A 57,671-nucleotide genomic window follows, 5' to 3' on the forward strand; every position below is an offset into this window, starting at 1 on the left:
TCCGAAGTCTACAAAACCGAGGAGGACTATGCACTTCTGACCGAAACCTACCTCGACGAACTCGCCGGCATCGATACGATCTACAGCGAGCTCATCGTTTCGCCCGACCACGGCAAGCGCATCGGGCTAGGCGCCGATGCCTATATATCGGGTATCTGCGAAGGCATCCGGCGGGCCAAGGAAAAGAGCGGCATCGAGGCCCGGCTGATCGTCACCGGCGAGCGGCATTTCGGTCCGGAGAGCGTGATTGGTGCTGCCGAATATGCGGCAAAGGCCGGTAACCCTCTGATTACCGGGTTCAACCTTGCCGGCGAAGAGCGCATGGGCCGTGTGGCCGACTATGCCCGCGCCTTCGATATCGCCCGCGATGCCGGCCTCGGGCTCACCATCCATGCCGGCGAGGTCTGCGGCGCCTTCAGCGTCGCCGACGCGCTCGATGCGGTGCGCCCCTCGCGCATCGGCCATGGCGTGCGCGCCGTCGAGGATCCCGATCTGGTGAAGCGGCTTGCCGATCTCGGCACCGTGCTCGAGATCTGCCCGGGCTCCAATATCGCGCTCGGGGTCTTTCCCGATTTCACGTCCCATCCGCTGCGCCGGCTGAAAGACGCAGGCGTGCGGGTGACGATCAGCTCGGACGATCCGCCTTTCTTTCATACTTCGCTCAAGCGGGAATACGAACTTGCGGCCGGGACCTTCGGCTTCAGCAACGCCGAGATCGATGCCATGACGCGCACGGCGATCGAGGCCGCCTTCGTCGACGATGAGACACGAATGACTTTGCTCGCCCGCCTTTAAAAGACTCCGGAGATTGGGGATGATCGGCACAAATTGACCGCCACTCTTGCGGTCGGGCCGATTTCCGTGAAAGAAACATTCGATAGAAAGAATGAAAGGCTTCCCCATGGACGGCGTCACAGTCATCGATCATCCGCTTGTGCAGCACAAGCTCACCATCATGCGGCGCAAGGAGACATCGACGGGAAGTTTCCGGCGCCTGCTGCGCGAAATCTCGACGCTGCTCTGCTACGAGGTGACCCGCGATCTCGAACTGACAATGGAAACGATCGAGACGCCGCTGCAAACGATGGAATCGCCGATCCTAGAGGGCAAGAAGCTGGTCTTCGCCTCGATCCTGCGCGCCGGCAACGGGCTGCTCGAAGGCATGCTCGATCTCGTGCCGTCCGCCCGCGTCTCGCATATCGGCGTCTACCGCGACCACGAGACGCTGCAGCCGGTCGAATATTACTTCAAGGCGCCGGAGGACGTGGCCGAACGGCTGATCATCGTCGTCGACCCGATGCTTGCGACCGGCAACTCCTCGATCGCAGCGATCGACAAGCTCAAGGAACGCGGCGCCCACAATATCCGCTTCCTCTGCCTGCTTGCCGCCCCGGAAGGCATCCGCAACTTCCGCGCCGCGCATCCCGATGTTCCGGTCTTCACCGCATCGATCGATAGTCATCTCAATGAGAAGGGCTATATCATGCCCGGCCTCGGCGATGCTGGCGACCGCATGTACGGCACCAAGTAATTTCAGCCTTCCTTTACCAAATCGAAGGACTTTACGGCCCGGAGGTTCATTCCGGGCCTTTTGGCGTCGACATTAGCAACTTATCAGGACTTGAGGTTTAGCAAGCTTGGAGCATGAGGCCCTGCATGAAGCCGGGTTTATACAGGAAGGATTTCTGTTTCATGCTCGTGCGTACCGTCCTATTCGCCAGCATCGCCGCGGTGCTCGCCACACAGGTGCCTTCCTTCTTCGGAGGCACCAGCCAGCTGCCTGCTGACGCTCTCTCCGCCAATTACGTATCGACCGAAACCGAGCAGCCGGTCGCACCGGAGCCGATCTACAGCAGCAATACGATCCGCCTGCAGGCCGATGCACAGGGCCACTATACCGGCAGCTTCAAGATCAACGGCAAGCCGGTGCAGGGCCTGATCGATACCGGCGCCACCTATGTGGCCCTCAACGAGACGCTCGCCCGCCGGCTGGGCTTCACGGCCAACCAGCTCGATTTCCGCTATGGGGTGAACACCGCGAACGGCCAGACGAAGGCAGCGCATGTGACGCTCGATCGCGTCGAGATCGGCGGTATTCGCGTACGTGAGGTCGAAGCCTTCGTCCTGAAGGACGATGCGCTGACGACGACGCTGGTGGGCATGAGCTTCCTGCAGAAGCTCGCCTCCTATTCCGTCGCCGATGGTTCGCTCAGCCTCAAGCAGTAAACTGCATCAGATCAGGCCCGCAATCACCGGTGTCAGCTCCGGCTTTTCCTCGCTAATGCGGTAGTGCGCGGCAATTGCCGCAGCCGCCCTCTCCGCCGCCGCTTCGTCGGCGGCGTGAACCAGCGCGATCGGTTCGCCGGCATTGACGCGGGTGCCGAGCGGCAGGAGTTCGGAAAAGCCGACGCGATGGTCGATCCGGTCGGCTGGATGGCGTCTTCCGCCGCCGAGATCGATGACGCTGACGCCGATACCACGCGCATCGCAGGCGGCAAGCCAGCCGGACCGGACGGCCGGAACAGGCTTTGCGACCGGCGCCCTGGCCAGGTATCGGTCGGGGTTTTCGATGAGATCGGCCGGGCCGCCGAGCATCGACACCATCCGCGCGAAGACCTCGGCCGCCTTTCCCGATGACAGGGCCTGACGCGCCATCTTCTCGGCTTCATCAGAGGAAGCGGCAACGCCGGATTTCACCAGCATCTCGGCAGCGAAGGCGAAAACGACGATATCAAGCCGCGTGTCTCTTTTCCTGCCTGTCAGAAAATCCAGGCAGTTGCGCATCTCGACGGCATTGCCGGCACTATCGGCAAGCGGCTGGTTCATGTCGGTGATCAGGGCCGAGGTCTTCACGCCTGCTCCATTGGCCACCTCGACCAGCGACCGCGCCAGGATCTCCGCCTGGCCGCGATCGGCCATGAAGGCGCCGTTGCCAACCTTGACGTCGAGCACCAGCGTCTCGAGCCCGGCCGCAAGTTTCTTCGAGAGGATAGAGGCGGTGATGAGGGGAATGGAATCGACGGTGGCGGTCACATCGCGCACGGCATAGAGCCTGCCGTCGGCGGGCGCCAAGGTGCCGGTCTGACCGATGATGGCGCATCCCGCCTCCTTCACGACCTTGTGGAACAGGTCCGCATCCGGGGTGATCCTATAGCCGGGAATGGATTCGAGCTTATCCAGCGTGCCGCCGGTATGGCCGAGGCCGCGCCCGGAGATCATCGGAACGGCGAGGCCGCAAGCTGCGGCGATCGGCGCCAGCATCAGCGAAACATTGTCGCCGACGCCGCCGGTCGAATGTTTGTCGACGATCGGGCGGTCGATATCGGCCCATTGCAGCCTGTCGCCGGAATCGGCCATCGCCAGCGTCAAAGCCACGGTCTCGGCCCGCGACATGCCCTTGAACCAGACAGCCATGGCGAATGCGCCGATCTGGCCTTCCGACAATCGACCGGCAGCGAGTGCCGCAATGAAGGACCTGATATCGGCGGCGTCGAGTTCGTCGCCATCGCGCTTACGCCGAATGATCTCCTGCGGAATCATTTCAGTAGCTCGACGCCGCAGCCGGCGCCGACTGTGTTCCGCTCAGAACAGACAGGATATCGTCGAGCAGGTCGGAAGCGCCGAAGCGGAACGTCGACGGCATCGCCCAGTCCGGTGTCATGATGGTTTCGGCAAGGCTCAGATAGAGTGCGGCATCTGCCACCGAGCCGATACCGCCGGCCGGCTTGAAGCCGACCTTGCGGCCGCTTTCGCGGATAGCGCGGATCATGATGTCGGCGGCCTCGAGCGTCGCGTTGACGGCGACCTTGCCGGTGGAGGTCTTGATGAAATCGGCGCCGGCTTCGATGGCGAGTTCGGAGGCACGGCGGATCAATGCGGCATCCTTCAGCTCGCCAGTCTCGATGATGACCTTCAGCAGGACGGGGCCGGTGCATTCGGCGCGCACGGCCTTGACCATGTCGGTCACCGCCTTCTCATTGCCGGCGAGCAGCTTGCGGTAGGGGATGACCAGATCGATCTCATCGGCGCCATCGGCAATCGCCTCGCGGGCTTCAGCGGCGACATCGGCGACTTCCATATCGCCAGAGGGAAGGTTGACGACGGTCGCGATACGCACGGCGTGCGCGGTGCCAAGGATATTGCGGGCCTGAGCGACGAACCGCGGCCAGATGCAGATTGCAGCGCTGCTGCCGTAGGGCGTCTGCGCACGGGCGCAGAGCGCGTCGATCTGCGCCTCGGTGCAATCATCCCTCAAATTGGTAAGATCGAGAAGAGAAAGGGCGACAGCCGCCGTCTCCCGGTTGGAATGGCTATTCATCTTCGCTTCCTCTCGAGCATGATGCCGAAAAGTGTGAGCGGTTTTCGGACGACATCACGCTCTAACTATTTAATTGCGAACCGGATTCAGATTTTAGGCCGAACCGGCCTAAAATCATGCTGCTCCAGCCGCAATCATGTCTTTCAAAATGGCGGCGAGACGGGCGCCGCCGATGGGCGCCATGTCCTTGGTTTCTTCATGGCTGAGCTCATTGCCGGTCATGCCTGCCCCATAGTTGGTGATAACGGAGGCGGCTGCAACCCTTAGACCCAGCATTCTTGCGACGATGACCTCGGGCACCGTCGACATGCCGACGGCATCGGCGCCAAGGATGCGCGCCATGCGGATTTCGGCCGGCGTTTCGAAGCTTGGACCGGAGAACCACATATAGACACCCTGCGCCAGCTCGATTTTAAGCTTTGCCGCTGCCCTCTGCATCGCCGCGGCAAGCCCCGCATCATAGGCATTGGTCATGCCGACGAAACGGTGATCGCTTTCCTCGCCGATCAGCGGGTTCATGCCGGAATAGTTGATGTGATCGGTGATCTGCATCACCGAACCGGGCGGCATGTCGTCGCGTAGCGATCCCGCCGAATTGGTCAGGATCAGCGCCTCGACGCCGAGCGCCTTCAGCACCTCGATCGGCAGGCGCATGGCGTTGGCATCGCCCTTCTCGTAATAATGCACGCGGCCGGAGAGCATGACGACAGGCACGCCGCCGAGGCGGCCGGCGACGACTTCGCCTGCATGGCCCGAGACGGCGCTGACGGGAAAGCCCGGCAGGTCGCGATAGGGAACACGCACGGCGCCTTCCAGCTCTCCGACGAGGGAACCGAGACCGGAGCCGAGCACGATGCCGTGGCGCGGGTTGATGCCGCCGAGCAATGCGGCGAGCAGGCTGACCGTCGCCTTCATCCGAGTTCGGTCTCAAAGCTGAAGGGAAGAAGCTCTTCCATCGTCATGGTCTTCTTCACGCCGGCCTCATCGCAGAGGTAGATCTTCGTCTCCTTGGAGGCGAATTCGGAGATCTTCTGACGGCAGCCGCCGCAGGGTGGGCAGAGCGGCAGCTTCTCGGCAATGACCGCCATTTCGACGATCTTCTTCGCGCCGCCCATGATCATGGCGCTGATCGCCGTCGGCTCGGCGCACCATCCTTGCGGAAAGGAGAGGTTTTCGATGTTGGCGCCGGTATAGACCTTGCCGTCCTCGGCGCGGATCGCGGCGCCAACCGGGAATTTCGAATAGGGCGCGTGGGCAAAGGCCATGGCGCCACGGGCGGCTTCGAACAGATCGTGAGACATATCAACGCTCCTTCGTATAGGGCACGCCACCAGCTTTCGGCGGGGTCGCGACGCCGATAAAGCCGGCAAGCAGGACGCAGGTCAGGACATAGGGCAGTGCCTGGAAGACCTGAACCGGCACTTCGCCGATCAGCGGCACCTGCTTACCCTGCATGAAATTTGCCAGCGCATCGAGGAAGCCGAAGAGCAGGCAGGCAAACATGACAGGCACCGGCTTCCACTTGGCGAAGACGAGAGCTGCGAGCGCGATATAGCCCTTGCCGGCCGACATGTCTTTGATGAAGGCGGCGGACTGGGCGATGGCCAGATAGGTGCCGGCAAAGCCGCAGAGGATGCCGGCGCACATGACGGCGCGGTAACGCAGCCAGGCGACCGAAATACCGGCCGTATCAACCGCGCCCGGATTTTCGCCAACGGCGCGCAGCCGCAGCCCGAAGCGCGTGCGGTAAAGCACCCACCAGGAAAACGGCACGGCGAGGAAGGCGAGGTAGGTGAGGATATTGTTGCCGGATATGACATTGGCATAAAGCGGGCCGATGATCGGTATGTCGCGGGCGGCATCGGCGCCCGGCAGGATGATCGGCGCGAAGCGCGAATCCGGCGCCAGCTGCGGCGTGCGCCCGCCCTGGCCGAACCAGGCCTGACCGAGCACGATGGTGATGCCGGCGATGAAGAAGTTGATGGCCACACCTGACACAATCTGGTTGCCGCGGTTGGTGATCGAGGCGAAACCGTGCACCAGGCTCAGCGCCACCGAGCAGAGGATGCCGGCACCAAGTCCGAGCCAGGCTGAATCGGTGAGGTAGGCAACGCAGGCGGCGGCAAAGGCCGAGCCCAGCATCTTCCCCTCGAGGCCGATATCGAAGATACCGGCGCGTTCCGAAAACAGACCGGCAAGGGCGGTGAAGATCAGCGGGATCGACAGGCGGATGGTCGAACTCAGAACGCTGATGAAGATGTCATAATAATCCATCGCCCGCTCCTTAACCGCGCTTGAACTGTTGGTAGAGGCGCACCATTGCCGGCCGGAACATATATTCCAGCGCGCCGGCAAAGAGGATCACCAGACCCTGGATGACGAGGATCATCTCGCGGGTGATATTCGGCATTTCGAAGGAGATCCAGTCGCCGCCCTGGTAGAGGATACCGAAGAGGATCGCCGCCACGATGATGCCGAGCGGATGGTTGCGGCCCATCAGCGAGACGGCGATGCCGACGAAGCCGGCACCACCGACGAATTCCACCTGCAGACGGGCCGAAGAGCCCATGACGGGGTTCAGCGCCATCATGCCGGCGAGTGCGCCGGAGAGCAGCATGGCGATGATCACGGTGCGGGCATAGGGAATACCGGCATAGGCCGCCGCCGTCGGGCTGACGCCCAGCGTGCGCATCTCGAAACCGAGCTTGGTGCGCCAGACGAGCAGCCAGACGAGGTAGCTGACGACGAGCGCAATGATGAAGGAGACGTTGAACGGGGCAGCCCCCAGCTTGGCGCCGAACAGCTGCATGACCCAGCCGAGCTTCGGCAATTGGCCGCCTTCGAGGAAGGTGCGGGTTTCCGGCGCCATTTTGCCCGGCACGATCAGCACATGCACCAGGAGGTACACCATCAGTGCTGCGCCGATATAATTGAACATGATCGTCGTGATGACGATGTGGCTGCCGCGTTTTGCCTGCAGGAAGGCCGGGATGAAGGCCCAGGCCGCGCCGAACAGGCCGGCGCCGACCACCGCGATCGGCATCGTTACATACCACGGCACGTAACGATCGAGCGCCAGCGCCACCAGCGCGCAGCCGAGGCCGCCGACATAGGCCTGGCCTTCGGAACCAATGTTGAAGAGGCCGGCATGGATCGCCACCGCGACGGAGAGCCCGGTGAAGATGAAGCTCGTCGCATAATACAGCGTGAAGCCGATGCCTTCGCCATTGCCGAGCGCGCCCTGGATCAGCAGCGACAGCGCATCGAGCGGGCTCTCGCCGATCAGCCAGACGACGAAGCCGGAGATCAGGAAGGCGACGGTGAGGTTCAAAAGCGGGATGAGGCCGTAGTTGATCCAGTTTGGTAGTGGAACGGAAGCAGTGCTCATAAAGGCCTCACGCGGCAATGCCGGCCATCATCAGGCCGAGGGTCTGTTCACCGGCATCGGGCGTCTTCTCGCCGACGACATGGCCGGCAAACATGACAAGGATACGGTCTGAAAGGGAGCGGATTTCATCGAGTTCGACGGAGACGAGCAGGATCGCCTTGCCCGCGTCGCGCATTTCGATGATCCGGCGATGGATGAATTCGATGGCGCCGATATCGACGCCGCGTGTCGGCTGGCCGATGATCAGCATCTTCGGATCGCGTTCGATCTCGCGGGCGACGACGATCTTCTGCTGGTTGCCGCCGGAAAAATTCGCCGTCTTCAGACGCGGGTTCGGCGGGCGGATATCGTATTTCTCGATCTTCTCCATCGCATCCTTGCGGATCGCTTCGAGATCGAGCAGCGGGCCTTTGCTGTAGGCCGGGCGGCGATGATAACCGAGCACGGAATTTTCATATTCCTCGAATTTCAGCACCAGGCCCATATGGTGACGATCCTCGGGAATATGCGCGAGGCCGAGATCACGCAGGCGGGCGGGATCGGCCTTGTCGATCGTCTGGCCGTCGAGCAGGATTTCGCCGGAGGTCGGCTTGCGGATACCGGCAATCGCCTCCAGCAATTCGGACTGGCCATTGCCGGCGACACCGGCGATGCCGACGATCTCACCGGCGCGCACGTCGAAGGAGACGTTATCGACCATGGTGACGCCGCGATTGTCCTTGACCGTGAGGTTGCGGACGGACAGCACGGCAGATCCTGGGTTGGCCTCGCCCTTCTGCACGCGCAGCAGCACGCGGCGGCCGACCATCAGCTCGGCGAGTTCCTCCACCGTCGTCTCCGACGTCTTGCGGGTCGCGACCATTTCGCCGCGGCGCATGACCGAGACCGTATCGGTGATCGCCATGATCTCGCGCAGCTTGTGGGTGATGAGGATGATCGTCTTGCCCTGATCGCGCAGCACCTTGAGAATGCGGAAGAGATGATCGGCTTCCGCCGGCGTCAGCACGCCGGTGGGCTCGTCGAGGATCAGGATCTCGGCGCCGCGATACATGGCTTTCAGGATCTCGACACGCTGCTGCAGGCCGACCGGGAGCTCCTCGATCAGCGCATCGGGATCGACCTCCAGGCCATATTCCGTTTCCAGCCGCTTGAGCTCGGCGCGGGCCGAGGCAACGCCCCTGGCCAGCAGCATGCCGCCTTCGGCGCCAAGCATGATGTTTTCAAGCACCGTAAAATTATCGACCAGCATGAAATGCTGGTGCACCATGCCGATGCCGGTGGCGATCGCCGCCTGGCTGTCGCGGATGGTGACGGGATTGCCGTTGACCCGGATCTCGCCGCTATCGGCATGGTAGAAACCATAAATGATCGACATCAGGGTCGATTTGCCGGCGCCGTTTTCGCCGATGATGCCGTGGATCGTCCCCTTGGCAACGGTGAGGTTGATGTCCTTGTTGGCGTGGACGGCACCGAACTTCTTGTCGATGCCGACAAGCTCGATAGCGGGCTTATCTGTCACTGCAGGCTCCAAATAAGAAAAGGGCGTATGGCGAAAATCCCCTCCGCCATACGCCCGATCTCAATCGTCGATCACATTCGGGCGCGGATCACTTCGGGCAAGCGTTGTCCGAGGTGTAATCGTGAACCTTGACGGTTCCCGCGATGATGTCGGCCTTGGCCTTGTCGACGGCAGCCTGCATTTCCGGCGTGATCAGCGACTTGTTATGCTCGTCGATCGCGGCACCAACACCGTCTTCCTTGACGCCGAGCGCCTGGACGCCGCCGGTGAACTTGTCGTTCTTGGTGTCGTTGTAGGCATTGTAGACGGCGAGGTCGACGCGCTTGACCATCGAGGTCAGGACCGAGCCCGGATGCAGGTAGTTCTGGTTGGAGTCGACGCCGATCGACAGCTTCTTGTTGTCGGCGGCCGTCTGCAGAACGCCGAGACCGGTGGCACCGGCTGCCGCATAAACGACGTCGGCACCCTGGTCGATCTGGTTCTTGGTGAGCTCGCCGCCGCGGACGGGGTCGTTCCAGGCAGCGCCCGTGGTGCCAGTCATATTCTGGAAGACTTCGATATCGGCCTTGACGGAGCGTGCGCCCTGCTCGTAGCCGCATTCGAACTTGCGGATCAGCGGAATGTCCATGCCGCCGACGAAGCCGACCTTGCCGGTCTTGGAGGCCATGCCGGCGAGAACGCCGACGAGGTAGGAACCTTCTTCTTCCTTGTAGACAACCGAGCGGACATTCGGCTTGTCGACGACGGAGTCAACGATGATGAACTTGGTATCCGGGAATTCGGCTGCAACCTTCTCGATGGCCGAGGTCCAGGCGAAGGAAACAGCAACCACCGGATTGAAACCGCGGCTTGCGAAGTTGCGGATGGCCTGTTCGCCCTGGGTGTCGCCCGTCGGCTCGAAGTCGCGATAGGCAATGCCGGTCTCGGTCTTGAACTTCTCGGCGCCGTTATAGGCCGCCTCGTTGAAGGACTTATCGAACTTCCCGCCGGTGCCGTAAACCAGCGCCGGCTTGACATCGGCAGCAAGCGCCGTCGTCGACATGGCAGCCACGGCAAAGAGAGTGAGAAGGGATTTTTTCATTGTGCAGCCCTGTTGTTGCTATTCGTTAGGGGTCCTCCCGCAAGCCCTTTCCGGGCATGTCTGCGGAACCACCGACCTCCCCCCGGAGGCCTGGCTGCGTGCATCCTTGCATGGCTCACGGAAAAATTCACCAGAAATTTTTCAGCTGGTAAAGATTTGCAACAATTGCCGAAAATCAGCTCTTCGGGGCTGATTTTTGGACATTCTTTGCGTCAGGGTGCGGATTTTCTAGCCAATCCGGCGGCAAATACAGAGGTAGAAGAGCGGGCGATGCCCACCCGGATTTCTCACCGGACCGTGCCGGCAAAACCATCTTTGCTATGCGGTGAAGCGACCGGCCACCGGCGGCTTCTTGTAGCCGATCATCCACAGAAGCAGCGCGATCACCAGGAAAACGGCAAAGGCCGGCTGGAGCATCAGCCACTGGAAGATCAAGGTGTAGAAACGCGGGTGGATATAATAGGAAAGGGAGGATTGCAGCGACGTCAGCGTCGTCGGGCTCACATCCTGCCAGGCATCCGAGATCGGCGTCATCACCACGGAGGACGCCGCAACCGATTGGATCGAATCGATGGTTCCGGCAATAACGGCAGCCGCAAGCGCGACAAGACTCGCCAGACGCAACAGGAAACGCATCAATTCCTCCGACGCTCGATATGCCGGACAATTCCGGCCGGCCGCGCCATTCTCCACCGTAGAGAATTACATAGTCGTCGATGAGGTGAAGCACAATGGAGTGGCCGAGGCGAGTTTTATCGGAAGAAGTCAAAAAACTGTTAGATTTCGGTTGATCGACAAAAATTCATCGGTATATATCGCGCCGTTCCGACGATTTGCTCCTATCCGGGCGCGAACGCCAAAAAAGGACAGGTGGCCGAGTGGTTTAAGGCGCACGCCTGGAACGCGTGTGTACGTGAAAGCGTACCGTGGGTTCGAATCCCACCCTGTCCGCCATATCCCTCGTTTTTCAATATTGATTCAAACCGTATCGAGAGCGGGACGCGGAAGCGTTTTTGGCGGCACGCTTCGATAGAACAAGCTGGTCGTCCGCATATTCTCAAACTCGCTGCAGCAGGGCGCGTCCAATCGGCTTCGGATTCTCGCCGCGCAACACCAGAGATGTCGTCACGGCTCCAAAACGCGCGATGGTGTCAACAATCGTTTCCAATTCTCCCGGCGACGGAACCAGCACCTTCAAAAGAAAACAGTCCTCTCCGGTGAGGCGCAATACTTCCATGACCTGCGGCATCTCCGCGAACTGTTTCAGACAGGCCTTGATATGCTCATGCGTCGTGCGCAGGCGAAGCACCGCCATCATTCCGATTCCCAAAGCGGTGGGGTCGATACGGGCGGAGTAACCGACAATGATGCCGCGGTCTTCCAGCCGCTTGACCCGTTCTGATGCTGCAGGCTGAGAGAGCCCGACCCGCCGACCGAGTTCGGAAATCGCGATGCGTCCATTTTCCTGCATCGCTTCGATAATGGCGATATCGGTTGGATCGAGCAGTACCCGATTGTTTTCCTGAAAAGCCATGGGATCACCTTGAAATCATCGGAGAGGGAAGCGGTTTTCCGATGATCATTCATTCCGAAGCAAATGAAAATGCATCATTTTCACCGGCGCGGATGATCAGAGGAAAAGACATGAAGGACATCATCATATTACCGGGAATTGGCGGTTCGGGCGAGGCTCATTGGCAAACACGCTGGGAACGGTCGAACCCGGAAATGCGACGTTTTCAGCCAGCCGATTGGGAAAAACCCGAGCTGGCGGACTGGATTTCAGCCCTGGAGCGCGCCGTTAGCGCATCGACAACCCCTCCCCTGCTGGTCGCCCACAGCCTTGCCTGTCTGCTGGTCGCTCATTGGCAGCAGGTTTCGTCGCTTGCCGTTGCCGGAGCATTTCTTGTGGCGGTCCCCGACCCGCAGTCCGCGCCATTCCCCGAGGAGGCGGCCGAATTCGCCGATCCGCCATCGCAAAAGATGCGCTTCCCCACTCTGATCATCGCAAGCGCCGATGATCCCTTCGGCACGCTCGACCATGCCCATGCGCGAGCCGATCTGTGGGGCAGCGGTCTTGTCGCGATCGGTCCTTTCGGCCATATCAACGGGCAAAGCGGCCTTGAGGACTGGGGCCAGGGAAAGGCCTTGCTGACGGCGTTTTCCGCCGGATTGGCAAAAACTGATCGGGCTTGATCTTGTTTTCGGGTTCACGATCGAATGGACGAAACACGCCTTTGCGAGTGCTGGATCCGTGCGAGACGGAACAACGAAATGGCCCGCCCGCCTGCGTATCTTCGAGGCCGTCGCTCCGATGGCGCCGCGAGATTTAGGCGTTCAAAGATTCCTGAATTTTTACCATGCGGCTTCACCGCCTCTTTGCACGTTTGGGTTTACCGTCTGCCAAAATCAAGAACAGAGGTAAAACAGGTGGAAGAACTTTCGGTAAAGTCGAAGATCATCAAATCCGTCTATTTCAGCCAGGAAGACGGGCGGCTCAGGATTTGTTTCAAGAATGGCGAGGAACGTCTGTTCGAAGGCGTTCCCTCTTCGGAAGCGCATGCGATGACGGTGGCGCCGTCTCCCGGCCATTATTATCTCGACCGGATCAGAACCCGGTTTCGCAGATTGGCAGCCTGAAAACCCGAGCCGATACCGCCAGCGCGCATTGCAGGATTGTGCGAGATCGGGACAAGGCCGGTGGATATTAACCGGCTGTTAGCCCTTAATATCATCCGGGTTGGATCGCCGCTGTCGGAAAGCGGCAACTTGTCGGCGCTGCCGGCCTATTCAAGGCCGGCCAGCCGGGAGGCTCGGCGGCGGACCCCAGCCAGGAAGTCGAGCCTCCCCGTCACAGGTGCTAGTGGACCTTGATTGCGAAAGGCATGGGCCGCTCTCGGACGCCGCGATACTGCTTGTCTGGAGATGACCGGGCCGGTTGCGACGATCCCGAACTAGCGAATTGGGGCTAATCCTGTGAAAAACCCGAATTGTCGAATCCAGACTCGACAATGCTTTATTAGAATGATTGCATAAATCTATCGGATAAAGATCGGGGGACGATGATGTTCGAGAATCTGCTTGAGATGCAGGAACGTGGCGCACGGGATCGTGCGCGTGGCCGCAGCCTGGCCGACAATCCGATGTCGAAGCCGGATATCCTGCCGATTGCCGATTTTCAGGAGTGGTACTCGATGTTCGACGCCTGGCGTTTCGGTTGGTCGATCGAGGATGCGATGGCGGGGCACATCAATATGCCCCGGGATAGCGGCGCATTGGCCCAAACCTACACCAGAACGGTCTGATCGATCCTGTCCTCGGCGCCGAAGAATTTCAGGTAGCGTTCGACCTCGGCCGGGTCGCCGGTCGCCTTCTGAGGGTTGTCGGAGAGCTTCACCGCCGGACGGCCGTTGGCGTCGCTGACCTTGCAGACGACGGAGATCGGATTGAGGCCGGAGATCTCGATCGGCGCGCAGCCGGAAAAATCGTTCGTCAGGTTCGTGCCCCAGCCGAAGCTCATGCGGACACGGCCTTCGAAATGCCGGTAGGTATCGATGATGGCGTCGACATCCAGACCGTCGGAGAAGATCAGCAGCTTCTGGCGCGGATCGCGGCCCATCTTCTTCCACCAGTCGATAATCTTCTCGCCGCCCTCGATCGGCGGGGCACTATCCGGGCGGAAACCGGTCCAGTCGGCGACCCACTCCGGTGCGTCGCGCAGGAAAGCAGCGGTGCCGAAGGCATCCGGCAGGACGATCAGAAGGTTGCCGCCATAGAGCTTGTTCCAGTCGCGCAGGATCTTGTAAGGCGCGTTGCGCAACTGCTCGTCGGTTTCAGCCAGGGCGGCAGCCACCATCGGCAGCTCGTGAGCATTGGTGCCGACGGCCTCGAGATCGGAATCCATCGCCAGCAATACGTTGCTGGTACCGGCAAAGGCCGGGCCAATGCCTTCCTTCAGCGCCTCGACGCACCAACGCTGCCAGAGGAAACTGTGGCGGCGGCGGGTGCCGAAATCGGAGATACGCAGGCCCGGCAATTCCTTCAGCCGTTCGACCTTCGACCACATCTTCGCCTTGGCGCGAGCATAGAGCACATCGAGGGTGAACGGACCGAGCGCCTTCATCGCCGAGCGCGAGCGCAGCTCGTTGACGATGGCGAGCGCCGGAATTTCCCACATGGTGGTTTCCTTCCACGATCCGTGGAAATCCAGCACATATTGCCCGTCCTTCTTCGACAACTCGTATTCGGGAAGCTGGAAGTTGGAAAGCCAGGCGAGGAATTCCGGCTCGAAGATCTGGGCACGGCCGTAGAAGCTGTTACCCGCAAGCCAGATCATCTCCTTCTTGGAAAGTCTCAGCGTGCGGGCATGATCGAGCTGCTCGCGCAACTCGCCTTCATCGAGTTCCTCGGCCAGACGCACCCGCTTGGTGCGGTTGATGAGGGTGAAAGACGCGTTCACATCCGGATAAAGCTTCCAGATCATCTGCAGCATCAAAAGCTTGTAGAAGTCGGTATCGATCAGACTGCGGATGATCGGATCGAGTTTCCAGGCGTGATTGTAGACGCGTCTTGCGATATCGGTCCTGGCCATCAAACTCCCGCCCCTGTCCACTCCGGTCAGGTGCTGCCAAATTCCCGGGTACTGCCAAGTTCCCAGCCGGCGCACAAAACCGGCTCGTGCGCCTTCTTATCGAAAAATCAGCAGACAAAGTCCAGACAAAACAATAAACGTCCCGCCGCAGTGTCGCGGCGGGACGTGAACATGGTTTCTCTCACGATTACTGGGCCGGCGTTGCGGGCGCCACGTTCGGGGCAGCCGGCGTGGTGTTCGGCGTTTCGGTTGGGACGGCAGTACCGTTCTGTAGCGCCGGCGCGGGGGCCGGAGCAGGCTGCTGCGACTGAAGCTGCTGGCCTGGCTGCTGCGGCGCCACCTCGATTGCCTCGCGGTTGCCCCAAATCTCGACCGGTATCCAGACCACGAAGGCAAGCACCAGCGCGACGATCAGCACCGTCAGGATGCGATAACCCGTGCGTCCCTGCCTTGCCTTCACCGGCGGGATCAGCTCTTCCTTGTGAAGCTTGCCATCGGACTTTTCCCAGCGTGTTTCCGTCTGATGCGCCATCATCGTCTCCTTCCGCTGTCTTAACCGGCCTCGCCGGCAAGAATTTCCGCAGAAGAAACGGGTGGCTGTCTGGAAGGTTCCGAAAGCTCAATAGCCGGCGGCGCGGTCGACGACGAACTGCAGCGGCTCGCCGCGCTCGAAGCGGGCGATCTGCGTCTCGACATGACGGAACAGCGCGTTTTCTTCGGAGACCGCGGCGTCGTGCGGCGTGAGGAAGACGTTCTGCAAGTCCCACAACGGGTTGTCTGATGCAAGCGGCTCCGCCTCGAAGACATCGAGGGAAGCGCCGCCGAGGGTGCCGTCACGGATGGCAGAAACGATATCGGCCTCGACCTGGCTCTTGCCGCGGCCGGCATTGATGAAGACCGGTTGCCCGAGCGCACCGTTGCGGCGCAGCTTCGCAAACAGCCCGGCGTCATAGAAGCCTGCTGTTTCAGGCGTCAGCGGCAGCAGGCCGACGAGGATGTCGGTCCTGGCCAGGAAGCTGTCCAACTCACTGGCATCGAAGGTTTCGACGCCGTCAATCTGCTTACGGGTGCGCGACCAGCCGATGACGTTGAACCCCATCACTCTCAGCTTGGCGACCGCATCCCGCCCGAGAATGCCAAGACCCATGACGCCGACCGTCACTTCCGCCGCCTCCGGCGCGATCAGCTTGGCCCACTCACGCTGCCGCTGATGGCTGTCATGGGCGTATTGCCCGCGCAGATGCATCAGGCATTGCATGACCACCCATTCGCTCATGCGCGTCGTCAGGCTGCGGTCGACGAAGCGAACGATCGGGATCTCGGGCAGGCCGGCCATGCCAATGATGTGGTCGACGCCGGCACCACCCGAGAAGATCACTTTCAGGTTCGGCGCCCGCGCGAAAAGGTCGGCATCCGGCTTCCAGAGAAGCGCGTATTCGACCTCGCGGAGATCGCGTGCCCGATCGGCCGGGTTGGCGAGATTGATGCTGCCGCGGTCGGCAAAGGCGGTCTTCAGCACGCGGGCAACGCCTTCGGGATTGAACTTGATGTCGACGAGAACGGGAGGAGTTGCGGGCATGGTCTTCTTTATTGCTGTACGGCGGGTGTCGGCACCGCCTCGATGTTGAAAGCGGCGGCCATCAGCGCCCGGGTATAATCATCCTTCGGCGCACGGAAGATTTCCGCTGACGGGCCCTGCTCCACCACCTTGCCGAAACGCATGACGATGACGTCATTCGCGAGCGCCTTCACCACCTTCAGGTCGTGGCTGATGAAGAGGTAGGCGAGATCATGCTTCTTCTGCAGATCGCGCAGGAGATCGACGACCTGCGCCTGCACGCTCATGTCGAGCGCGGAGGTCGGCTCGTCGAGCATGACGAAGCGCGGTTTCAGCACCATGGCCCGGGCGATGGCGATGCGCTGGCGCTGGCCGCCGGAGAATTCGTGCGGATAACGCCAGCGGGTCAGGGGATCGAGACCCACCTCCTCCAGCGCCCAGCAGACGCGCTGGTCGCGCTCTTCTGATGTCAGCGAGCGCTCATGCACCTTCAGCCCTTCGGCGACGATATCACCGACAGACATGCGGGGGCTGAGCGATCCATAGGGATCCTGGAAGACGACCTGCAGTTGATTGCGCAGCGGCCGCATCTCATTGAATGAATAGCCGGCTATGTCCTTGCCGACAAAGGCGATCCGCCCTTCTGAGGAGATCAGCCGGGTGAGCGCCAGGCCGAGCGTGGTCTTGCCCGAGCCGGACTCGCCGACGACGCCGAGGGTCTGGCCGGCGCGCAGCGAAAGATCGATGCCATCGACCGCCTTCACGTGATCGACAACGCGGCGCATTAGCCCTGATTTGATCGGGAACCAGACGCGGATGTCCGAACCTTCCATCACCAATGGTTTCGACGGATCGGACAGCGGCGGCTCGCCGCGCGGCTCGGAGGCGAGAAGGTGCCGGGTATATTCATGCTTCGGATTGGCGAAGACCTCCTCAACCGTTCCGGTTTCGACGATCCTGCCCTTGGTCATGACGCAGACGCGATCGGCGAATTTGCGCACGATGCCGAGGTCATGGGTGATGAACAGCATCGACATGCCGTGGACCGCCTTCAATTGCCGGAGCAATTCTAGGATCTGCGCCTGCACGGTGACGTCGAGCGCGGTGGTCGGCTCGTCGGCAATCAGCAATTCCGGCCGGTTGGCGAGCGCCATGGCGATCATGACACGCTGGCGCTGGCCGCCTGACAGTTCGTGCGGATAGGCCTTCAACCGCTTTTCCGGTTCACGGATGCCGACCTGGTTCAGCAATTCCAGCACGCGCTGACGCGCCGGCTGGCCGGTAAGGCCCTGGTGCAGAGCCAGGATCTCGGCGATCTGCTTCTCGATCGTGTGAAGCGGATTGAGCGAGGTCATCGGCTCCTGGAAAATCATGGTGATGTCGTTGCCGCGCACCTCACGCAGTTCCCGCTCCGACGCCTTCAAGAGGTCCTTGCCCTTGAACAGGACTTCGCCGGAGGGGTGGCTTGCGGAAGGATAAGGCAAAAGCCGTAGGATCGAATTGGCCGAGACCGACTTGCCGGAGCCGGATTCGCCGACGAGCGCGACGACCTCGCCCTTGGCGATATCGAAAGAGATGTGATCGACGGCGAGCGAGGTTTCACCGCCCTGATGAAAGGCAACCGAGAGATCGCGGACGGAAAGAAGCGGTTCTGTCATGTCACTCATTGAAACGTCTTCCTCGGATCGAAGGCATCGCGCACTGCTTCGCCGATGAAGATCAGCAGGGAAAGCATGATCGACATGGCGAAGAAGGCCGTCAGCCCGAGCCATGGCGCCTGCAGATTGGTCTTGCCCTGGGCGATCATTTCGCCGAGCGAGGGGGAGCCTGGCGGCATGCCGAAGCCGAGGAAATCGAGCGAGGTCAGCGTCGTGATCGAGCCGGAGAGGATGAAGGGCAGGAAAGTCAGCGTCGCGACCATGGCGTTCGGCAGCAGATGGCGCCACATGATGGTGCGATTGTTGACACCAAGCGCGCGGGCGGCGCGGACATATTCGAAATTGCGGGCGCGCAGGAATTCGGCGCGCACGATGCCAACAAAGCCGACCCAGGAGAAGAGCAGCATGATGCCGAGCAGCACGAAGAAGCCGGGCGGCAGGAGTGCGGCGATGATCAGCAGGATGTAGAGCACCGGCATCGACGACCAGATCTCGATGAAGCGCTGCAACAGCAGATCTGTCCAACCGCCGAAATAACCCTGCACCGCACCGGCCGTCACGCCGATGACCGCCGAGCAGATGGTCAGCACTAGGCCGAAGAGCACCGATATGCGAAAGCCGTAGATGACGCGCGCCAAGACGTCGCGCGCCTGGTCGTCAGTGCCGAGCCAGTTCAGATTGCCGAGGGTGCAATCCGGATCGTTCACCCCTTGCGGGTAGCCGGCGCAGCGCTCCTCCTTCGTCATCAGCCAGAAGGGAGCGGTGGGCGCCGAATGCGGAATGTTGGAATTGACCGAGCGGTAGGAATAGCGGATCGGCGGCCAGATCATCCAGCCATTGGCATTGATCTCGTCGGCAATCACTGAGGACCGATAGTCGGTTTCGGCCAGGAAGCCGCCGAACTTCTCCTCGGGATAGTCGATGAGGACAGGGAACAGGATCTCGCCCTTGTAGGAGGCGATGATCGGCCGGTCGTTGGCGAGGAACTCGGCAAACAGGCTGAGGATAAACAAGACCATGAACAGCCACAGCGACCAGTAACCGCGGCCGTTCGCCCGGAAATTTTGCCAGCGGCGGATGTTGGTCGGCGACAGCAGGCCCTTGCGCGGCGGCTTGACGGGTGTTGCGACAGCGGGATTTGCGGCGGCGTCCATCAGACATCCCTCCGCTCGAAATCGATGCGCGGATCGATCCAGGTGTAGATCAGGTCGGAAACCAGACTGACGACGAGGCCGAGCAGCGAGAAGATGTAGAGGGTGGCGAAGACGATCGGGTAATCCCGGTTGATGACCGAGAGATAGCCGAGGCGCCCGAGGCCATCCAGCGAGAAGATGTTCTCGATCAACAGCGAGCCGGTGAAGAAAGCGGAAATGAAGGCGCCGGGGAAACCGGCGATGATGATCAGCATGGCGTTGCGGAAGATATGGCCGTAGAGCACCTGCCGCTGGTTCAGGCCTTTGGCGCGGGCGGTGACGACATATTGCTTCTTGATCTCTTCGATGAAGGAATTCTTGGTCAAGAGCGTCGTCGTCGCGAAGGCGGACAGGGAAAGCGAGATCAGCGGCAAGGTCAGGTGCCAGAAATAGTCGAGCGGCTTCTGCCACCAGGCAAGCTGGTCGAAATTATCGGAGACCAGGCCGCGCAGCGGAAACCAGTCGTAGAAGGAGCCACCGGCGAAAAGCACGATCAGCAGAATGCCGAAGAGGAAGCTCGGGACGGCGTAGCCGACGACGATGACCCCCGAAGTCCAGACGTCGAAGGTCGATCCGTCCTTGACCGCCTTGCGGATGCCGAGCGGGATGGAAATGGCATAGGAGAAGATCAAGATCCAGATGCCGAGCGAGATCGATACCGGAAGCTTCTCCTTGATGAGTTCGAGCACGGAGGTGTTGCGGAAGAAACTCTCGCCGAAATCGAAGCGGATGTAATTCCACATCATCTCGCCGAAACGCGTCAGCGGCGGCTTGTCGAAGCCGAACTGTTTTTCAAGCTTGGCAATCAGTTCCGGATCGAGCCCCTGGGCGCCGCGATATCTGGAGCCTTCGTCCCCTCCTCCGTCACCCATCAGGTCACCGCCACCGGACAGGCGCTGATCGGCGCCATCGGCCTGGCCGGTCAGCTGGGCGATCACCTGCTCGACCGGGCCACCCGGTGCGAATTGAATGACGATGAAGGAAATCGCCATGATGCCGACGATGGTCGGGATCATCAGAAGCAGGCGGCGAAGAATATAGGCGCCCATCAGCCTTCAGCCCCCGGAAATCTTCTTCTTGTCTGCCTGCCGTCCAGTCCGATGCTGTTCAATCCGCCAGCCTTCCCTTGCCGGCCGTACCGGCTTGTCGTGATTCGCTTGCGCCATTTGGAGCCGAGGCCGCCTTCAATGCAAGCCCGCTCATTTCGCCGAGGTCGACCACCAGGCATCGGGGAAGCCTAGGCTATAGGCCGGGAATTCTGCGGGATGGGTGATCGTGTTCCAATAGACGATGTTCTGGGTACCGCGGTAGAACAGCGGGATCACGTAATGGTTTGCAAGCAGTACCCTGTCCATCGCCTTGATCGCCGCGACCTGTTCATCGCGGTTCGGCGCGAAGATGATCATGCGGATGAGCTCATCGACGGCCGGATTGGCGATGCCTGCGTAATTTTGAGACCCCTGCTGATTGACCGAACCGGATCCCCAATAGTCGGCTTGCTCGTTGCCAGGGTTCATCGACTGCGCCCAGACATTCCAGATCATGTCGTAATCGAAGCTGCGTTCACGATTGACGGCTTGCGAGGCATCGACCGTCCGCACGCGCGCATCTATGCCAATTTTCTTCAGATTGCTGGCGTAAGGCACCGCCCAGCGCTCCAGCATCGGGCTCGACAACAGGATCTCGAAGCTCATCGGCTGGCCGGTCTTGGTATTGACCATCCGATTGCCCTTGATCTCCCAGTTGGCTTCTTTGAGAAGAGCAATTGCCTTGCGGAGGTTATCGCGGCTCTTCTGCGGATCGCCACCGACCGGATTGGCATAGGGCGTGGTGAAGATTTCTGCCGGCACCTTATCCTTTATGCCCTGCAGAATTTCCAGCTCTCTGCCCTGCGGAAGGCCGGAGGAGGCGAGTTCGGTGTTCCAGAAATAGCTGTCGATGCGCTTGTAGCTGTTGAAGGCAACCGTGCGGTTCAGCTCCTCAAAATCCAGACCATAGTTCAGCGCCTCGCGGACCCTGATGTCCTTGAAGAGGTCACGTCGCATGTTGGGTACGAGAGCCTGCATGATAGCGGTGGCTCGCAGCGGGTTTGCAACCTCCTCTTTCTTGACACGTCCTTCCTTCACTGCCGGAAAATCATATCCCGTCGCCCAGCGGGCAGCCGTGGTTTCCTGCCAGTAGTCGCTGTTCCCGGCGCGAAAGGCCTCGAACTCGACATCCCGATCCCCGAAATACGTGTAGTTGACGTTGCGGAAATTGTTCTGGCCGACATTCACATTGAGGTCCTTGCCCCAATAGTCGTCACGTAGTTCATAGCGGATTGTCGCGCCTGGCGAGAAGGAAGCAATCTTGTAGGGTCCCGAACCCATCACGGGCTCGAGCGTCGTCTTTGAAATATCGCGTGGCTTGCCGCCCGGCCCCTGCCCCTCCCACCAATGTTTCGGCACGACCACCAACTGGCCGAGAATATTCGGGAGCTCCCGGTTGTTCTTCTCGTCGAAGGTGAAGGTGACGTCGCGATCGCCGGTCTTTTCGGCCTTCGCGACGTGGCGGTAATAGTTCGCCGTGAGGGGATTTAATTCCTTCGTCTTATCCAGACTGAAGATGACATCCTCGGGCGTTACCGGCTGACCATCCGCCCATTTCGCTTCCTTGCGCAGGCGGAAGGTCGCGCTCGAGACGTCGGTGGGAAAAGACAATCCCTCGGCAAGCAGACCGTAGGAGACGAGCAGCTCGTCGTCGGCGGGCTTCATCAGCGTGTCGTAAACGAGCGTCAAGCCCACTGCCGCCTGGCCTTTGGCGAGCAGCGGGTTGAAGGTGTCGAAGGCGCCGCTTGCGGAGAGGCGCAGGTCTCCGCCTTTCGGTGCATCGGGATTGACGTAGTCGAAGTGCGCAAAGCCCGGCTTGTACTTCATCTCGCTGATGACCGAGCTTCCGATCAGAAACGGCTGGTTCTGAGCCGTTGCCGTCATTGGCGCCAAGGCACCCGCAAGCGATAGAAACAAACCGATCTTCGACCACAGAGCCGCCATTCACGCTTTCCCCTGATTATTGATGGGTTCGACAATACGAAAAATACGGGCGAAAAACAGGAGAGAGTTTGGTTTTTGCCGGGCGCGCGAAATTTTGAGCCACCGGCTCGCTTGAAGGCGTCACCTCTTCGAGCCGCCTTCGCAACATGCGGCGCAACTCTGCGGCGATCCGTCACCGCCGCTTCCCATCGGCAGCCAAAACATCGATTCACCAAAATTGCTTTTCACGATAGATTCGATCGCAAATCACTTCGGCAGCGGCTCAAGGGAACAGTATGGCTTTCGGCTTCGCTCAGGCTTTCAGGACATTCGGCAAACTGACGCTTGCCGGCGCAATCGGCGCAAGCCTTGCCGCCGGCGACGTCGGCGCCCAGCAGAAGACGCCGAGCCCGGGCAGCGCCAAAGGGCAATTCGGCGCCGTCGGCCTGCCGACGCAGGGACCGGCACAGCCGATCGGCTTTTACGCAAAGGGCTGCATGACGGGTGCGGTGGCGCTGCCGACCGACGGGCCGACCTGGCAGGCGATGCGGCTTTCGCGCAACCGCCGCTGGGGCAATCCGGCGATGATCGCGCTGCTCGAACGTCTTTCGCAGGACGGGGTCAAATATGCCGGCTGGCCGGGCATTCTCGTCGGCGACATTGCGCAGCCGCGTGGCGGACCGATGCTGAACGGCCATGCCTCGCACCAGATCGGTCTTGATGCCGACATCTGGTTTACGCCGATGCCGGCGCGCCGCATGACGGCCGAGGAGCGCCAGGATCTGCCCTTCACCACCATGCTGCAGAAGGGCAAGTTCCTGACCGTCGACCCCAGGGTGTGGACGCAAGCGCACGCGCGGCTGCTGATGCTGGCGGCAAGCTATCCCGAGGTGGAGCGTATCTTCGTCAATCCGGCGATCAAGAAGAAGATGTGCGATACCTGGACCGGCGACCGCACCAATCTCGGCAAGCTCCGGCCGGAATACGGCCATGACTCGCATTTCCACATCCGCATCAAATGCCCTCCCGGTGCCAAGGGATGCAAGCCGCAGGCCCCAGTCGTTGCCGGCGACGGCTGCGACAAGTCGCTCGCCTGGTGGTTCACGCCGGCGCCCTGGGCACCGCCGAAACCGCCGAAGCCCGGCGCCAAGCCGCCGAAGCCGCCGCGCGAGATGATGGTCTCCGACCTGCCAAAGGCCTGTGCCGCCGTGCTCGATGCTGCTTCCGTCGCCTCGATGCAGGCCGCCACCTATGGCGGACCTTCCGCCGCAAGCGCGCTCACCTCTGCTCCGGCCGCAGCGCCTGCCGCCGACGCCGATGGAGCACTGCCCGATGTCGGCCCGGTTCCGAATGACAAGCCGGCGATACAATGATCGAGGCCCTGGGACCGGGGCCGGGATCCGCTGTCTTTCAAATCGCAAATTCTTGGTATAAAGCGGTCAAATCGATTGAATTTCTCGGGCGGAGGGGTTGATGGCCGGCGGCAAATGCCTTGCATTGATTGCGCATGACCAGAAGAAGGACGACATGGCGGATTTCGCCCGCGCCAACAGGGACATTCTCTCCCATTGGAAGATCGTCGCCACCGGCACCACCGGTGGGCGCGTGCTCGACGCTGCCCCCGACCTCAACGTTACGAGGCTGAAAAGCGGGCCGCTCGGCGGCGACCAGCAGATCGGCGCGCTGATTTCGACCGGCGAGGTCGATGCCCTGATCTTCTTTGTCGATCCCTTGACGCCGATGCCGCACGATGTCGACGTGAAGGCGCTGATGCGGCTGGCGATCGTCTATGATATCCCGATGGCGCTCAACCACGCGACCGCTATAAAACTCCTTCCCACACTCGAAGCCTGATCAGCACGGAACCGGCCATGCCAAAACCGAACAACAGCACCGCTCCGATGCCTTTCCCGATCCTGATCGGCGATATTGGCGGCACGAATGCCCGCTTTTCCATCCTGAGCGATGCCTATGCCGAGCCGAAGCAGTTTCCGAACGTGCGCACGGCGGATTTCGCCACGATCGACGAAGCGATCCAGCAAGGTGTACTCGACAAGACTGCCGTGCAGCCGCGCTCGGCGATCCTCGCCGTCGCCGGCCCGATTAACGACGACGAGATCCCGCTGACCAATTGCGACTGGGTGGTGCGGCCGAAGACGATGATCGAGGGCCTCGGCATGGAGGATGTGCTCGTCGTCAACGATTTCGAGGCGCAGGCGCTGGCAATCGCCGCGCTTTCAGATGAGAACCGCGAACGGATCGGCGACGCCACCGGCGACATGATTGCCTCCCGCGTCGTGCTCGGACCCGGCACCGGCCTCGGCGTCGGCGGGCTCGTGCATGCCCAGCACAGCTGGATCCCGGTTCCCGGCGAAGGCGGCCATGTCGATCTCGGGCCGCGCAGCAAGCGCGATTACGAACTCTTTCCCCATATCGAGACGATCGAAGGCCGCGTTTCGGCTGAGCAGATCCTCTGCGGCCGCGGTCTCGTCAACCTCTACCACGCCATCTGCGTGGTCGACGGCATCGAGCCGACGATGAAGGATCCCGCCGACATCACCTCGCACGCGCTTGCCGGCAGCGACAAGGAAGCCATAGAGACCGTCTCGTTGTTTGCCACCTATCTCGGCCGCGTGGCGGGCGACATGGCGATGGTGTTCATGGCGCGCGGCGGCGTCTATCTCTCCGGCGGGATCTCGCAGAAGATCATCCCGGCGCTGAAGAAGCCGGAATTCCGCATCGCCTTCGAGGACAAGGCGCCGCATACGGCGCTGCTTCGCACCATCCCGACCTATGTGGTGACACATCCGCTGGCGGCGCTTGCCGGGCTTTCCTCCTATGCGCGCATGCCGGCGAATTTCGGCGTCTCGACGGAAGGCCGCCGCTGGCGGCGCTAGGCCCGGCACGCAAAGCAATAGAGCGTCGCTGGCGTGCCCTATGCGGGCGCGTGGCGCTCTAGCCAAACCGGTCCCAACTCTTTATAGACCCCGGCAAAAGTGCGTGTCGCCCTCGCGGGGCGCTTGGTCCGAGACAGGAAACCCTATTTGGAAGCGGCGGAAAGCAGAACGCAGAGCGTCAGCAGCGATACCGTAACCGGCATCCTGAAGCGCATCATCGCTGAAAACGGCCGCGACCATCTGTGGGGCTATGTCTTTGCGATTGCCTGCCTCATCGTGGTGGCGCTTTCGACGGCGTTTACCGCCTGGATCATGCGGGCGATCATCGACGAGGCCTTCGCCAATCGGCGCGCCGACGTCGTCTGGATCATCTGTCTTTCGATCTTCATCGCCTTCGTGCTGCGCGGTTTTGCGAGCTATGGCCAGGCAGTGGCGCTGTCCAGGGTCGGCAACGATATCGTTGCCCGTTACCAGCGCCGGCTCTATGCGCATCTGATGACGCTTTCGGTCGGTTTCTTCAGCGAGGCGCGCTCGGCCCATATCGCCGCGCAGGTGAGCCAGAATGTCAGCGGCATCCGCGACGTGCTCAACCTGACGATCACCTCGACGGTGCGCGACCTGCTGACCTTCGTTTCGCTGCTCGCCGTGATGATCATCCAGGATCCGCTGCTCAGCCTTGCCGTGTTCATCATGGCGCCGCCGCTGCTTTATGCACTGCGCTATGTTTCCAAGCGGCTGCGCTCGGCGACCCGCGAGGCCGTGCATCTGAACAGCCACGTTCTCGGCGCCATGCAGGAGACGATCCAAGGCATCGCCATCGTGAAAGCCTTCACGATGGAAGAAGAACTGGAGCGCAAGGTCAACAAACTCATCAAGGGCGCCGAAAGCCGAGCCAACCGGATTGCCCGGCTTTCCGAACGCACGTCTCCTCTGACGGAGAGTTTCGCGGGCTTTGCCGTCGCCAGCGTGCTTGCCTATGCCGCCTACCGCTCGATCTACTTTAATGTGCCACCCGGCGCCTTCTTCTCCTTCGTCACGGCGCTGCTGCTTGCCTATGACCCTGCCCGCCGGCTTGCCCGCCTGCAGGTTCAGATGGAGCGCGCCGTCGTCAATGCGCGGATGATCTACGAGTTGCTCGACATGGAACCGCGTCAGCGCGACCTGCCGGATGCCCGGCCGCTGACGGTGACGCAGGCGAGGATCGAATTCCGCAATGTTTCCTTCGCCTATGGCAATGAGAGCGTGCTCAGCGGCGTGAGCTTCATCGCCGAGGGCGGCGCGACCACAGCGCTGGTCGGCCCCTCGGGCGCCGGCAAATCCACCGTCATCAGCCTCATTCCGCGCTTCTACGATCCGCGCGAAGGCGAAATCCTGATCGACGGACAGGACATCGCCCACATCACCAAGAAGTCGCTGCGCCAGCAGCTCGCCTATGTCTCGCAGCAGCCCTATCTGTTCGAGGGCACGATCCGGGACAATATCCGCTATGGCCGGCCGGAAGCGACCGATGCCGAGGTTGAAGAGGCGGCGCGGCTTGCCTATGCGCATGACTTCATCTCAGCACAGCCGCAGGGTTACGAGACGCCGGTCGGCGAAAACGGCGTGACGCTTTCGGGCGGCCAGCGCCAGCGGCTGTCGATCGCGCGCGCCCTGGTGCGCAATGCGCCGATCCTGCTTCTCGACGAGGCGACCTCGGCCCTCGACACCGAATCCGAAGCCGCCGTGCAGAAGGCGCTCGACGAAGCGATGAGCGGACGCACCGTCGTCGTCATCGCCCACCGGCTTTCGACCGTGGTGCGTGCCGACAAGATCGTCGTGATGCAGCAGGGTCGCGTCGTCGAAGAAGGCAATCACGAGACGCTTGCGAAGGTCAGCGACGGTCTTTACGCTCGCCTCAACAACCTGCAGAGGCCTTCGGCCTCCGATTCAAACTGATCTGGCGAGACTGACATGAGCGATGCTGCGATGAAACTGGTGGTGGTTGGCGCAGCAGGACGCATGGGGCAGACGCTGATCCGGCTCATCCATTCGATCGAGGGCGTGAACCTGCATGCCGCGGTCGAGCGCGCCGGCTCGCCCTTCGTCGGCAAGGATGCCGGCGAAATCGCCGGTCTCGGCCCGACCGGTGTCGTCATCGGCGACGATCCGCTCAACGCTTTTCTCGATGCCGAAGGCGTGCTCGACTTCACCTCGCCTGCTGCAACAGTGGAATTCTCAGGCCTAGCCGCGCAGGCCCGCATCGTCCATATCGTCGGCACGACGGGCTGTTTACCCGACGACAATGCCAAGATCGCCGCGGCGGCCCGCCATGCCCGCATCGTCAAGTCTGGCAATATGAGCCTTGGGGTCAATCTGCTCAGCGTGCTCGCAGAGCAGGCAGCGCGTGCGCTCGATCCTGATGACTGGGATATCGAGATCCTGGAAATGCACCACAAGCACAAGGTGGATGCGCCTTCCGGCACCGCCCTTCTTTTCGGCGAGGCCGCGGCAAAGGGGCGCGGAATCGATCTGGCCTCGAAGTCGGTCCGGGTGCGCGACGGCCATACCGGCGCCCGCCAGGCGGGCACCATCGGTTTTGCGACGCTGCGCGGCGGCTCCATCATCGGCGAGCATTCCGTGCTTTTTGCCGGAGAAGGTGAAATCGTCACCCTGTCGCACAGTGCGGCCGACCGCTCGATCTTTGCGCGTGGCGCCATCAAGGCGGCCCTTTGGGCACGCGACAAGAAGCCGGGTCTCTATTCCATGCTCGACGTGCTCGGGCTTTCTTCCTCTTAACGATACTACGGAGGCATATTCATGAGCGGTACCCTCGTCCTCGTTCGCCACGGCCAGAGTGACTGGAACCTGAAGAATCTCTTCACCGGCTGGAAGGATCCCGATCTGACCGAGCTCGGCGTCCAGGAAGCCAATGCAGGCGGAGCGGCGCTTGCCGAATACGGGATCAAATTCGATGTCGCCTACACCTCGGTACTGGTGCGTGCGCAGCACACGCTGAAGCTCATCCTCGACAAGGTCGGCCAGCCCGATCTCCTGACGATCCGCGACCAGGCGCTGAACGAGCGCGACTATGGCGATCTCTCCGGCCTCAACAAGGACGATGCCCGCGCCAAATGGGGCGAGGAACAGGTGCATATCTGGCGCCGCTCCTATGACGTGCCGCCTCCCGGCGGTGAAAGCCTGCGTGACACCGGCGCTCGCGTCTGGCCCTACTACCTCACCGAGATCCTGCCGCGCGTGCTCAGGGGCGAGAAGGTGCTGGTCGCCGCACACGGCAATTCGCTGCGCTCGCTGGTGATGGTGCTCGACAAGCTGAGCAAAGAAGGCGTTCTCGCCCTCAACCTCGCGACCGGCGTGCCGATGGTCTACAAGCTGAAGGCGGATTCCACCGTCGCTTCCAAGGAAGTGCTCGGCGATATGTCGGGCGCACATTGATCTCAGTTGATCTTTCCCCGCTTCGGCGGGGAAAGGCGCTCAATTCTCGATCGTGAACTGCACCCGGTCAGCCGCGAAGCGGCTGATCGAATATTGCACAGGTACACCCTCAAGATCGGTATTCATCGCCTTGGCGATCAGAAGGATCGCGCCGGGGGTGAGTTCGAGATCGGCCATATCGGCCGCACTTGCATGGGCGGCCGTCACCTCGGTCGTGGCGCGGACATAATCCGGCAGGCCGAGTTCGGCGAAAGCCTTGGTGATCGATTCCCCCGTCCGATAAGCTTCGCCGATACCGGCGAAGCGTTCGGCGGGAAACCAGCTCGTCGCCCTTGAAACCGGCCGCTTGTCTGCCTGGCGCAATGTTTCCAGGCGGATCACCTGTTCTCCCGGCTTCAAGCCCAGCCAGCGGGCGATCTCGGCACTCGCTTCTTCCTTGGCCTCATCGAGCAGCAGGCCGCGCATTTCACGCGCCTGATCGCCGATGCCGGCGGTGAAGCGCGTGCGCCTGGTGATCGGGAAATTCAGCCGCTCCTTGCGCTCGATCAGCGTGCCGCGACCTTGTACCGCACGGACGATACCTTCCTGCGCCAGCGCCGCCAGCGCGCTGCGCACCGTATGCCGGTTGACGCCGAATTGCAGCGCCAGCACGGTTTCCGGCGGCACCATTCCCGTTTCGTCATAGGCTCCGCTGCTGATTGCCTCGCGAATCCGATCGGCGATCTGGCGCCAGAGCGCTACGCCGGTTTGCCTTTGCACCTGCTTCAATCCCGCCATTTCACCCCTGCCCTGCCATTTCACGCCTCCTTTGCGCGTCTTAAAAGACGCGCGGCGCTGTCGGATGTCACACGCTTGTCACGACATCGATTTAGAGCTAAGTATATCTTGTATGGTTGTCTATATCAATAGACATTTTGAGGGAAGCGGCGATGATATCAGCGGACAGGAAAGACGCTGCGTTACAGACGGCATCTGGGCGCAAACGCGCCGCCGATCTGCTGGCGCGTGCGGAGCGCAGCGAACTCTCAGCGGTCTTCGATGCGCTGCCGGAAAAGCCTGTGGCCCATCAGGTGCGCGGACCCGAGACCGGGCTGGTGATGGTTCGTGGACGCATCGGCGGCGGCGGCGCTCCCTTCAATCTCGGCGAAGTGACCATGACGCGGGCCACGGTCCGGCTCGACTCCGGCTCGGTCGGCCATGCACAGGCGCTCGGCACCGACCGTGAGAAGGCCAGGCTTGCGGCAATCTTCGACGCGCTCTGGCAGGAGGACGCGACGAAGGATTTCGTCGAACAGGCACTGCTTTTACCGATCGCCGAGCGGATCGCCGATGCCGAACGCCGCAAGGCGGACGAGACGGCGGCAACCCGCGTCGATTTCTTCACCATGGTGCGGGGAGACAACTGATGGGCCTGAAGACAGAAGCTCTGACCGGCGGCTTTGCCGAGCCGGTCTTCCATGCCCAAAGCGTCTTCAAGATGCTGATGGACGGCATGGCCCGCCCCGGCACGATCCAGACCGTTCAGCCCGACGTCGCTCCGCCGGCACCGCTCGGCATCGCCGCCGGCACGATCGCGCTGACGCTTTGCGACCACGACACGCCCGCTTGGCTTTCCCAGGGACTGGTGAGATCCGCCGTGCCGGAGTGGCTCGGCTTCCATACCGGCGCGCCGTTGACCACCGAAAAGGCCGAGGCGCGCTTTGCCTTCACCGAGGCCGGCACCGCACTTTCCTCCTTCGGCCTTTTTGCATCAGGCACGCAGGAATATCCCGACCGCTCGACGACTGTTGTCATCGAACTCGCAGAACTCGAGGGCGGCCGCAGGCTGGCGCTGATGGGTCCCGGCATCCAGAGCGTGGCGGAGATGGCGCCCATCGGCCTGCCGGAGACCTTCATGCGGCTCTGGACCGAGAACCGTGCGCTCTTTCCGCGCGGCGTCGACATCGTGCTGACGGCGGGCAAGCGTTTCCTCTGCCTGCCGCGCACCACCAAGATCACAGCAACGGAGATCTGAGCTCATGTATGTTGCCGTCAAGGGTGGCGAGGCCGCCATCACCAATGCCCACCGCCTGCTGGCCGACCGCCGCCGCGGCGACCGTTCGCTGCCGGCAATCGGTATCGAACAGATCGTCGCGCAACTGGCGCTCGCCGTCGACCGCGTCATGGCCGAGGCATCGCTTTTCGACCGCACGCTCGCAGCCCTCGCCATCCGCCAATCGCGCGGCGATATGATCGAGGCGATCTTCCTGCTGCGCGCCTACCGCACGACGCTGCCGCGTTTCGGCTATTCGAAGCCACTCGACACGGCTGATATGACGATCGAGCGCCGCATCTCGGCGACCTACAAGGACCTGCCGGGCGGCCAGCTTCTTGGGCCCACCTTCGACTATACCCACCGGCTGCTCGACCCCTCGCTGCTTTCTGACGAGGCGGTCGAGACGCCCACTCAGCGCGCAGCCGAGACCGGCCGTGTCATGCGCGTCTCCGAGATCCTCGGCGATGAGGGCCTGATCGAGGCCGACGGCGACATGCCTGAAGATCATGAGATCGGCGACCTGACCCGCGAGCCGATGGAATTCCCGATGACCCGGGATCTCCGCCTGCAGGCGCTTGCCCGCGGCGACGAGGGCTTCCTGCTGGCCCTCGGTTATTCCACCCAGCGCGGCTATGGCCGCAACCACCCCTTCACCGGCGAAATCCGCATCGGCGACGTCGAGGTGGAATTCGATGTGCCGGAACTCGGTTTCGCCGTCTCGCTCGGCACGATCCAGATCACCGAATGCCAGATGGTCAACCAGTTCAAGGGTTCGGCCAAGGCGCCGCCGCAATTCACCCGCGGCTACGGCCTGGTCTTCGGCCAGAGCGAGCGCAAGGCGATGGCGATGTCGCTGGTCGACCGGGCGCTTCGCGCCGAAGAGCTCGGCGAGGATATCACCGCGCCGGCACAGGACGAGGAATTCGTCATCTCGCACTCCGACAACGTCCAGGCGACGGGCTTCGTCGAGCACCTGAAGCTTCCGCATTATGTGGACTTCCAGGCCGAACTCGATCTCGTCCGCCGCATGCGCCGCGAATTCGAAGCCGCCCGCAATGGTGGCGAAGACATGAAGGAAGCCGCCGAATGACCGATCTGGCCAGCTACAACTTCGCCTATCTCGACGAACAGACCAAGCGGATGATCCGCCGCGCCATCCTGAAAGCGATCGCCATTCCCGGCTATCAGGTGCCCTTCGCCTCGCGCGAAATGCCGATGCCCTATGGCTGGGGCACCGGCGGTGTGCAGGTGACGGCCTCGATCATCGGACCTGATGACGTGCTGAAGGTTATCGACCAGGGTGCCGACGACACGACCAACGCCGTTTCCATCCGCGCTTTCTTCCAGAAGGTCGCCAACGTCGCGGTGACGACGCATACCAAGGATGCGACGATCATCCAGACGCGCCACCGCATTCCCGAGGAAAAGCTCGGGGTCGGGCAGGTGCTCGTCTACCAGGTGCCGATCCCCGAGCCGCTGCGCTTCCTCGAGCCGCGCGAGACCGAGACGCGCAAGATGCACGCTCTCGAAGAATACGGCCTCATGCACGTGAAGCTCTACGAGGATATCGCCCATAACGGCCGCATCTCGCGGACTTACGCCTATCCGGTGAAGGTCCACGGCCGCTATGTCATGGACCCGTCGCCGACGCCGAAATTCGACAATCCGAAGATGCATATGTCGGACGCACTGCAGCTCTTCGGCGCCGGACGCGAAAAGCGCATCTATGCGGTGCCGCCCTATACCGACGTCGTCAGCCTGGATTTCGAGGATTATCCCTTCGATATCCAGCGTTTCGATAGGCCCTGCGCCCTTTGCGGCGCCGAGGATGTCTATCTCGACGAAGTGGTTCTCGACGACAAGGGCGGGCGAATGTTCGTCTGCTCCGACACCGATCATTGCGAAGACCGCCGCGCGCACGGACATGCCGGCGAGATGCTGGCCCGGGAGGCTGCAGAATGAGCGATACGCCCCTCCTCAAAGTCCATGACGTTTCGAAATTCTACGGCAACCGCATCGGCTGCCGCGACGTCTCCTTCGAGCTCTGGCCCGGCGAAGTGCTCGCCATTGTCGGTGAATCCGGCTCCGGCAAGACGACGCTGCTCAACTGCCTCTCCACCCGGCTGCTGCCGAGCACCGGCAGCGTCGAATATCATATGCGCGACGGCAGCTACCGCGACCTCTATCGGATGAACGAGGCCGAGCGGCGTTTCCTGATGCGCACCGACTGGGGCTTCGTGCATCAGAACCCGGCCGACGGCCTGCGCATGACCGTCTCTGCCGGCGCCAATGTCGGCGAACGGCTGATGGCGATCGGCGACCGGCACTATGGCAAGATCCGCGCTTCGGCGATCGACTGGCTGGAGCGCGTCGAGATCGACGCCGACCGCATCGACGACCAGCCGCGCGCCTTTTCCGGCGGCATGCGCCAGCGATTGCAGATCGCCCGCAACCTCGTCACCGGTCCGCGCCTCGTCTTCATGGACGAGCCGACCGGCGGCCTCGACGTCTCGGTGCAGGCGCGCCTGCTCGATCTCGTGCGCGGCCTCGTCAACGATCTCGGTCTTTCGGCCATCATCGTCACCCACGATCTCGCCGTCGCCCGCCTGCTCTCGCACCGGATGATGGTGATGAAGGACGGCTACGTCATCGAACACGGGCTCACCGACCGCGTGCTCGACGACCCGCGCGAACCCTATACGCAGCTGCTCGTCTCCTCGATCCTGCAGGTCTGAGGGAAGCGCAGAACCGCTCCAACCTTTTGTTTTTACGCAATTCCGGACGGAAAACCGCTTCACACTTTTCCTGGAATTGCTCTAGAAAGAAGAAATCATGGCAACGCCCCTCGTCGTTTCCGAAGTCTCGAAGAGCTTCACCATGCATCTGCGCGACGGCATCAAGCTACCTGTCGTCTCCGATGTCGCCTTCTCCGTCGCATCGGGCGAATGCGTCGTGCTCGGTGGCCCATCGGGCATCGGCAAGAGCTCGCTGCTCAAGATGATCTACGGCAATTATGCCGTCGACACCGGCCAGATCCTCATTCGCCACGACGGACGCATCGTCGATCTCGCTTCCACTGATCCGCGTACCGTGCTCAACGTCCGCCGGAATACGCTCGGTTATGTCAGCCAGTTCCTGCGCACCGTGCCGCGCGTCGCGGCGATCGACGTGGTTGCCGAACCGCTGGTGGCACGCGGCGAGGACGCCGTCACGGCGCGGGAAAAGGCGGGCGCCCTGCTTGCCAGGCTCAACCTGCCGGAAACGCTCTGGCAGCTTCCGCCCGCCACCTTCTCCGGCGGCGAGCAGCAACGCGTCAACATCGCACGCGGCTTCATCACCGAGCACACGATTTTGCTTCTCGATGAGCCCACGGCCTCGCTCGATGCCAGGAACCGTGCCGTCGTCGTCGGCATGATCGCAGAAAAGAAGAAGGCGGGTGTGGCCCTTCTCGGCATTTTCCACGACGAAGAAGTGCGCGAAGCTGTCGCCGACCGTATCCTCGACGTCCAGCAGTTTTCACCCAGAAAGATCGCTGCATGAGCCGCAAGCTGGGTATCGAGCCCTATTTTCATGAGACGGCATCCGTCAGCGATTCCACCTTCGGGCGCTATACGGAGGTCTCGGAACGCTGCCGCATCAGCGAGGCCAGCTTCGGCGACTATTCCTACATCATGCAGGACGGCTCCGTCTGGTGTGCGACGATCGGCAAATTCGTCAATATCGCCGCCGCCGTGCGCATCAACGCCACCAACCATCCGACCTGGCGCGCGACGCTGCATCATTTCACCTATCGCGCCGCCGACTACTGGCCGGACGGCGACATGGAAACGGACTTCTTCGCCTGGCGGCGCGCAAACCGCGTGACGATCGGCAACGACGTCTGGATCGGCCACGGGGCGACGATCCTGCCCGGCGTCAACGTCGGCAACGGCGCGGTGATCGGGGCCGGCGCCGTCGTCTCGAAGGACGTCGCGGCCTATGCGATCGTCGGCGGCGTACCGGCCAAGCTCATCCGCGAGCGCTTTCCAAGAGAGGTCGGCGAACGGATGGACAGGCTTTGCTGGTGGGACTGGGAGCACGACCGGCTGCGCCAGGCGCTCCAGGATTTTCGCAACCTGGACGCGGAAGATTTCCTGTCCCGCTACGGCGGTTAAAACCCCCGATATAGGGGCGAAGAATTGTGACAGGACTTACACAAATATGACATGCGAGGTTCATCAAGCGGGACTAATGCGATGCTGACCAAGGCCTGGATCGCAAGGGAAGAGCATGATGTTCGAGCTGAAGAATGTCACACGTCGTTTCGGAAAAAAGCTCGCTGTCGATTCCGTCACGCTGGCCATTCCCCAAGGCCAGATGGTCGGCATCATCGGCCGCTCCGGTGCCGGCAAGTCGACGCTGCTGCGCATGATCAACCGCCTTCAGGAGCCGAGCTCCGGCTCCGTTCATTTTGCCGGCGTCGAGGTCTCCGGGCTTCGCGGCCAGGCGTTGCGCAACTGGCAGCGCGACTGCGCGATGATTTTCCAGCAGTTCAACCTGGTGCCGCGCCTCGACGTCCTCACCAATGTCATGCTCGGCCGCCTCAATCATCGATCGACGCTTATGAGCCTGCTCAATATCTTCACCCGCGAGGAACGCGTGCATGCCATCGCGGCACTCGAACGCCTCGGCATCGAGCAGACGGCGCTGCAGGCAGCCGGGACGCTTTCCGGCGGCCAGCAGCAGCGCGTGGCGATCGCCCGCGCGCTGATGCAGAACCCGAAAATGGTTCTCGCCGACGAGCCGATCGCCTCGCTCGATCCGCTGAACGCCAAGATCGTCATGGATGCGTTGCGCGACATCAACGAGCGCGAGGGCATCACCGTCATCACCAACCTTCACACGCTCGACACCGCCCGCAACTATTGTGAGCGCATCGTCGGCATGGCCGGCGGCCGTGTCGTCTTCGACGGCAAGCCCTCGGAGCTGACCGCCGAAGCGGTGAAGGAAATCTACGGGACGGACAAGGACGGCGCCGGCATCGACGAAACGGTGACCTCGACCTCAATCAATATCGCCCCCGAGCGGGCAGACAATCAATCCGCCGGCACCCAACCGCTGGCGCTGGCCGGTCTCTGAGAGAGCCGGCTGCGATCGAGAGCCCGCGTCAAGGGCACACTTCTTCGTAACGGGAAGGCCGGGGACACCGGTCAATAGGAGAGAACATGTTGAAGAAAGCACTCTTTGCGGCAACGGCGCTCTTCGCGCTCGCCGGCGCTGCCCATGCTGCAGACCTCAAGGAATTCCGCATCGGCATCCTCGGCGGCGAAAACGAAACCGACCGGCTGCGCAACTATGCCTGCCTTGCCGACCACCTGAAGCAGGAATTCGGCTTCGAGAAGGTTTCGCTCTTCCCGGCCGCCGACTATGACGGCGTGATCCAGGGCCTGCTCGGCGGCACGCTCGACTTCGCCGAACTCGGCGCCTCCGGCTACGCCGCCGTCTACATCAAGGATCCGAAGGCTGTGACGCCGATCCTGACGACGCAGCAGAAGGACGGCTCGACGGGCTATTACTCGATCGGCCTCGCTCTGAAGTCCTCCGGCATCAAGTCCATCAAGGACGCCAAGGGCAAGAAGCTCGGCTACGCCGATCCGGATTCCACCTCCGGCTACCTCGTTCCGCTGACGCAGATCCCGAAGGACACGGGCATGCCGAACGACAAGTTCTTCGCCTCGACGCAGTTCAACGGCGGCCACGAGAACAACCTTCTCGCTGCCTATGACGGCAAGGTCGACATCGCCGTCGACGATAGCTCGGGCATCGGCGATTTCAAGGACGGCTACACCTCCGGCACCTTCCGCAAGGAAGTCGACAAGGGCGCCGTCGATCCGAACAAGCTGGTTGAAGTATGGCGTTCGCCGCTGATCCCGAACGGCCCGCTCGTCGTTCGCAACGCTCTCGGCGAAGAGTGGCAGACGAAGCTTGCAGCCTTCTTCACAGCTCTGCCGGCGAAGGATCAAAAGTGCTTCACGGCTGTCGAAGGCGGCGATTACCAGGGCTACGCCCCCGTCAAGCACGACTTCTACAACGCCGTTGTCGACGTCCGCAAGGCAGCCATCGGCGGCTGATCGGCCTTTCGAATGCGGGGCGGCTGGAAACGGCCGCCCTTTATCTTGCGACTATAGCGCCGGGCGTCTTTTCGAGAGCCGCAAAGGACGCTGAAGCACTTGAATTATGCAGTAGGCGAGGCGTTGATGACTATTGCCGATACACAGCCGCACATGCAGAGCATGCAAGAGATCGGCACCGCCTGGGACCGGATGGTCGCCAAGCGCCGCCTCTACACCGTTCTCGGCCTGGTTATCCTGATTGCGGCTTTCGTCAGCTCCGTGCGCTTCGCCGACGAGAGCAATGCCGGCCATTTCTTCGACCGCCTGCCGCATCTCTTCGACTTCCTGAGCTGGCTCATTCCCAAGGATTGGCACGACGTCTGGCGCGCGCTGTTCGACATAGCGAGCGTCAACGACAAGGGCGGCGAGGAATTTAATTTCGACAGGGGCCGCGTCTACGTCTGGGGCGCCTTCTACATTCCCGAATATTTCGAGCTGATGATCGTGACGATCAATGTGGCGCTGATTTCGACGATCATCGCCTTCGTCTTTGCGGTTCCCTTGAGCTTCTTTGCCGCGCGCAACCTGACGAATTCATGGCCGTTGCGCATCTTCACCAAGCGGCTGATGGAATTCCTGCGTGCCTTCCCGGAGATCGTCATTGCCGGTCTGTTTTCGGCGATCCTGTCGATCGGGCCGGTCGCCGCCATCATCGCCATCACCCTGCACACGATCGGCGCGCTCGGCAAACTCTTCTACGAAGTGGCCGAGAATATCGACATGAAGCCGCATGAGGGCATGAAAGCCGTCGGCGCCAACTGGTGGGAGCGCATCCGCTTTGCCGCCCTGCCGCAGGTGCTGCCCAATTTCACCTCCTATGCGCTGCTGCGCCTCGAGATCAACGTGCGCGCCTCGACCATCATCGGCGCCGTCGGCGGCGGCGGCATCGGCGAGGAGCTGAAGCTTTCGATTTCGCGCGGCTTCGGCGCCAAGACGGTTGCGCTCGTTCTCCTGCTGTTCGTGACGATCGTCGCCGTCGACCAGTTCTCCGCATGGCTGCGCCGCCGCCTGGTCGGCGAGCACGCCTTCCTCCTGCAACATTGAGGCCGCCATGACGGTGATCGACGCAAACCGCATGCACGAGATAGAAGCGCGCTATCCGGAATATTTCCACCGGTCGTTCCGTCAGCGCTTCGGCGGGCTGATGATCCTCATCGCGACGCTGCTCTACAGCCTCTATGCCGTCTGGTTCTTCGACCTGCCCAAACTCTTCGCCGAAGCCCATTGGGAGCGCGTCGGCATCTATCTCAGCCAATGGGTGAGCTACGACGTTCAGCCGGAATTCCGCATCGAGGATGACGGCTCGATCGACATCCGTTATCCGCGCTTCTCGCCGCTCGGCGACAATCCGCATCCAGATTGGCTGGTCAACAACCCGGATGGCAGCATCACCGTTTCGATCAGCGGCACCAGCCGCAGCGTCACCGTCTCGAAGAGCGAGACGATCGTGACCGCGCATGGCGTCAGCGTCCCGGTCGAAGTTTCGAGCGGTGCGCCGAAGGTGATTGGGCCGGTGCCCGGCTGGATGACTGTTTATGACGACAACGTGCTGGCCGATCTCGGCTTTGCCGGCAATGTCAGCATTTCCGTCGACCGGGTGAAGATCCGAAAGCGTTTCATCGGCTGGGCGAATTTCATCTTCGACACGCAATCGTCCTTCTTCGACAAGCCGGTCGGCGAGGTCGTCAGCCTCATCGTCTCCGGTCCGCGCATCAAGCCCGACCAGTCCAACCTGTCGCTCGCCTTCGACGATATATGGAACAACAGCGAATGGCAGCACGGCGACGTCTGGACCAAGCTTTTCCAGACGATCGTCATGGCATTCCTCGGAACGCTGCTTGGCGCGCTTACTGCCTTTCCGCTCGCCTTCCTGGCAGCGCGCAACATCACGCCGAACCGCCTGCTCAACCAGATCCTGAAGCGCTTCTTCGATTTCCTGCGCTCGGTCGACATGCTGATCTGGGCGCTGTTCCTGACACGCGCTTTCGGGCCCGGCCCGCTTGCCGGCAGCGGCGCGATCTTCCTCACCGAGACCGGCACGCTCGGCAAGCTCTATTCCGAAGGCCTGGAGAATATCGATGACAAGCCACGCGAAGGCATCAAATCAACAGGCGCTCAGACCGTGCTCGTTCACCGTTACGGCATTATGCCGCAGATCGTTCCCGTCTTCGTCAGCCAGACGCTCTACCAATGGGAATCGAACGTGCGCGGCGCCACCATCATCGGCGCCGTCGGCGCCGGCGGTATCGGCCTGAAACTGTGGGAGGCGATGCGCACCAATGCCAATTGGGAAAACGTCGCCTACATGGTCATTCTGATCCTGATCGTCGTCTTCATTTTCGACACCGCCTCGAACGCGTTGCGCCACCGGCTGATGGGCACGAAGGCCCACTGACATATCGATCAAAGGCGGTGGCGCTGGCGCCGCCATCATCATTCTGTCACGGAAATCTTTTAGCCGGGAGCCTGCTTGCGGTTCGCCGCCAAATCACTGCACAGTGCGCTCCCCCGTTTGGACGATCTCCAGGATAAAAGCCTTGCGCTACGCTCTCTATTTCTCGCCGCCGAAGGATGATCCCCTGACCGGCGCGGCCTCGCTCTGGCTCGGCCGCAATGCTTTCACCGGCGAGACCTATCCGGCACCAGAACACGAGCAGCTGGGTGCTGCAGAACAGTTCGAGCTGACCGCCGACCCCCGCCGCTACGGCTTTCACGCCACGATCAAGGCGCCGTTTTCGCTCGCCTCCTCCGTCACCGAGAAAGATCTCATGACCGTTGCCGAGGATTTTGCCCAGCGCACGCAAGCCTTTGAGATTCCTGAACTCGTGCTTGGCCAGCTCGGCCGTTTTTTTGCCCTCGTTCCCGGTTCTCTTCATCAACCTCTTCAGGATTTCGCCGCGAAGGTGGTAAGGTCATTCGAACCGTTCCGCGCAGCGCTTTCCGAGGCCGATATGGCGCGGCGCAACCCGGAGAAGCTCAGCGACGGCCAGCGTGCCCATCTGCAGCGCTGGGGTTATCCTTACGTCATGGAGGATTTCGGCTTTCACATGACGTTGAGCGGCCAAGTGCCCGAGACACGCGCCGAGGTAATGAAAGCGATCCTGACCGAGCGGTTTGCCGATTTTACCGGCCGGCCGCTTTCGATTTCCGGCCTTGCCGTCTTCATCGAGGAGACGCGCGGCGCGCCGTTCAAAGTTCATTCCTGGCTGCCGCTTGCCGGCGCCAAAAGCTGAAAGACCTGACGACATGAGCAAAGAGACCGTGTTTTCCAACGCCCGCATCGTTCTCGAGGACGACATCCTCTCGGGCTCGATCCTCATTCGCGACGGGAAGATCGCCGATATCTCCGAGGGCAACTCGGTAGCCGGCGAAGATTTCGAGGGCGACTATGTCATTCCAGGCCTCGTCGAGCTGCACACAGATCATCTCGAAGGCCATTATCAGCCGCGCCCCGGCATTCGTTGGAACAAGACCGCTGCGGTCCAGGCGCATGACGCCCAGATCGTCACATCAGGCATCACCACGGTGTTCGACTGCCTGCGCATGGGGGCAGACGAGGACGGCGGCTTCGAACATGGCGAGATGCGCGAGATGGCCGATGCCATCCAGTCGGCGGAGACGGAAGGCAGGCTGCGCGCCGAGCACCTGATCCACCTGCGCTGCGAGGTCTCGGCCGACAACGTGCTCGAACATTTCGCCGATTTCGAAAACGACCGGCATGTGCGGCTCGTCTCGCTGATGGATCATGCGCCCGGTCAGCGTCAGTTCCAGACGATGGATCAATATATTTTCTACTACCAGAAGAAGCGGGGCCTGAGCGACGAGGCCTTCGCCCGTTTCGTCGCCAAGCGCCAGGCAGAATCGGCGCGCAATTCGACGCCGCACCGCAACGCCATCGCCAAGGTCTGCGCCGAGCGCGGCATCACCGTGGCAAGCCATGACGACGCAACGCTCTCGCATGTCGACGAGGCGATCGACAACGGCGTGCGCCTGGCCGAATTCCCGACCAGCTTCGACGCCGCACGGGCCTCGCACGGACATGGCATGAGCGTGCTGATGGGCGCGCCGAATATCGTGCGCGGCAAGTCCCATTCCGGCAACATCGCCGCCCGCGACCTTGCCGAGATGGGGGTGCTCGACGTACTTTCCTCCGACTACGTGCCGCTCAGCCTGCTGCATGCGCCTTTCATCCTCGCCGATGAGGTCGAAAGCATCAGCCTGCCGAAGGCGATCGCCATGGTGACGTCGACGCCCGCCCGTACCGTCAGCCTCGACGATCGCGGCCGGATCGCGACGGGGCTACGCGCCGATCTCGTGCGCGTCCACCGTTCGCATGGCGTGCCGGTGACACGCTCGGTTTGGCGCCAAGGACGCCGTGTCGCATGATGTCGCACGAACCCCACCCCGGAGCCGGAGCCGAGCGCGGCATCATGGTCGTCGTCGTCGGACCGAGCGGTGCTGGCAAGGACACGCTGATGAACCTCGCGGCCCGGCGTTTCAAGGGCCGCGACGAGGTGCATTTCGTCCGCCGCGTCATCACCCGTCACCGTGACGCCGGCGGCGAAGACCATCTTTCCGTCTCCCTCGAAGGTTTTGCCTCCATGGAGCAGTCAGGCTCCTTCGCCGTCTGGTGGGAAGCGCATGGCCTGAAATACGGCATTCCGGCCGAGGTTTCGGTGGCGCTTTCGCGAGGCCACATTGTCGTCGCTAACGGCTCGCGCTCGGCGCTTCACCGCTTCCAGGCCGCCTTCCCGCGGCTGAAAGTCATCAACGTCACCGCCCGCCCCGAGGTGCTCGCCGGCAGGCTGGAGGCGCGCGGACGCGAGACGCATGAAGATATCATGGCCCGGCTTGCCCGCGGACCGCTGACGGTGCGCGGCGAATATGACGTGGTGGAGCTCGACAATAGCGGCTCGCTCGAAGAGGCCGAGCAGAAGATGATCGAGATCCTCGACGGATTGCTGACCAAGGCGCCGTGAACAGATCGAGAGGAAGGGCATGCGCGCCATCAAGGTGGTCGACTACGATCCTTCCTGGCCGCGGCTGTTTGCCGAGATCAACACCGAGGTCTCCGCCTTGCTCGGCGACCGCCTGCTTTCCATCGATCATATCGGCAGCACGTCGGTGCCTGGCCTGCCGGCCAAGCCGAAGATCGACCTTGCGGCCGTGATGATATCAGACGCCTTCCTGCCAGCAGCGATCGAGATCATGCTCGCTGCCGACTTCGTCGTCCATGGCGATACTGGAGAGCAACGATGGGCCTTCACCCGCGATCATGACGGTTATGGGTTCAGGCTCTATCTTTGCGGGCCTAATAATCGCGCGCATCGGGACCGCATTCTGTTTCGCGATTATCTCAGGGATCACCCCGAGAGGGCCAGGGCCTATGCCGATCTGAAACGCCGGCTGGCTGCGGAGGCAGACGGCGATTGGGATTTTTATACCGGCGGAAAGACCGAGTTTGTCAGCGAGACGGTTCGGCTGGCTGCCTTGAGGCTGTAAAACAGGAATCCATCAGACGCCCTGGCCGGCGGCGATTACTCGCCGTCGCCCCGTCCCGATACGATCTCGCGCTTGCCGACGTGATTGGCCGGGCCGACGAGGCCTTCCTTTTCCATGCGTTCCACCAATGAGGCGGCGCGGTTGTAGCCGATGCCGAGGCGGCGCTGGATATAGGAGGTCGAGCATTTCTTGTCGCGCATGACGACCTTGACCGCCTGCTCGTAGAGCTCGTTGCCATCCTCGGAGGCCATGGCGCTCTTGTCGAAGACGGCGCCGGCTTCTTCCTCTTCCGTCTCTTCCTCCTCGTCGGCGGTGACGGTGTCGAGATATTCGGGGCGGCCCTGGGTCTTCAGATGGGCGACGACCTTTTCGACTTCGACATCCGAGACGAAAGGACCGTGGACGCGGGAAATCCGCCCGCCCCCCTGCATATGCAGCATATCGCCCTGACCGAGCAGCTGCTCGGCGCCCTGTTCGCCGAGAATGGTGCGGCTGTCGATCTTCGAGGTCACCTGGAAGGAGATGCGGGTTGGGAAGTTTGCCTTGATGGTGCCGGTGATGACATCGACCGACGGACGCTGTGTCGCCATGATCAGATGGATGCCGGCGGCGCGCGCCATCTGGGCGAGGCGTTGGATCGCCCCTTCGATGTCCTTGCCGGCGACCATCATCAGGTCGGCCATCTCGTCGACGATGACGACGATATAAGGCATCGGCGTCAGGTCCAGCGCCTGGCTTTCCTCGATCGGAGTGCCGGTGCCCTTGTCGAAGCCGACCTGGACCATGACGTGGATGGTCTCGCCCTTTTCGCGGGCCTGGGCGACGCGGTCGTTGTAACCGTCGATGTTGCGGACGCCGAGGCGCGACATCTTGCGATAGCGCTCCTCCATTTCGCGCACGGCCCATTTCAGCGCCATCACCGCCTTCTTCGGATCGGTGACGACGGGCGTCAGCAGATGCGGGATGCCGTCATAGACTGACAGTTCGAGCATCTTCGGGTCGACCATGATCAGGCGGCACTGTTCCGGCGTCATGCGGTAGAGCAGCGACAGGATCATCGTGTTGATGGCGACCGACTTGCCGGAACCGGTGGTGCCGGCGACGAGCAGATGCGGCATCTTGGCGAGCTCGGCAATGACAGGCTCACCACCGATGGTCTTGCCGAGGCCGAGCGCTAGCTTGTAGCCGCTCTTCTCGAAATCCTGGCTTTCGATCATCTCGCGGAAATAGACGGTTTCACGCGTGACATTCGGCAATTCGATGCCGATGACGTTGCGGCCGGGCACCACGGCAACGCGGGCGGAGAGCGCCGACATCGAGCGGGCGATATCATCGGCAAGGCCGATGACGCGCGAGGATTTCACGCCCGGCGCCGGCTCGAATTCATAGAGGGTGACGACAGGACCGGGACGGACATGGATGATTTCGCCCTTGATACCGAAATCTTCCAGTACGCTTTCCAGAAGCCCGGCATTCTGTTCCAGCGTCTCCTGCGACATGATCTCGCCGAGACGTTCCGGCGGTTCCTGCAGCAGGGCACGCGGTGGGAATTCATAGCCGGACGCGTCGATCCTTTCGGGCCTCGCGGCCAAACGCGGCGACGGCAGGACCGCGGCAACGGGCGGCGTACGCTGCGGCACTAGCGCGGCCTGAGGTGCTGATGCAATTTGAGGGGCCGGCGCAGCCTGGGGGGCCGGCGCGAGTGGTGCCTCGACAGGAATACGCCTGGGCTTTTCGAGGGATATTGCGGCCGCAGGGCGGACGGCAACCTTCGCCGAGACCGCGGCGGGCTGCGGGGCCGGGCGGGAGACGACGGGAGCGGGGGCCGGCCGGCCGGGGCGCCATTCCATAATCCGGAACAGCGACGTGATCGATTCGGGCGAGGTCTCGGTCTTCGGGAACGATATCAAGGGCGGTGCGCGAACCGGCTCGGCCTCTTCGAAGGCCATGACTTCCCAGAAGGCGAAATCCGAAATGGAGGAAAGCTCGGCGCTGGCGCGGAAAGCCGGCGCGCTGGCCTCATCAAGCAAAGGTGACTGCTGCAGTTCGATCCTGTGCGGTGCTGCGGAAATGTCGTCCGGCTCCGGCAGATAGATATCGAAGGGCACGTCGACGGCAACCGGCTCTATCCGTATCGCCTGCTGTCCAATCTGCGAATCATCGCGAACCGGATCATTCGGCGCGCGCCGCCTGCTGATCAGCGTTTCCGGCGTGCGGGTGAAACGGACATTCGGCGCGAGGGAAAAGTTGCTCTGCCAGATGGGTGCCGCCGGCTTCTCCCCTGGGTTTTCCTCCGGAAGGTCCGTTTCAATCTCGCTGGAAAAATCTCCGGCATCCGTCAAATTGGTTCTGGGAAAACGCATGCGTCCGCTACTCACTCATGCTTTGCAAATTACGACCCTACCGGGATAGAAAAGGAAGGTTAATAAGTTCCTTCCTGCCGTATCGTTCCGATACGACCCGTGGGGATAAATCGCTGCACTTTCAATGAGTTCTGGCAGTGAGAAAAATCTTTGCCAATTTTGGGGAGGCGCTCTAAAGCGCGTCGTAATCTTTCAGATCGCTCCTCGCGCTTTAGGCTTTATTTCCACGCATGTCGTTGTCGCAAGACCGCTGCACAGTTTTGCGCGACATGCTTTAGTGCGCCTCGTCCCAATTGGTAGCGGCGCGGGCATCGACCCTCAGCGGCACGCGCATTTCCAGCGCCGGCATGGTGGCGTTTTCCATCACCGAGACGATTGTTGGCATCGCCTTTTCGACATCCTCGTCCTCGACTTCGAAGATGAGTTCGTCATGCACCTGCAGCAGCATGCGGACGCGATCGGCAAGGCCGACTTCAACAAGGGCCGGCTCGATCTTGATCATCGCCCGGCGGATGACGTCGGCAGCCGAGCCCTGGATCGGCGCGTTGATCGCCGCACGCTCGTTGAAGGCACGCACGGATGGATTGGACGAGCGGATTTCGGGATAGTTGATGCGGCGGCCGAAGATCGTTTCGACATAACCCTTGTCGCGCGCCATGGCCTTTCGGCTTTCCATATAGTCGCGGATGCCGGGGAAACGCTCGAAATACTTCTTGATGTAGTCGCCGGCTTCCGAACGCTCGATCGAAAGCTGATTGGCAAGCCCGAAGGCCGAGATGCCGTAGATGATGCCGAAATTGATCGCCTTGGCGCGGCGGCGCACCTCGCCCGGCATGCCTTCCACCGGCACGCCGAACATTTCCGACGCCGTCATGGCGTGGATGTCGACGCCATCTTCGAAGGCCTTGGTCAATTGCGGGATCTCGGCCACATGGGCAAGCACGCGCAGTTCGATCTGGCTGTAGTCGGCGGAGATCAGCTTGTGGCCAGGCGTCGAGATGAAGGCGGTGCGGATCTTGCGGCCTTCTGCGGTGCGCACCGGAATGTTCTGCAAGTTCGGCTCGGACGAGGACAGGCGCCCCGTGGTCGTCGATGCCAGCGAGTAGGAGGTATGGACCCGCTTGGTCTCGGGGTGAACGTAACCCGGAAGCGCGTCGGTATAGGTGGATTTCAGCTTGGTGACCTGGCGCCAGTCGACGATCTTGCGCGGCAATTCGAAACCGGCGGCGGCCAGATCCTCGAGCACCTGGGCGGAGGTGGACCATTGGCCTGTCTTCGTCTTGCTGCCGCCGGCAAGGCCCATCTTGCCGAACAGGATATCGCCCAGCTGCTTCGGCGAGCCGATGTTGAAACGTTCGCCGGCCAGCACGTAGATCTCGTCCTCCAGCCTTGCTGCACTCTGGGCCAGCTCGCCGGAGAGCCGCGACAGGATCTGCCGGTCGACGGTGATGCCGCGCGCTTCCATGCGCGCCAGCACCGGCAATAGCGGCCGCTCCAGCCGTTCATAGACACTGGTCAGCCCTGCCGCCGCCAGCCGCGGCTTCAGCACCAGCCAGAGGCGCAGCGTGACGTCGGCATCTTCGGCGGCATAGTGGGTGGCGCGGTCGATATCGACCAGATCGAAGGTGACGTTCGCCTTGCCGCTGCCCGCCACGTCCTTGTAGGGAATCGGGGTATGGCCGAGGAATTTTTCCGAGAGCGGGTCCATGCCATGCGCGCCGGTGCCGGCGTCGAGCACGTAGGAGATCAGCATCGTGTCGTCGAAACTCCTCGTCTCGATGCCGTAGCGCTTCATCAGCAGGTAATCGTATTTCAGGTTCTGGGCGACCTTGAGAACCGATTCGTCTTCCAGCAATGCCTTCAGCCGTGGCAGGGCATCGCCCATCGGGATCTGGTTTTCGGCAAGGCCGCCGCCGAGCAGATCGCCGACGCCGTTCTTGTGGACGAGCGGCACATAGGCGGCGCGGATCTTCGTGCCGGTGGGATCGGCCGTATTGTCGGCGATCGCCAGCGAAAAGCCGACAAGTTCGGCCTGCATCGCATCCAGCGACGTGGTCTCGGTATCGAAAGCAACGAGGCCGGTGGCGCGCGCATCGGCGATCCAGCGGTCGAGCGTCGCCAGGTCGCGGATCGTGACATAGGCCGAATGATCGAAGGGCAGCGTCGCAAAGGCCTCGGCCCGCGCCTTGGCAAGATCGGCGGGCGAAAAGGCGCCTTCGACGGCGGTCTTCGCCTTCGCACGCGGCGGCACCGGCACGGATTCGCAGGAAACGTCGGGGATGCCGCCGGCGACGGGCTCGGGCTCGGCCGCATCGAGATCCGGGCCGCGGGCCGTCTCACCCCATTCGATGCGGACGATCGCCGGTTCGATGGCGCCGGCATCGCAATCGCAGGCCTCGGCGACGCGGCGCGTCAGCGTGGTGAATTCCATCGTCTTCAGGAAGCCAATCAGCTTCGGGCCGTTCTGCGGTTCCAGCACCAGTGCGTCGAGATCTAGATCGAGCGGCACATCGGTGCGCAACCGCACGAGGTCGCGCGAGAGCCTGGCCATGTCGATATTGGCGAGGATCGTTTCACGGCGCTTGACCTGCTTGATCTCGGTGGCCCGTTCGAGCAGCGTATCGAGATCGCCGTATTCGTCGAGGAGCTGGGCGGCGGTTTTCGGGCCGATGCCAGGAATGCCCGGAACATTGTCGACCGAATCGCCGGTCATCGCCTGCAGGTCGATCATCTTTTCCGGCGGCACGCCCCATTTCTCGATGACATCGGGAATGCCGATTTGCTTGTCCTTCATGCTGTCATACATATGGACATTGGGGCTGACGAGCTGCATCAGATCCTTGTCGGAGGAGACGATGGTGACATCGGCGCCGGTCGCTTCGGCCTGGCGGGCATAGGTGGCGATGATGTCGTCGGCCTCGAAGCCTTCGGTCTCGATGCAGGGCAGATTGAAGGCGCGGGTCGCCTCTCTTATAAGGCCGAATTGCGGGATGAGCTCTTCCGGCGGGGCGGAACGGTTCGCCTTGTAGGCGTCGTAGAGATCCTTGCGAAACGTCTTGGCGGAATAATCGAAGATGACGGCAAGATGTGTCGGCGTCACGCCGACATCGGTATTGCGCGCGTCCCTCAGCAGCTTCCACAGCATGTTGCAGAAACCGGACACTGCGCCGATCGGCAGGCCGTCGGTCTTGCGGGTCAGCGGCGGCAATGCATGAAACGCCCGGAAGATGAATCCGGAACCATCGACTAGGAAGAGGTGATCGCCTTTTTTCATGCGTGCATGGATAGCGCGGGCATGGGACGAGGTCCATATGGAGTTCGGCATAAATTCGGCGCGCGAAAAGGATTATGGGGTTCGGAGCGTCACACAGCGCCGCGCCTCTTTTCGGACGCGCAAAGGACGCTGAGCACTTGGCGTTGCTGCATAATTTTATCCGCCCGTCGATTCCGATCTCAGGATTTGTGCGGCACGGATTCCGGCTCACCAAACTGTTACCGATTTGTAACGATGGCCCTCCCTTGAAAAACCACATTCTGAGCCACAAATCCATGTCACCGGCGCTTGATCGCGTCGCGGGTCTGATTACCGGCTTGTCCCCCGCCGCGTCAGGCTTGGACAAAGGCCTTATCCCCCTCTCCGGGCCTTTGTCCCCACTTTAAAGTCGCCATGGCCAACCTCCAGGCCATGGCGACTTTTGTTTTTTCGAGGCACTCGAAATTCTGCTCGCCGCTTGCATGTTTAGGAGCATCGTATGCGATTTGCTGCATTGTCTCCGGCATGGTTTTGAGCCTAACTTGCAATCATGGGATTTAACCGCATGGATTCGGGAGCCTACCTTGCCAGCCAGCTGGCGAAGGGTTTTGCCCGCTCGCTGCACCAGCGCGCGGTCGGGCTCGGTTTTTCTCCAGGGCAGTTCCCCATTCTGCTGGAACTCTGGGCCGAGGACGGGCTGACCCAGAAACAGCTTCTCGAGCGGGTCGATATCGAGCAGGCGACCATGGCCAATACGCTTTCGCGCATGGTCCGCGACGGGCTGATCGAGCGCCGGCCGCATCCGTCCGACAAGCGGGCGCAACTGCTCTTCTTGACGTCGAGGGCGCGCGCCATGGAGGCTGAGGCGATCGAGACCGCGCGGGAGGCCGACCTTGCGCTGTTTAAAGGTTTTCGGGTTTTCGAGCGCGAGCTGACGCTCGAATATATCCGTCGGCTTCTGGAAAACGCCAAGGCGCTCTGACCACTGCATATCTCCTTAAATCGGAATCGATTTGAGGATAAATTATGCAGCAGTTCAAAGTGTTACAGCGTCCTTTGCGCGTCTGAAAAGACGCGCGGCGCTGTAAGATCACTCGCCGGCACGCTGTGCGCATCGCAAGGGGGACAGGCCGGTTTCGATCTGCACAATCAGGACGTTTTCGTCGGCGGCAAGCTTGATGCTCGGCTCGATATCCGGCTTGCCGAGTAAAAGGCCCTGCACTTGCGCGCAGCCTTCCTCGACGACGATCCGGCGCTGCATCTCGGTTTCCACGCCCTCCGTCACCACAGGCATGCCAAGGCTATGACCAAGGCCGATGATGGCGCGCACGATCGAGCGTGCCGAAGCATCATGTTCCAGCACGCCGGTGAAACTGCGGTCGACCTTGATCTTGTCGAAAGGGAATGAACGCAGGTTGGAAAGCGAGGAAAAACCGGTGCCGAAATCATCCATGACGATGTGCACGCCGAGCTTGTGCAGCCGCAACAGCGTCGTCATCACCCGGTCGCGATCGCGAATGAGGGCCGCCTCGGTGATCTCGAGCTCCAGCCGGCTGGGCGCAAGCCCGGTTTCGGCGAGGATCGCCTCGATCCGCTCGCAGAGGTTCGGCAGCATGAATTGCACCGGCGAAAGATTGACGGCGATCATCAGCGGCAGCGGCCAGCGCACGGCCTCCCTGCAGGCCTGCTGCAACACCCATTCGCCGAGCTGGACGATCGAACCACTTTCCTCGGCGATCGGGATGAAGATATCGGGCTCGGTCAACCCGTGACCCGGCCGGTTCCAGCGCATCAGGGCCTCGTAGCCGCCGATCTCGCCGCTCAGCGCATCGAGGATCGGCTGATAGCTGACATGGATCTGGTTGCGGATGATCGCATGACGCAGTTCGCTTTCGATCTGGCGGCGGTTCCGTGCCGCCTTATCCATTTCCGCGTCGAAGAAACAGACCTTGCCGCGACCGTCATGCTTGACGCGGTAGAGTGCAGTATCGGCATTGTTGCAGAGTTCTTCAGCAGCAGCCCCATCCGCGGGATAGAGTGCGATGCCGACGCTGACGCCGACGGCGGTCGGGTCGCGCGCCGTGTCCATCTCGGCGGCGAATTCGTCGAGGATATCAGCCGCAAGCTTTTGCGCCGCCGCCGGCTGCTGCCCGGCGGGCTGAATGATGGCGAATTCATCGCCGCCGAGGCGGGCTATCGTATCGCTCTCATCGGCCACGCGGCGCAGGATCGAGGCGACCTTGCGGAGAATGCGGTCGCCTTCGGCATGACCGAAGATATCGTTGACGGCCTTGAAGCGATCGAGGTCGAGATAGAAGAGGGCAACCTCGCTGTTCTTTCGTTCGGCCATCTGCAGCGCCTGCCGGATGCGGGTATCGAACAGCGACCTGTTCGGCAGATCGGTGAGAACGTCGTGGTGTGCGAGATGCTCGATCATCTCCTCGGCCTGCCTGCGTTCGGTGAGATCACGCACCGCCAGCACCTCGCAATTGTGCCCACGATAGACGATCCTGCTCGCGGTCACTTCGACGGCGATCTCCCTGCCGTTCCTGGTGTTGAGCAGCGTCTCACTGGGTCTGTTCTGCCCAGTCCCCTGAACAGCGGACAAAACAGCCGAGGGCGCCTTGCCGGCAAGATCGGCAAGCTTCCAGCCGGAAAGCCCCTGGAAGCGTTCATTGGCATCGATGATCCGGCCTTCCCGCAGGATCAGCAGCCCTTCCTGCGAGGCATTCGCGAGCCCCCTCAGATCCGTCAGGTGGCTTTCGACAAAGACCACGGCGAGCGCAATGAGAATGAGCATCGTCGCCGCCACCACGACGATCGCAGCAAGCAGGCTGGCGTCGAGCACCGTTGCCGGAACTTGCTTGCCGGGATCCGGCACGAGCGTGATGCTAGCCATCGAGATGAAATGGAGCGCGCAGATCGCAAGGACGAAAGTGATTGACGAGGCGAGGAGCCGCCGCAGTCCCTTCAATTGGAAAAAGGTGTGGAAGGCGGCGCTCGACAACAGCGCTCCTGCGAGAATCGCACTCAGCGTCATGAATGGATCATAAAGGATGACCGCCTGCGTTTCGATCGCCTGCATGCCGGTCAGGTGCATGGAGGCGATGCCGAGCGCCATCAGGACGCCGCCGCGGATGCGAGAAAACCTGCCGCGGCTTTCCGAAGCGACCAGGATCGCCGCCCACGAACCGACAACCGACAGGAGGAAAGAAAGCGTCGTCAGGCCCAGTTGGTAGCCGATCGGCATGCCGCCGTCATAGGCCAGCATGGCGATGAAGTGCGTTGCCCATACGCCGGTGCCAAAAGCGAAAGCCGAGGCGCCGATCCAGAGCTTGCGCCGCCCGGCGTCGCATTCCTGGGCAGGGGAGAGCAGCAGCATAGCCGCCATAGCGCCGACCAGGCATACCGCGGCCGCCGCAAGCACCAGCCGCCAATCGTGGTTGTCCCGAATACATGTGATGACCGAAAACATCCGAACCTCGCGCAGCTGAATTCGGTCAGGCTATTTAGGTTATGCTAAATAACGGTAAATTGAATTAGAATTCCCTTCTATATTATCCAGCAAATCTTCTTGATATTCGTCTATGCCCCGCCGGTCTTTCCCGCCGCCGTTTTTTTGTTTTTCCGCCTCGCCTGCCTATCTGGTTTGGTCTATCGTCCGGCCGAATTTCAAAAAGGAGTCGAAAATGACCGATGTACGTCAAGTGCTTGCGCACGCGGATCAGAACCTTTCTTCGAGCCTCGACAAGCTGTTCGAGCTTCTGCGCATTCAGTCGATATCCACCGATCCCGCTTACAAAGCCGAATGCCGAAAGGCCGCCGAATGGCTCGTCGCCTATCTCGGGACGCTCGGCTTTACGGCCTCGGTGCGCGATACACCAGGTCATCCAATGGTGGTCGCCCATCATGCCGGTGCGTCCGCCGATGCACCGCATGTTCTCTTCTACGGCCATTACGACGTTCAGCCGGTCGATCCGATCGAGCTTTGGGAAAACGACCCGTTCGAGCCATCGATTAAGGATGTCGGCGAGGGTCGCAAGATCCTGACCGGCCGTGGCACCTCCGACGACAAGGGCCAGTTGATGACCTTCGTCGAGGCTTGCCGCGCCTATAAGGAGATCAACGGCGCGCTTCCCTGCCGCATCACCATCCTCTTCGAAGGCGAGGAGGAATCCGGCTCGCCGTCCCTGAAGCCCTTCCTCGAAGCCAATGCCGCCGAGCTCAAGGCCGACTATGCGCTGGTCTGCGATACCGGCATGTGGGACCGCGACACGCCGGCGATCGCCGCAGCATTGCGCGGCCTCGTCGGCGAGGAAGTGATCGTGACGGCCGCCGACCGCGACCTGCATTCCGGTCTCTTCGGCGGCGCGGCGGCCAATCCGATCCATATTCTCGTCGAGGCTCTTGCCGGCTTGCATGACGAGACCGGCCGCATCACGCTTGACGGCTTTTATGACGGCGTCGAGGAAACGCCTGATAACATCAAGGCGTCATGGGAGACGCTGGGCAAGACCGCGGAGAGCTTCCTCGGCGAAGTCGGCCTTTCCATTCCATCCGGCGAGAAGGGCCGTTCGGTGCTGGAACTCACTTGGGCGCGGCCGACCGCCGAAATCAACGGCATCTGGGGCGGATATACCGGCGAAGGCTTCAAGACGGTGATCGCCGCTAAGGCTTCGGCCAAGGTTTCGTTCCGCTTGGTCGGCACGCAGGATCCGGCGGCCATTCGCGAGGCCTTCCGCAGCTATATCAGCGCGAAGATTCCCGCCGATTGCTCGGTCGAGTTCCATCCGCATGGCGGCTCGCCGGCGATTCATCTTTCCTATGATTCGCCTGTTCTGACCAAGGCGAAGAACGCGCTTTCCGACGAGTGGCCGAAACCCGCCATCGTCATCGGCATGGGTGGGTCGATCCCGATCGTCGGAGATTTCCAGAAGATGCTCGGCATGGAATCGCTGCTCGTCGGCTTCGGTCTCAGCGATGATCGCATCCACTCGCCGAACGAGAAATACGAGCTTATCTCCTACCACAAGGGCATCCGCTCCTGGGTACGGATCCTTCAGGCGCTCGCCGCCTGACGGAAAGGACGCGCCTTCAAACAGGATGCGCCATGCGAAAATCGCGAGAAACAAAAAGGCCGGTTCGACCCGGCCTTTCGTCATCCGCTCACCTCAGTGCCAGTTCATCCGTGGTCAAGGAGCAAGCGGGTATTGCACTGAGACTGCCGCCGAAAGGTTAACGGGCCGTTAACGGCGCTTGCACAGGCGGATCGTAGTGCCGAAGCGGTCAAGTCCCAGGCATTCGCGATTTCATGCGGCATATCGAGAACGCTACATTGCGTCACAAGATTCCCCCCGTTCAAGCTGCGTTCATCGTGACCTGGGTATAAGCCTTTGAAAGACAAGGAAAATGGTAGCGCCTAACAAATGTGGGCGATCGCTCTATCTTTTCTTCCAGATGGCATATGCCAAGAAAACGCAGCCAAGCGCTGCCTGAAAAACGCGCCAATGAGGAGTGAGAAGCGTGAAAAGTCTCATTGTTAAAATCACCGCGGCCGCCATGTTTGTGCTGGCTCCGGCGATAGTACAGGCCGCCGAGGGCTACTCGACGGCCAATGTCAACATGCGTGCGGGTCCAAGCACCCGATACCCTGCTGTCGCGGTCGTGCCCGCCGGTTCTTCCGTCGAGATCCGTGGATGCCTTTCCGAAGTCAACTGGTGCGACGTCGAATTCTATGGCGGCCGCGGTTGGGTTTCCGGCCAATATGTGCAGGCCGTCTACCAGCAACGCCGCGTCTATGTCGGTCCGCAATATTACCGTCCGCTGGGTATTCCCATGATCGGCTTCAGTGTCGGCAATTATTGGGACCGCAACTACCGCGGCCGCGATTTCTACCGCGACCGCGACCGCTGGAGCCGCGGCCCCGACTATTACTACCGTAACCGGGATCGAGATCGGGATCGCGACTACGGGGATCGTAATCGGGATCGCGACAGGGACTGGCGCGGCGACAATCGAAGGGATGACCGCAGAGACGATGATCGTAGGGACGATAATCGCAGGTCCGACCGTCGGGAGAATGACAACAGAGGCAACACCAGGAGTTCGGATTTCCGTGACCTGCCACAGTTCAGGGGCGGGAAAGCCGACACCTATAATCGCCCGGACCCCAGGGCATCGCCCTTCGTCTGCCGCCCGGGCGATCCGTCCTGCGACTGAGATTTTGGGGCGGCGGCAATGCCGCCCTCTTCTCAAGGGCGGGTCCGTCTTAAAACCGGGGCCTGCCGCATAATTCAAGTATTACAGCGTCCTTTGCGCGTCTGGAAGATGGGCGGCGCTGTAAGAAAAAGCCCGGCGCTCCCTTGGGAGGGATGCACCGGGCCTGATGTCGATCGGCACGCGTTGAGGGGAGACGGCCGATCATTCGCGGGACGTGAGGGGCTGTCCCGCTTCTTCATAAACAATCGCGAAGCCTATTGGTTCCGCCTGCCGCATAATTCCTTGAAACGGACTCGATTTGAGGAAACACTATGCGGCAATTCAATGTGTTACAGCCTTTTTTATGCCTTTCGAAAAGACGCGCGGCACTGAAAAATGCGCCGTATCGCCGGTGATTCACGTGACGCACTTCAGGTCTTTTTTCACGAAGCGTGCAGCTTGGCCGGTGAGCGCAAAATAAGCGCCGCGGGGGAAGCATCGATCCTCGAATACGCTCACCGACAATTTGATGTGAAGCCATCGCGAGGCTCTTGTTTTGCGGGATTGTTTAATGCAGTTTTGTGAAGTTGCGGATTGATTTTAATCCGTTCGAGGCTGGACCCTGATGACGCAAGACTACCTGGCTTTCTTCGGGCTTTTCGCCCCTCGGGCAGCCGCCGCAGATGTTACCGTTTGGCATAAACACAACCCCATCCTGCCTGTACGCCTTACCGATGGGGCGAACCTCAACCCTTCCGGCCAGATCTGGCGCCGCTTTCATCTGGGCGAGTGGGAATATAAGCAGGACCCGGAAACGCTCGACGATTACGAAGCGCGCCAGTTTTGAAGACAAGCGGCGCGACCTGCTTTGCTTTCCATTATTAACACCCCGTTAAATCGCCGCATTTACAGTTCAGTCGGGTGATCACGGCGGCACTCAAAGTGCTCCAACGTCCTTTGCGCGTCTGAAAAGACGCGCGGCGCTGGAGAAGAGCACCGTTATGCGAAGCTGGCTTCGCGATCGAACATGGGGTGTGACCGGTCCGCGATGGCAGGCAGAGGCAGATCAAGCGACAGAATAGAACCGTCTTTCAGCGGCCGCCCGGCACGCGACGATGACGAATTCTCGCTCGATGCCGACGACCGCATCGCCGGAGGCCGATCTCAGCGCCGCGGCGGCTCGAAACCCCCGCCGCAGCGCCCCGCCCCTCGGAGGCGGCGGGAGCCGCCGGAGCGTGAGGGCGGCGGCTTTTTCGGATTCCTGCGCCGCGCGATCTACTGGTGCGTCGTGCTTTTCATCTGGGCCGGCATCGGCGTTGCCGGGCTCGTGGTCTATTATGGCTCGCGCATGCCGAGCGCCAGTACATGGGCGATCCCTGAACGGCCGCCGAATGTGAAGATTACCGCCGTCGACGGCAGCATCATCGCCAATCGCGGCGCGACCGGCGGCGAGGCGCTGTCGCTCGAAAACATGTCGCCCTATATTCCGGAAGCCGTCATCGCCATCGAGGATCGGCGTTTCTATTCGCATTTCGGCGTCGATCCGCTCGGCCTCGGCCGGGCGATCGTGACCAATCTCACCGCTGGTCACATGGTCCAGGGTGGCTCGACGCTGACGCAGCAGCTTGCCAAGAACCTCTTTCTCTCCCCTGAGAGGACGCTGGAACGCAAGGTACAGGAAGTGCTGCTCTCGCTCTGGCTGGAGCAGAAATACACCAAGGACCAAATCCTTGCCATGTATCTCAACCGGGTGTTCTTCGGATCGAATGCCTATGGCGTCGAGGCAGCCTCGCGCCGCTACTTCAACAAATCGGCGCGTGACGTAAACCTCGGCGAGGCCGCGGTGCTGGCCGGCCTACTCAAGGCGCCGTCGCGGCTTTCGCCGGCCCGCGATGCGGAAGCTGCGAATGCACGCGCCCAGCTTGTGCTCGCGGCGATGCGCGAACAGGGTTTCATCACCGATTCCGAGGTCAAGACCGCGATGTCGCAGACCCCGGCTTCGGCCAAGAGCTACTGGTCCGGCGCCGGGCACTATGTTGCCGACATGGTGATGGACGAGCTGCCGGGGCTGATCGGCGACGTCAAGGAAGACGTCATCGTCGATACGACCATCGACAAGTCGCTGGAAAGGAAGGCCGAGCAATCGCTGGTCGACGTGCTCGACAAGGAGGGCGGCAAGCTCGACGCGTCGCAGGCGGCCCTCGTCTCGATCGACGGCACCGGCGCGATCCGAGCGCTCGTCGGCGGCAGGGACTATGCGACGAGCCAGTTCAACCGCGCCGTCAAGGCCAAACGCCAGCCGGGTTCCTCATTCAAGCCCTTCGTCTATGCCGCAGCACTCGAGAAGGGGCTGACGCCCTATTCGGTGTTCAACGACGCGCCGATCCGGATCGGCGANACGAGAAGAAATACAATGGCGAAGTGACGCTGGCGACCGCGCTGGCCAAGTCGCTGAACACCGTGGCCGCCCAGCTGGTGATGTATGACGGGCCGGATCAGGTGATCAAGCTTGCCCACCGGCTCGGCATCGAAAGCGAGCTGCAGCCGAACGCCTCGATCGCGCTCGGCACGTCGGAGGTGTCGCTGATGGAGCTCACCGCCTCCTATGCCGCCTTCATGAACGGCGGCTACAAGGCGACGCCGCACGTCATCCGCCGGGTCACGACGGCTGAGGGCAAGGTTCTCTACGAAAATACCTATGACAGCCCACCGCGCGTGCTCTCCGAGCAGATCGTCGCCCAGATGGATGCGATGATGATGGGCGTCATCGACAATGGCACCGGCAAGAGCGCCAAGATCCCTGGCTGGCAGGCGGCGGGAAAGACCGGCACGACGCAGAATTCGCGCGACGCGCTCTTCGTCGGCTTCACCAGCAACCTCACCACCGGGGTCTGGTTCGGCAATGACGACGGCAAGCCGATGAAGAAGGTGACCGGTGGCGGCTTGCCCGCCAAGGCCTGGAAGGAATTCATGATCGCTGCCCACAAGGGTCTTTCGCCGGCACCGCTCTTCGGCAACGGCCAGTTGATCGCCGATCCGAACAATGGTCAGCCGATGGCTGAGGCAGCCCCTGGTGATGGACAAGCGGGCGATGGGCAGTTGGGCAGCGGGCAACCGATGACGGCCGAGGCGCCGCCTTCGACGATCGGCGGCATCATTTCCGGCGTCTTCGGCGGCGACGACAATGCAAACCGCTATCCGCAAGCGCCTGTCCGGCAGCGGGCGACAAGCTCCGGCAATGGCCCGGTTCCGCCCGCCGACATTGCCGAAGGCGGCGGTTCGAACTATGAGGGCGTGGTGCCACCCGGGGATGTCGGGGGGGCGCAGACAACCTCTTCCGTCCAGCCGCGGCGCACGACGCTGCTCGATCTGATCATGGGCCAGTGAGACCTTTGCTGCATGTCCAACACAAGCCCGATGCTCTAAAGCGCATCGAGATCTTTCAGAGCAGCGCCTCGCGCTTTAGGTCTTCGTTTTACGCATGTCGTCGTCGCAAAACCGCTTCACAGTTTTGCGCGACAT

The 57,671-nt window shown here is 61.7% G+C and carries 52 protein-coding genes, 1 tRNA gene and 1 pseudogene (1 of these 54 only partly in view); 33 read left to right on the forward strand and 21 right to left on the reverse strand.

Annotation, left to right across the window (positions count from 1 at the left end; translation table 11 throughout):
* The 3 genes from A6U98_RS24220 to A6U98_RS24230 all read left to right on the forward strand — a co-directional run.
* Positions 1-795 carry the 3' portion of an adenosine deaminase gene (locus A6U98_RS24220; RefSeq protein WP_064653462.1) on the forward strand. The gene continues 174 nt to the left of window position 1, outside the view, so 795 of the gene's 969 nt are visible here — the last part of the coding sequence; its start codon lies off the left edge, out of view; it ends in the stop codon at positions 793-795.
* 106 nt (positions 796-901) lie between these two features.
* Complete coding sequence (gene upp, locus A6U98_RS24225) at positions 902-1,531, forward strand: uracil phosphoribosyltransferase (protein ID WP_003544477.1); 630 nt, start codon at positions 902-904, stop codon at positions 1,529-1,531.
* Between the two features lie 125 nt (positions 1,532-1,656).
* A complete protein-coding gene (locus A6U98_RS24230; RefSeq protein ID WP_064653464.1) occupies positions 1,657-2,226 on the forward strand; it encodes a TIGR02281 family clan AA aspartic protease in 570 nt (189 codons plus the stop codon).
* 6 nt (positions 2,227-2,232) lie between these two features.
* Here the strand turns inward: A6U98_RS24230 and deoA are convergent, their stop codons facing one another.
* The 9 genes from deoA to A6U98_RS24275 all read right to left on the reverse strand — a co-directional run bounded on the left by deoA (position 2,233) and on the right by A6U98_RS24275 (position 10,942).
* Positions 2,233-3,540, reverse strand: a complete 1,308-nt coding sequence (gene deoA / locus A6U98_RS24235; RefSeq protein ID WP_064653466.1) for a thymidine phosphorylase — start codon at positions 3,538-3,540, stop codon at positions 2,233-2,235.
* 1 nt (position 3,541) lies between these two features.
* A complete protein-coding gene (deoC, locus tag A6U98_RS24240) occupies positions 3,542-4,318 on the reverse strand; it encodes a deoxyribose-phosphate aldolase (RefSeq protein ID WP_064653468.1) in 777 nt (258 codons plus the stop codon).
* 114 nt (positions 4,319-4,432) lie between these two features.
* Complete coding sequence (locus tag A6U98_RS24245; RefSeq protein ID WP_064653469.1) at positions 4,433-5,233, reverse strand: purine-nucleoside phosphorylase; 801 nt, start codon at positions 5,231-5,233, stop codon at positions 4,433-4,435.
* Positions 5,230-5,619: a cytidine deaminase gene (locus A6U98_RS24250; protein WP_003555864.1), complete on the reverse strand. Its 390-nt coding sequence runs from the start codon at positions 5,617-5,619 to the stop codon at positions 5,230-5,232. Before A6U98_RS24250 ends, A6U98_RS24245 begins: the two co-directional genes overlap by 4 nt.
* 1 nt (position 5,620) lies before the next feature.
* Positions 5,621-6,592, reverse strand: coding sequence for an ABC transporter permease (locus A6U98_RS24255; protein WP_028740642.1), 972 nt, complete (start codon positions 6,590-6,592; stop codon positions 5,621-5,623).
* A 10-nt stretch (positions 6,593-6,602) separates the two neighbouring features.
* Positions 6,603-7,706 carry an ABC transporter permease gene (locus tag A6U98_RS24260; protein WP_064653472.1) on the reverse strand — a complete coding sequence of 368 codons (1,104 nt, stop codon included), beginning with the start codon at positions 7,704-7,706 and terminating at the stop codon, positions 6,603-6,605.
* 7 nt (positions 7,707-7,713) lie between these two features.
* Entirely contained in the window at positions 7,714-9,225 is a 1,512-nt protein-coding gene (locus tag A6U98_RS24265) for an ABC transporter ATP-binding protein (protein ID WP_064653473.1), read from the reverse strand.
* Between the two features lie 88 nt (positions 9,226-9,313).
* On the reverse strand, positions 9,314-10,306 hold the full coding sequence (locus tag A6U98_RS24270; RefSeq protein ID WP_064653475.1) for a BMP family ABC transporter substrate-binding protein: 993 nt from the start codon (positions 10,304-10,306) through the stop codon (positions 9,314-9,316).
* A gap of 318 nt (positions 10,307-10,624) precedes the next feature.
* The gene (locus A6U98_RS24275) at positions 10,625-10,942 is read right to left on the reverse strand and encodes a hypothetical protein (RefSeq protein ID WP_003544459.1); all 318 of its coding nucleotides are present in this window, start codon (positions 10,940-10,942) and stop codon (positions 10,625-10,627) included.
* Between the two features lie 228 nt (positions 10,943-11,170).
* Between A6U98_RS24275 and A6U98_RS24280 the strand changes: the two genes are divergently transcribed.
* Positions 11,171-11,260, forward strand: a tRNA-Ser gene (locus tag A6U98_RS24280).
* A 103-nt stretch (positions 11,261-11,363) separates the two neighbouring features.
* Here A6U98_RS24280 and A6U98_RS24285 read toward each other — a convergent pair.
* Positions 11,364-11,840 carry an Lrp/AsnC family transcriptional regulator gene (locus tag A6U98_RS24285; RefSeq protein ID WP_064653477.1) on the reverse strand — a complete coding sequence of 159 codons (477 nt, stop codon included), beginning with the start codon at positions 11,838-11,840 and terminating at the stop codon, positions 11,364-11,366.
* A 41-nt stretch (positions 11,841-11,881) separates the two neighbouring features.
* On the opposite strand from A6U98_RS24285, the gene A6U98_RS24290 reads away from it, so the two are divergent.
* From A6U98_RS24290 to A6U98_RS24300, 3 genes are all read left to right on the forward strand, one after another.
* Positions 11,882-12,502 (forward strand): alpha/beta hydrolase, encoded by a 621-nt coding sequence (locus A6U98_RS24290; RefSeq protein WP_064653479.1) that lies wholly within the window; start codon positions 11,882-11,884, stop codon positions 12,500-12,502.
* Positions 12,503-12,736: 234 nt separating this feature from the next.
* Positions 12,737-12,946 carry a KTSC domain-containing protein gene (locus tag A6U98_RS24295; protein WP_003555857.1) on the forward strand — a complete coding sequence of 70 codons (210 nt, stop codon included), beginning with the start codon at positions 12,737-12,739 and terminating at the stop codon, positions 12,944-12,946.
* 425 nt (positions 12,947-13,371) lie between these two features.
* A complete protein-coding gene (locus A6U98_RS24300; RefSeq protein WP_064653724.1) occupies positions 13,372-13,611 on the forward strand; it encodes a CrpP-related protein in 240 nt (79 codons plus the stop codon).
* Here A6U98_RS24300 and pncB read toward each other — a convergent pair.
* The 7 genes from pncB to A6U98_RS24335 all read right to left on the reverse strand — a co-directional run bounded on the left by pncB (position 13,593) and on the right by A6U98_RS24335 (position 22,338).
* Positions 13,593-14,897: a nicotinate phosphoribosyltransferase gene (gene pncB / locus A6U98_RS24305; protein WP_003544452.1), complete on the reverse strand. Its 1,305-nt coding sequence runs from the start codon at positions 14,895-14,897 to the stop codon at positions 13,593-13,595. The genes A6U98_RS24300 and pncB overlap by 19 nt on opposite strands.
* Positions 14,898-15,084: 187 nt before the next feature.
* A complete protein-coding gene (locus A6U98_RS24310) occupies positions 15,085-15,432 on the reverse strand; it encodes a hypothetical protein (RefSeq protein ID WP_197496437.1) in 348 nt (115 codons plus the stop codon).
* A gap of 84 nt (positions 15,433-15,516) precedes the next feature.
* Positions 15,517-16,476, reverse strand: coding sequence for a glyoxylate/hydroxypyruvate reductase A (locus A6U98_RS24315; RefSeq protein ID WP_064653481.1), 960 nt, complete (start codon positions 16,474-16,476; stop codon positions 15,517-15,519).
* An 8-nt stretch (positions 16,477-16,484) separates the two neighbouring features.
* A complete protein-coding gene (locus A6U98_RS24320) occupies positions 16,485-18,122 on the reverse strand; it encodes an ABC transporter ATP-binding protein (protein ID WP_003555851.1) in 1,638 nt (545 codons plus the stop codon).
* Complete coding sequence (locus A6U98_RS24325; protein WP_064653482.1) at positions 18,119-19,267, reverse strand: ABC transporter permease; 1,149 nt, start codon at positions 19,265-19,267, stop codon at positions 18,119-18,121. The genes A6U98_RS24320 and A6U98_RS24325 overlap by 4 nt, the downstream gene beginning before the upstream one ends.
* Positions 19,267-20,355 carry a microcin C ABC transporter permease YejB gene (locus tag A6U98_RS24330; RefSeq protein WP_064653484.1) on the reverse strand — a complete coding sequence of 363 codons (1,089 nt, stop codon included), beginning with the start codon at positions 20,353-20,355 and terminating at the stop codon, positions 19,267-19,269. The genes A6U98_RS24325 and A6U98_RS24330 overlap by 1 nt, the downstream gene beginning before the upstream one ends.
* A gap of 150 nt (positions 20,356-20,505) precedes the next feature.
* Complete coding sequence (locus A6U98_RS24335; RefSeq protein ID WP_064653486.1) at positions 20,506-22,338, reverse strand: extracellular solute-binding protein; 1,833 nt, start codon at positions 22,336-22,338, stop codon at positions 20,506-20,508.
* Between the two features lie 275 nt (positions 22,339-22,613).
* Here A6U98_RS24335 and mepA point away from each other — a divergent pair, with 275 nt between their 5' ends.
* The 6 genes from mepA to A6U98_RS24365 all read left to right on the forward strand — a co-directional run bounded on the left by mepA (position 22,614) and on the right by A6U98_RS24365 (position 28,646).
* Complete coding sequence (gene mepA, locus A6U98_RS24340) at positions 22,614-23,690, forward strand: penicillin-insensitive murein endopeptidase (protein ID WP_064653488.1); 1,077 nt, start codon at positions 22,614-22,616, stop codon at positions 23,688-23,690.
* Between the two features lie 100 nt (positions 23,691-23,790).
* Positions 23,791-24,171: a methylglyoxal synthase gene (locus A6U98_RS24345; protein ID WP_003544432.1), complete on the forward strand. Its 381-nt coding sequence runs from the start codon at positions 23,791-23,793 to the stop codon at positions 24,169-24,171.
* A 17-nt stretch (positions 24,172-24,188) separates the two neighbouring features.
* Positions 24,189-25,214 carry a glucokinase gene (locus tag A6U98_RS24350; protein WP_064653490.1) on the forward strand — a complete coding sequence of 342 codons (1,026 nt, stop codon included), beginning with the start codon at positions 24,189-24,191 and terminating at the stop codon, positions 25,212-25,214.
* Between the two features lie 147 nt (positions 25,215-25,361).
* Entirely contained in the window at positions 25,362-27,149 is a 1,788-nt protein-coding gene (locus tag A6U98_RS24355; RefSeq protein WP_064653492.1) for an ABC transporter ATP-binding protein, read from the forward strand.
* A gap of 15 nt (positions 27,150-27,164) precedes the next feature.
* Positions 27,165-27,989 (forward strand): 4-hydroxy-tetrahydrodipicolinate reductase, encoded by an 825-nt coding sequence (gene dapB / locus A6U98_RS24360; protein ID WP_064653493.1) that lies wholly within the window; start codon positions 27,165-27,167, stop codon positions 27,987-27,989.
* 21 nt (positions 27,990-28,010) lie between these two features.
* Positions 28,011-28,646, forward strand: coding sequence for a 2,3-bisphosphoglycerate-dependent phosphoglycerate mutase (locus tag A6U98_RS24365; protein WP_024323194.1), 636 nt, complete (start codon positions 28,011-28,013; stop codon positions 28,644-28,646).
* Positions 28,647-28,685: 39 nt separating this feature from the next.
* On the opposite strand, the gene phnF is transcribed toward A6U98_RS24365, so the two are convergent.
* Positions 28,686-29,423, reverse strand: coding sequence for a phosphonate metabolism transcriptional regulator PhnF (gene phnF, locus A6U98_RS24370; RefSeq protein WP_064653495.1), 738 nt, complete (start codon positions 29,421-29,423; stop codon positions 28,686-28,688).
* A gap of 152 nt (positions 29,424-29,575) precedes the next feature.
* On the opposite strand from phnF, the gene phnG reads away from it, so the two are divergent.
* The 15 genes from phnG to A6U98_RS24445 all read left to right on the forward strand — a co-directional run bounded on the left by phnG (position 29,576) and on the right by A6U98_RS24445 (position 42,335).
* Positions 29,576-30,052, forward strand: a complete 477-nt coding sequence (gene phnG / locus A6U98_RS24375) for a phosphonate C-P lyase system protein PhnG (protein ID WP_064653497.1) — start codon at positions 29,576-29,578, stop codon at positions 30,050-30,052.
* Complete coding sequence (gene phnH, locus A6U98_RS24380) at positions 30,052-30,660, forward strand: phosphonate C-P lyase system protein PhnH (RefSeq protein ID WP_064653499.1); 609 nt, start codon at positions 30,052-30,054, stop codon at positions 30,658-30,660. Before phnG ends, phnH begins: the two co-directional genes overlap by 1 nt.
* Positions 30,661-30,664: 4 nt before the next feature.
* A complete protein-coding gene (locus A6U98_RS24385) occupies positions 30,665-31,771 on the forward strand; it encodes a carbon-phosphorus lyase complex subunit PhnI (RefSeq protein WP_064653501.1) in 1,107 nt (368 codons plus the stop codon).
* Complete coding sequence (locus tag A6U98_RS24390; RefSeq protein ID WP_064653503.1) at positions 31,768-32,643, forward strand: alpha-D-ribose 1-methylphosphonate 5-phosphate C-P-lyase PhnJ; 876 nt, start codon at positions 31,768-31,770, stop codon at positions 32,641-32,643. Before A6U98_RS24385 ends, A6U98_RS24390 begins: the two co-directional genes overlap by 4 nt.
* Positions 32,640-33,416, forward strand: a complete 777-nt coding sequence (gene phnK, locus A6U98_RS24395; RefSeq protein WP_003544413.1) for a phosphonate C-P lyase system protein PhnK — start codon at positions 32,640-32,642, stop codon at positions 33,414-33,416. Before A6U98_RS24390 ends, phnK begins: the two co-directional genes overlap by 4 nt.
* Positions 33,417-33,513: 97 nt before the next feature.
* Positions 33,514-34,221, forward strand: coding sequence for a phosphonate C-P lyase system protein PhnL (gene phnL / locus A6U98_RS24400; protein ID WP_003544411.1), 708 nt, complete (start codon positions 33,514-33,516; stop codon positions 34,219-34,221).
* Positions 34,218-34,835: a DapH/DapD/GlmU-related protein gene (locus A6U98_RS24405; RefSeq protein ID WP_064653504.1), complete on the forward strand. Its 618-nt coding sequence runs from the start codon at positions 34,218-34,220 to the stop codon at positions 34,833-34,835. Before phnL ends, A6U98_RS24405 begins: the two co-directional genes overlap by 4 nt.
* A gap of 118 nt (positions 34,836-34,953) precedes the next feature.
* Positions 34,954-35,799 carry a phosphonate ABC transporter ATP-binding protein gene (gene phnC / locus A6U98_RS24410; RefSeq protein WP_032997667.1) on the forward strand — a complete coding sequence of 282 codons (846 nt, stop codon included), beginning with the start codon at positions 34,954-34,956 and terminating at the stop codon, positions 35,797-35,799.
* A gap of 86 nt (positions 35,800-35,885) precedes the next feature.
* Positions 35,886-36,791, forward strand: coding sequence for a phosphonate ABC transporter substrate-binding protein (gene phnD / locus A6U98_RS24415; RefSeq protein ID WP_020052372.1), 906 nt, complete (start codon positions 35,886-35,888; stop codon positions 36,789-36,791).
* 126 nt (positions 36,792-36,917) lie between these two features.
* Positions 36,918-37,877: a phosphonate ABC transporter, permease protein PhnE gene (phnE, locus tag A6U98_RS24420; protein WP_064653506.1), complete on the forward strand. Its 960-nt coding sequence runs from the start codon at positions 36,918-36,920 to the stop codon at positions 37,875-37,877.
* 7 nt (positions 37,878-37,884) lie between these two features.
* A complete protein-coding gene (gene phnE, locus A6U98_RS24425) occupies positions 37,885-39,228 on the forward strand; it encodes a phosphonate ABC transporter, permease protein PhnE (RefSeq protein ID WP_064653508.1) in 1,344 nt (447 codons plus the stop codon).
* Positions 39,229-39,370: 142 nt separating this feature from the next.
* Entirely contained in the window at positions 39,371-40,066 is a 696-nt protein-coding gene (locus A6U98_RS24430; protein ID WP_064653510.1) for a DUF1045 domain-containing protein, read from the forward strand.
* A gap of 13 nt (positions 40,067-40,079) precedes the next feature.
* Complete coding sequence (locus A6U98_RS24435) at positions 40,080-41,219, forward strand: alpha-D-ribose 1-methylphosphonate 5-triphosphate diphosphatase (RefSeq protein WP_064653512.1); 1,140 nt, start codon at positions 40,080-40,082, stop codon at positions 41,217-41,219.
* A complete protein-coding gene (phnN, locus tag A6U98_RS24440) occupies positions 41,216-41,812 on the forward strand; it encodes a phosphonate metabolism protein/1,5-bisphosphokinase (PRPP-forming) PhnN (protein ID WP_064653514.1) in 597 nt (198 codons plus the stop codon). Before A6U98_RS24435 ends, phnN begins: the two co-directional genes overlap by 4 nt.
* Positions 41,813-41,831: 19 nt before the next feature.
* Entirely contained in the window at positions 41,832-42,335 is a 504-nt protein-coding gene (locus A6U98_RS24445; RefSeq protein WP_064653516.1) for a GrpB family protein, read from the forward strand.
* A 35-nt stretch (positions 42,336-42,370) separates the two neighbouring features.
* Here the strand turns inward: A6U98_RS24445 and A6U98_RS24450 are convergent, their stop codons facing one another.
* Both A6U98_RS24450 and polA read right to left on the reverse strand, forming a co-directional pair.
* Positions 42,371-44,698, reverse strand: a complete 2,328-nt coding sequence (locus A6U98_RS24450) for a DNA translocase FtsK (protein ID WP_064653517.1) — start codon at positions 44,696-44,698, stop codon at positions 42,371-42,373.
* 274 nt (positions 44,699-44,972) lie between these two features.
* Entirely contained in the window at positions 44,973-47,972 is a 3,000-nt protein-coding gene (gene polA, locus A6U98_RS24455) for a DNA polymerase I (protein ID WP_064653728.1), read from the reverse strand.
* Positions 47,973-48,516: 544 nt separating this feature from the next.
* Between polA and A6U98_RS24460 the strand changes: the two genes are divergently transcribed.
* Positions 48,517-48,933 carry a MarR family transcriptional regulator gene (locus A6U98_RS24460; RefSeq protein ID WP_064653519.1) on the forward strand — a complete coding sequence of 139 codons (417 nt, stop codon included), beginning with the start codon at positions 48,517-48,519 and terminating at the stop codon, positions 48,931-48,933.
* Positions 48,934-49,041: 108 nt separating this feature from the next.
* Here the strand turns inward: A6U98_RS24460 and A6U98_RS24465 are convergent, their stop codons facing one another.
* On the reverse strand, positions 49,042-51,426 hold the full coding sequence (locus A6U98_RS24465; RefSeq protein WP_064653521.1) for an EAL domain-containing protein: 2,385 nt from the start codon (positions 51,424-51,426) through the stop codon (positions 49,042-49,044).
* Positions 51,427-51,640: 214 nt separating this feature from the next.
* Here A6U98_RS24465 and A6U98_RS24470 point away from each other — a divergent pair, with 214 nt between their 5' ends.
* From A6U98_RS24470 to A6U98_RS24485, 4 genes and pseudogenes are all read left to right on the forward strand, one after another.
* Entirely contained in the window at positions 51,641-53,029 is a 1,389-nt protein-coding gene (locus tag A6U98_RS24470) for a dipeptidase (protein ID WP_064653730.1), read from the forward strand.
* A gap of 445 nt (positions 53,030-53,474) precedes the next feature.
* Positions 53,475-54,170, forward strand: coding sequence for an SH3 domain-containing protein (locus A6U98_RS24475; protein ID WP_064653523.1), 696 nt, complete (start codon positions 53,475-53,477; stop codon positions 54,168-54,170).
* Between the two features lie 604 nt (positions 54,171-54,774).
* Entirely contained in the window at positions 54,775-54,996 is a 222-nt protein-coding gene (locus A6U98_RS24480) for a hypothetical protein (RefSeq protein WP_018448009.1), read from the forward strand.
* Between the two features lie 201 nt (positions 54,997-55,197).
* Positions 55,198-57,536 (forward strand): annotated as a pseudogene (locus A6U98_RS24485) (transglycosylase domain-containing protein).
* The last annotated feature ends 135 nt before the right edge of the window (positions 57,537-57,671 follow it).

Origin of the sequence: Rhizobium sp. WYCCWR10014 (assembly GCF_001657485.1) — a bacterium.
GTDB lineage: Bacteria > Pseudomonadota > Alphaproteobacteria > Rhizobiales > Rhizobiaceae > Rhizobium.

Excerpts from the sequence above, each read along its gene's own strand:
- phnG (WP_064653497.1), top strand. The coding sequence starts at position 29,576 with ATGATATCAGCGGACAGGAAAGACGCTGCGTTACAGACGGCATCTGGG.
- A6U98_RS24345 (WP_003544432.1), top strand. The coding sequence starts at position 23,791 with ATGGCCGGCGGCAAATGCCTTGCATTGATTGCGCATGACCAGAAGAAG.
- A6U98_RS24390 (WP_064653503.1), top strand. The coding sequence starts at position 31,768 with ATGACCGATCTGGCCAGCTACAACTTCGCCTATCTCGACGAACAGACC.
- A6U98_RS24385 (WP_064653501.1), top strand. The coding sequence starts at position 30,665 with ATGTATGTTGCCGTCAAGGGTGGCGAGGCCGCCATCACCAATGCCCAC.
- A6U98_RS24260 (WP_064653472.1), bottom strand. The coding sequence starts at position 7,706 with ATGAGCACTGCTTCCGTTCCACTACCAAACTGGATCAACTACGGCCTC.
- A6U98_RS24330 (WP_064653484.1), bottom strand. The coding sequence starts at position 20,355 with ATGGGCGCCTATATTCTTCGCCGCCTGCTTCTGATGATCCCGACCATC.
- A6U98_RS24230 (WP_064653464.1), top strand. The coding sequence starts at position 1,657 with ATGAAGCCGGGTTTATACAGGAAGGATTTCTGTTTCATGCTCGTGCGT.
- A6U98_RS24350 (WP_064653490.1), top strand. The coding sequence starts at position 24,189 with ATGCCAAAACCGAACAACAGCACCGCTCCGATGCCTTTCCCGATCCTG.
- A6U98_RS24285 (WP_064653477.1), bottom strand. The coding sequence starts at position 11,840 with ATGGCTTTTCAGGAAAACAATCGGGTACTGCTCGATCCAACCGATATC.
- A6U98_RS24365 (WP_024323194.1), top strand. The coding sequence starts at position 28,011 with ATGAGCGGTACCCTCGTCCTCGTTCGCCACGGCCAGAGTGACTGGAAC.
- A6U98_RS24290 (WP_064653479.1), top strand. The coding sequence starts at position 11,882 with ATGATCATTCATTCCGAAGCAAATGAAAATGCATCATTTTCACCGGCG.
- A6U98_RS24300 (WP_064653724.1), top strand. The coding sequence starts at position 13,372 with ATGTTCGAGAATCTGCTTGAGATGCAGGAACGTGGCGCACGGGATCGT.
- pncB (WP_003544452.1), bottom strand. The coding sequence starts at position 14,897 with ATGGCCAGGACCGATATCGCAAGACGCGTCTACAATCACGCCTGGAAA.
- A6U98_RS24250 (WP_003555864.1), bottom strand. The coding sequence starts at position 5,619 with ATGTCTCACGATCTGTTCGAAGCCGCCCGTGGCGCCATGGCCTTTGCC.
- A6U98_RS24335 (WP_064653486.1), bottom strand. The coding sequence starts at position 22,338 with ATGGCGGCTCTGTGGTCGAAGATCGGTTTGTTTCTATCGCTTGCGGGT.
- A6U98_RS24320 (WP_003555851.1), bottom strand. The coding sequence starts at position 18,122 with ATGAGTGACATGACAGAACCGCTTCTTTCCGTCCGCGATCTCTCGGTT.
- A6U98_RS24255 (WP_028740642.1), bottom strand. The coding sequence starts at position 6,592 with ATGGATTATTATGACATCTTCATCAGCGTTCTGAGTTCGACCATCCGC.
- dapB (WP_064653493.1), top strand. The coding sequence starts at position 27,165 with ATGAGCGATGCTGCGATGAAACTGGTGGTGGTTGGCGCAGCAGGACGC.
- A6U98_RS24435 (WP_064653512.1), top strand. The coding sequence starts at position 40,080 with ATGAGCAAAGAGACCGTGTTTTCCAACGCCCGCATCGTTCTCGAGGAC.
- phnE (WP_064653508.1), top strand. The coding sequence starts at position 37,885 with ATGACGGTGATCGACGCAAACCGCATGCACGAGATAGAAGCGCGCTAT.
- mepA (WP_064653488.1), top strand. The coding sequence starts at position 22,614 with ATGGCTTTCGGCTTCGCTCAGGCTTTCAGGACATTCGGCAAACTGACG.
- A6U98_RS24270 (WP_064653475.1), bottom strand. The coding sequence starts at position 10,306 with ATGAAAAAATCCCTTCTCACTCTCTTTGCCGTGGCTGCCATGTCGACG.
- phnK (WP_003544413.1), top strand. The coding sequence starts at position 32,640 with ATGAGCGATACGCCCCTCCTCAAAGTCCATGACGTTTCGAAATTCTAC.
- A6U98_RS24465 (WP_064653521.1), bottom strand. The coding sequence starts at position 51,426 with ATGTTTTCGGTCATCACATGTATTCGGGACAACCACGATTGGCGGCTG.
- A6U98_RS24470 (WP_064653730.1), top strand. The coding sequence starts at position 51,641 with ATGACCGATGTACGTCAAGTGCTTGCGCACGCGGATCAGAACCTTTCT.
- deoA (WP_064653466.1), bottom strand. The coding sequence starts at position 3,540 with ATGATTCCGCAGGAGATCATTCGGCGTAAGCGCGATGGCGACGAACTC.
- A6U98_RS24325 (WP_064653482.1), bottom strand. The coding sequence starts at position 19,267 with ATGGACGCCGCCGCAAATCCCGCTGTCGCAACACCCGTCAAGCCGCCG.
- phnH (WP_064653499.1), top strand. The coding sequence starts at position 30,052 with ATGGGCCTGAAGACAGAAGCTCTGACCGGCGGCTTTGCCGAGCCGGTC.
- A6U98_RS24315 (WP_064653481.1), bottom strand. The coding sequence starts at position 16,476 with ATGCCCGCAACTCCTCCCGTTCTCGTCGACATCAAGTTCAATCCCGAA.
- A6U98_RS24310 (WP_197496437.1), bottom strand. The coding sequence starts at position 15,432 with ATGATGGCGCATCAGACGGAAACACGCTGGGAAAAGTCCGATGGCAAG.
- A6U98_RS24445 (WP_064653516.1), top strand. The coding sequence starts at position 41,832 with ATGCGCGCCATCAAGGTGGTCGACTACGATCCTTCCTGGCCGCGGCTG.
- A6U98_RS24405 (WP_064653504.1), top strand. The coding sequence starts at position 34,218 with ATGAGCCGCAAGCTGGGTATCGAGCCCTATTTTCATGAGACGGCATCC.
- A6U98_RS24480 (WP_018448009.1), top strand. The coding sequence starts at position 54,775 with ATGACGCAAGACTACCTGGCTTTCTTCGGGCTTTTCGCCCCTCGGGCA.
- phnE (WP_064653506.1), top strand. The coding sequence starts at position 36,918 with ATGACTATTGCCGATACACAGCCGCACATGCAGAGCATGCAAGAGATC.
- phnC (WP_032997667.1), top strand. The coding sequence starts at position 34,954 with ATGTTCGAGCTGAAGAATGTCACACGTCGTTTCGGAAAAAAGCTCGCT.
- phnD (WP_020052372.1), top strand. The coding sequence starts at position 35,886 with ATGTTGAAGAAAGCACTCTTTGCGGCAACGGCGCTCTTCGCGCTCGCC.
- phnL (WP_003544411.1), top strand. The coding sequence starts at position 33,514 with ATGGCAACGCCCCTCGTCGTTTCCGAAGTCTCGAAGAGCTTCACCATG.
- phnN (WP_064653514.1), top strand. The coding sequence starts at position 41,216 with ATGATGTCGCACGAACCCCACCCCGGAGCCGGAGCCGAGCGCGGCATC.
- A6U98_RS24275 (WP_003544459.1), bottom strand. The coding sequence starts at position 10,942 with ATGCGTTTCCTGTTGCGTCTGGCGAGTCTTGTCGCGCTTGCGGCTGCC.
- A6U98_RS24245 (WP_064653469.1), bottom strand. The coding sequence starts at position 5,233 with ATGAAGGCGACGGTCAGCCTGCTCGCCGCATTGCTCGGCGGCATCAAC.
- deoC (WP_064653468.1), bottom strand. The coding sequence starts at position 4,318 with ATGAATAGCCATTCCAACCGGGAGACGGCGGCTGTCGCCCTTTCTCTT.
- upp (WP_003544477.1), top strand. The coding sequence starts at position 902 with ATGGACGGCGTCACAGTCATCGATCATCCGCTTGTGCAGCACAAGCTC.
- A6U98_RS24460 (WP_064653519.1), top strand. The coding sequence starts at position 48,517 with ATGGATTCGGGAGCCTACCTTGCCAGCCAGCTGGCGAAGGGTTTTGCC.
- polA (WP_064653728.1), bottom strand. The coding sequence starts at position 47,972 with ATGAAAAAAGGCGATCACCTCTTCCTAGTCGATGGTTCCGGATTCATC.
- A6U98_RS24450 (WP_064653517.1), bottom strand. The coding sequence starts at position 44,698 with ATGCGTTTTCCCAGAACCAATTTGACGGATGCCGGAGATTTTTCCAGC.
- phnF (WP_064653495.1), bottom strand. The coding sequence starts at position 29,423 with ATGGCGGGATTGAAGCAGGTGCAAAGGCAAACCGGCGTAGCGCTCTGG.